Consider the following 57,671-nt stretch of genomic DNA (forward strand, 5'->3'; position numbering starts at 1 on the left):
GGCGCTCCCCCACGTCCGGCCGGCGCCTACACGACCGGCCCGCGGCCGCGACCGGTTCCCGGCACTCCGCCGGGCAACCCCGGACCGTTGAATCCCGCCGGGCGTCCCCCGGCCGGGCATCGCCCGCCCCCGAACGCCAATCCCGGTGCGCCACAGGGAAGTCCGCTGCAGAACAATCCGACACAGAGGACCGGCACACCGCACCCGGACGCGCTCGGTGCCCGTCCGGGTCCGGCACCCTCCCGTCCGGAACCTCCCCGGTCGCGCCCCGACGCGCTCGACGGCGAGACCCGGCGCTCCGACGCGGCCGACGCCACCGTGTTCGTCAAGCCGCCGGCCGGCCCGGCAGCCCCCGCCCAGCAGAACGACGACACGCCCGGCAACGACGACCGTACGGCGGTGGCACCCGTGTCCCAGGCCTACTCTGCAAACACCAACCCAGCATTCGAGGACGATCCGGAGGACAACGTGGCTCCCCAGTCCGGCCCCCGCCTCAATCGCTTGGCCGTGTGGGCCCTGATCCTGTCCGGGCTCGGCATCACGTTCCCGATCGGTCTCGTGCTCGGCTACCGCGCGCGGGCACAGATTCGACGCACCCGCGGGGAGTCCGGACTGCCGTTCGCCAACGTCGCGATCTGGCTGGGCTGGGCCTACCTCGGCGTCCTGGTGTTCGGCCTGCTGGTCTACAGCTGGATCCTCTTCGCCGCCTGACCGCGCTTCGTACCCGGTGCGATGTCCTGCGTATGACCCAGGTCTCAGCCCGTTCGGCACGAATTCGCCGCGCGGAGATCGCAGATCGGTACCGAATCGCGATTTGTTTCGGTAGGAAGATCTGATAGCCGAAAAGGGTCTCCATCCAGCGCGTTCCCGGTCCAGGTGAGCCGCCGGTCACGACGACCCGATGCCGACGCGCGTGAACGTACTCGCGCGTAACGGCTTCGGTCCGCAACTATCGATCTGTTGAACCACCTCGCGTGTGCCGAAAACATCCTCGGCACGACGAACCGAAGGAGTCGGTGATGTTCTCCCGAATCGCCATCGTCAACCGTGGCGAGGCCGCAATGCGCCTCATCCATGCCGTCCGTGGCCTGTCCGCCGAAACGGGGCAGGCGATCGAGGTCATCGCGCTGCACACCGATGTCGATGCCGCCGCCACGTTCGTGCGTGAGGCCGACATCGCCTACGACCTCGGTCCCGCGGCGTCGCGCCCGTACCTGAACATGAAGGTGCTCGAGCGCGCCCTCCTCGAGACCGGCGCCGACGCGGCGTGGGTCGGCTGGGGATTCGTCGCCGAGGACCCGGTCTTCGCCGAGCTCTGTGAGCGGATCGGCGTCACCTTCGTCGGCCCCTCGCCGGACGCGATGCGCAAGCTCGGCGACAAGATCGGCGCCAAGCTGATCGCCGAGGAGGTCGGCGTGCCGGTCGCGCCGTGGAGCCGCGGCGCCGTGGACACCATCGACGTCGCGCTCACCGCAGCCGCCGACATCAGCTACCCGCTGATGCTGAAGGCCACCGCCGGCGGCGGCGGACGCGGTATCCGCGTGGTCAACAACGACGACGAACTGCGCGAGGCCTACGAACGCACCCGCGACGAGGCCGCCCGCGCGTTCGGCAGCGGCGTCGTCTTCCTGGAGCGCCTGGTCACCGGTGCGCGCCACGTCGAGGTACAGGTCATCGCCGACGGTCAGGGCACCGCATGGGCGCTCGGCGTCCGCGACTGCTCCGTACAGCGTCGTAATCAGAAGGTCGTCGAGGAGTCGGCGTCGCCGGTCCTCGCCGAGGAGCAGGTCGCCGAGCTGAAGGCCTCCGCCGAGCGCCTCGCCGTCGCTGTCGGTTACCGCGGTGCGGCCACGGTCGAGTTCCTGTACCACCCGGGCGAGAAGCTGTTCGCGTTCCTCGAGGTCAACACCCGCCTTCAGGTCGAGCACCCGATCACCGAGATCACCAACGGTTTCGACCTCGTGCGTGCCCAGCTGCACGTCGCGTCGGGCGGCAAGCTCGAGGGTGAGCCGCCGACCGAACGCGGCCACGCCATCGAGGCCCGCCTCAACGCCGAGGATCCCGACCGAGACTTCGCTCCCGCGCCGGGGCGCATCAACCTCCTCGAACTGCCGGCCGGCCCGGGTATCCGCGTCGACACCGGCGTCAGCGAGGGCGACACCATCCCCGCCGATTTCGACTCGATGATCGCCAAGATCATCGCCTACGGTCGCGACCGCGACGAGGCGCTCGGCCGCCTGCGCCGCGCGGTACGCGAGACGCGCGTGATCATCGCCGGCGGCTCGACCAACAAGTCCTTCGTGCTCGAGCTGCTCGACCAGCCCGAGGTCATCGACGGCAGCGCCGACACCGGCTGGATCGACCGGGTCCGCGCCGAGGGCGGCCTCGTCGCCAATCAGCATTCGGCGATCGCGCTCACCGCGGCGGCGATCGACGCCTACGAGGAAGAGGAGAAGGTCGAGCAGCAGCGCCTGATGTCGACCGCCTCGGGCGGCCGTCCGCAGGTCCAGCACGAGAGCGGCCGTCCCCTCGACCTCAAGCTGCGCGGTGCCGGCTACCGCGTCCGCGTGGCTCGCATCGGCGCGCATCGATTCCGCGTGAGCATCGAGGCCGGCAACGAGACCCACACCGCCGACGTCGAACTCGAACGCTTCGATGACCACGCCGCCCAGCTCGTGGTCAACCGTGAGCGGTTCCGCCTCGTCACCGACACCCACGGACCCGTCCACCTCGTCGACGTCGACGGCATCACCCACCGCGTCAGCCGAGACGAGGGCGGCGTCGTCCGCTCCCCGGCACCCGCACTCGTCGTCGCCACGCCGCTGCAGGTGGGCGACGAGGTGGAGGCGGGCGCACCCGTGCTGGTCCTCGAGTCGATGAAGATGGAGACCGTGCTGCGTGCGCCGGTCCGCTCGCGGCTCAAGGAGAGCCTGGTGTCGGTCGGCACCCAGGTCGAGACCGGTGCGACCCTGCTGCGTCTCGAGCCGCTGGCCGAAGACGACGGCGACGAGGCCCCGGAGGAGGTCGCGGGCGTCGACCTCGACCTGCCCGCCGAACCCGAGGTCGAGGCGCACGAACGCACCACCCGTACGCAGGAGGACCTGCGCGCCCAGCTCCTCGGCTTCGACGTCGACGCGAACGAGGCCACCCGTCTGCTCGACGACTACCTCGCGGTGCGCCGCGCGGTGATGGCCAGCGGTCGTCGGCCCCTCGCCGACGAGCTCGAACTCATCACCGTGTTCGCCGACCTCGCCGAGCTGAGCCAGAACCGCCCGTCGAGCGACGAGGTCGGCGTCGAGCACGTGCACAGTGCCCGCGAGAACTTCCACACCTACCTGCAGAGCCTCGACGTGGAGCGCGACGGTCTGCCCGCCGCCTTCCACGACCAGCTCAGCCGGGCGTTGCGGCACTACGGCGTCACCGAACTCGACCGGACGCCGGAACTCGAGGCCGCGGTCTTCCGCATCTTCCTGGCCCTGCAGAACCCGGCCGGCTCGGTCACCGTGATCACCACCCTGCTGCGTGAGTGGCTGCAGGAGCCCACGCCGCGTGACGAACTGCGCGACGACGTGGGCCCCGCCCTCGACCGACTGATCGCCGCGACCCAGATGCGCTACCCGGCCATCGCCGACCTCGCCCGCGGCGTCGTCTACGCCTGGTACGGCCAGCCGCTGCTGCTCCGCGACCGCGCCCGCGTCTACAGCAACGTACGCAAGCAGCTGCGGTACCTCGACGAGAACCCGAACGCCGCGGACCGCGACGAGCGCGTTGACAACATGGTGCGCAGCACCGAGCCGCTCGTCCGACTCCTCGGGCAGCGCATCGAGCGCGGCACCACCGACAACCGGGTGATGCTCGAGGTCCTGACCCGCCGGTACTACGGCAACAAGGGTCTCTCGGACATCCGCAACCACGAGGCCGGCGGCACCACCTTCGTCGTCGCCGACCGTGACAGCGGCAGCCTGATGTCGGCGGCGGTCGGTTTCGCGGGCCTCCCGGCAGCTCTGAACGGTCTCGGCGAACTCGCCCGCGGTGCGGCCGCGGTGGACGCCGACATCTACCTCAGCTGGGAGCAGCAGCCCAGCGGCTTCGACGTGCTCGCCGAGACGCTGCACGAGATCGTCTCCAACGCCGCACTGCCCCCGCAGGTCCATCGCGTCACGATCACCGTGGCCGGCAGCGGCGATGCGCGGATGCATCATCACGTCACCTTCCGCCCGTCCGCGACCGGCATGGCGGAGGAACGGCTCATCCGCGGTCTCCACCCGCACATCGCACAGCGGATGCAGATGGAGCGTCTGCGGAAGTTCGATCTCACCCGTCTGCCCTCAGCGGACGACGAAGAGGTGTACCTCTTCCGTTGTGTCGCACGGGAGAACCCGTCCGACCAACGACTCATCGCCTTCGCCCAGGTCCGCGACCTCACCGCGGTCCGCGAGCCGGGTGGTCGTCTGTTGACCCTGCCCACCGCGGAGGCGACGCTCGCCTCGTGCGCCGACTCGATCCGTCGTGCCCAGCGTGGTGCGGCCCGGCCGTCGAGCACCAACCGGATCATCCTGTACGTGTGGCCGCCGATCGACGACGATCCCGAGATCCTCGACATGATCTCCGGCCACATCCGCGGTGTCACACGGGGTATCGGCCTCGAAGAGGTCCAGGTCATCGCGCGTCGTCGCAACCCCGAGACCGGTGAACTCGTCAAGGTCTCGGTTCGCTTCTCGCTCAACGCGACCGGTGATTTCGACGTCAAGGTCGGCGATCCGTCCGACGCGCCGATCGAGCCCGTCGACGAATACCGCCAGAAGGTCAAGCGTGCTGCGGCCCGCAACACCGTCTACCCGTACGAGCTGGCCGAGATCCTCGGCGACTTCACCGAATACGATCTCGACGCCGAGCATCGCCTGGTCCCGGTCGACCGCCCCAAGGGTCGTAACACCGCGGCGATGGTCGCCGGTGTCGTGACCACCCCGACGGAGAAGTTCCCCGAGGGCGTCACCCGCGTGGTCCTGCTCGGCGATCCGACCAAATCGCTTGGCGCACTGTCCGAACCGGAGTGCAGCCGCGTCATCGCCGCGCTCGATCTCGCCGAGCAGATGCAGGTGCCGCTCGAGTGGTACGCCCTGTCCTCGGGTGCCCGGATCTCGATGGACTCCGGTACCGAGAACATGGACTGGGTCGCGCGTGCACTGAAGCGCGTCGTCGAGTACACCCAGGACGGCGGCGAGATCAACATCGTCGTGGCGGGTATCAACGTCGGTGCGCAGCCGTACTGGAACGCCGAGGCGACAATGCTCATGCACACCAAGGGCATCCTGGTCATGACCCCGGATTCGGCGATGGTCCTCACCGGCAAGCAGTCGCTGGACTTCTCCGGCGGCGTCTCGGCCGAGGACAACTTCGGCATCGGCGGTTTCGACCGTGTGATGGGCCCGAACGGCCAGGCCCAGTACTGGGCACCGAATCTCGGTGCGGCTCGCGACGTCCTGATGTCCCACTACGAGCACACCTACGTGCTCCCGGGCGAGGGCACCCCGCGCCGCGCGGAGACGGTGGATCCGACAGACCGCGACGTCTCGGACTACCCGCACGTCCTCGCGGGCAGCGACTTCACCACGGTGGGTCAGATCTTCTCTCGCGAGCACAACCCGGATCGCAAGAAGCCCTTCGACATCCGCACCGTCATGCGCGCCGTCGCCGACCAGGACCACGTGGTCCTCGAACGCTGGGCCGGCATGGCCGACGCGGAGACGGCCGTCGTGTGCGACGTCCATCTGGGCGGAATCCCGGTGTGCATGTTGGGCATCGAGTCGCGTGAGGTCGCGCGTCGTGGCTACAAGCCCACCGACGGTCCCGACACCTACACCGCGGGAACGCTGTTCCCGCAGTCGTCGAAGAAGGCCGCCCGGGCGATCAACGTGGCCAGCGGCAACCGTCCGCTCGTCGTGCTCGCGAACCTGTCGGGCTTCGACGGTTCGCCGGAGTCGATGCGCAAGCTGCAGCTCGAGTACGGCGCCGAGATCGGTCGCGCGATCGTCAACTTCCGCGGCCCGATCGTGTTCTGCGTGATCTCGCGCTACCACGGCGGTGCGTTCGTGGTGTTCTCGAAGGCGCTGAACCCGAACATGACCGTGCTGGCCATCGACGGTTCGTTCGCCTCCGTGCTCGGTGGCGCACCCGCCGCCGCGGTGGTGTTCGCCGGCGAGGTCGCCAAGCGTGTCGCGGCCGATCCTCGTGTCCGCGAGCTGGAGACGAACATCGCCGAGTCCTCCGGTACCGATCGCTCGAGCCTCAACGCCGAGCTCGCCGACATCCGGCAATCCGTCCGCGCGGAGAAGATCAGCGAGATCGCTGCCGAGTTCGACAAGGTGCACAGCATCCAGCGCGCCGTCGAGGTCGGTTCGGTCGACGCGGTCATCCGCGCCGAGGAGCTGCGCCCGCGGATCATCGGCGCGATCGAGAACTCCCCGGCTTGGGGCAAGAAGGACTCGCACGCCGTGAGTTCCTGACGATCAACACAAGTCGCCGCCCCCGGTTCGATTTCGAACCGGGGGCGGCGGTGTGTTGCGGGCACATCAGCGAGAGTTGTAGGGCAGTAAGGCCATCTCCCGGGCGTTGCGGATCGCGGTGGCGACCTGACGCTGTTGCTGTGGTGTCAGGCCGGTGAGCCGTCGACTCCGAATCCGTCCCTTGTCACTGAGGAACTGACGGAGGAGTTGCACGTCTTTGTAGTCGACCGGGTTCTGACCGTCGGCCCGGACGCCGAGCGCGGACAGTTGGTTCTTCTTACGGGCCGGACGGTCGTCGTCACGGCGTGGTCTGCGTTTCATGAGTGCCTCCTGTGCCGGCCGTTCACCAGCTCGACTTGTGTATTCCGGGCAGTTCGCCTCGATGGGCCAGTTCGCGGAATCGGACCCGTGACAACCCGGCCTTGCCGATGTAGCCGCGGGGCCGGCCGTCGACGGCGTCCCGGTTGCGCAGGCGCGTCGGACTGGCGTCTCGTGGCAGGGCGTGCAGGCGACGCTGGGCCTCTGCCCGCTCGGCGCCGGTGGAACCGGGGGCGACGATGGTCCGCTTGAGTTCCGCGCGGAGGTCGGCGTATCTGGCCACCACCTCGCGACGCTGTTCGTTGCGGACGATCTTGGACTTCTTCGCCATCAGCGGTCCTCCTTGAAGTCGACGTGGGCGCGGGCGATGGGATCGTATTTTCGGAGCACCATGCGGTCAGGATCGTTGCGGCGGTTCTTCCGGGTGACATAGGTGTAGCCGGTGCCGGCTGTGGATCGGAGCTTGACGATGGGGCGGATCTCGTTGCGCGCCATCAGATCTTCTCCCCTCGCGCCCGCATCGTGCGTAGCACCGATTCGATCCCGTGGCGGTCGATGGTCGAGATTCCCTTGGCGCTGACTCGCAGGGTGATGTACCGCCCCTCGCTGGGTACGAAGTATCGCTTCCGTTGGATGTTCGGGTCCCAGCGACGAGATGTGCGCCGATGGGAATGCGAAACCTGCTTGCCGAAGCCCGGTTCGCGCCCGGTGACCTGGCACCGACGTGACATGGCGTCCTCCTTATTGACAATGATTGGCATTAGAGTCGCCGCCACGGTACCGTCGATTCGGCCTAAATGGAAATGATTCTCAATAGTCTGGAGTGTGGACGTGGACGACCTGAGCCCCGCAGAAGGGCAGATGCGATTCCTCCCTGCCGACAACCGAACGCCGGTCATCCTGGTGACCGGCCTGGACCGACCCACATCTCGCCGGATCGGCGACGCGCTGACGTCCGACCCGGGAACGGTGCAGGTCCACCACGATCTGAGCGGGGTGGGCGACGGGCGCGTGGTCCGGACCCTGACCTGGCGGGAATCCGACGGCCGACGCCGCGAAGGGGTCACGGTGATCGAGCTCGCCCACGGTTGTGTCTCGTGCACGCTGAGGGAGGATCTGCTGCCCCTGCTCCGACGCCTTCACCGGCGGTCGTCGGTGCGACGCGTCGTGCTCACCCTCGATCCGATCCTGGAACCGGAACGCATCGCGTGGTCGATCGAGCATGTCGTCGTGGACGAACTACCGGGCATCCCCGCGGCACCGGCCGCCCTGGATGTACGGGTGGAGTCGACGATTACCGCTGTCGCAGAGCATGTCTGGCTGCATCACGCGACGAGCGATCTCGGGTTGTGCGAGGTCCTTCCCGTACCGCCCGACGACGAGCGAACCCTCGCGCAGGTCGCGGTCGGTCAGGTCGCCTTCGCCGATGCGCTCGTCGTCGTCGGCAACAACTCTCGCGCCCGGGACAGTTGGGAGTCCGCTCGCCTCGTGGCCGTCCTCGAACGGTTGGCACCGAGGGCGCCCATGATGTTCGAACTGCCGAAGCGGTCGCTCACTCCCCTGCTCGTCCAGCAGTTGGTCGCCGCGATCCCGCCTTCGTCGCGGCGGGGGCGCATCGACGGGCCGCACGACCCGCTGTTCCTCGACCAGCCCTCCCTCGACCCCGACTGCGGTGTCACCTGGATGGAGTTCTCCACAGATCGACCCCTGCACCCGGGTCGCCTCCATGACGCGATCGACTCGCTCCTGGACGGCGTGGTCTGTGCTCGTGGACGCTTGTGGCTCGCGACCCAACCCGACGAGGCCCTGTGGCTGGAGTCCGCCGGCGGCGGTCTGCGCGTCGCGCCGGGTGGCCGGTGGCTGGCCGCGATGGACGACGACGAGATCGCCCGGGTGACACCCGAACGGCGAGCACTCGGGGCATTGCGGTGGGACGACACGTTCGGGGATCGCCACTCCTCGCTGGTCGTCCTCGTCCACCGCGGCGACCCCGACGAGATCGACGAGGCACTGCGAGCCGCCTGCGTGAACGATGTGGAACTCGCTGCCGGACAAGAGTTCTGGAGCACATACGATGATCCGTTCGGCCGGTTCCACGCGGACCCGTGTGACGACGTCGACGTCGAGGCCCCCATGGTCGACACCCCATCCGCCGACCGCCCATCCGGCGGGGGGCCGGCCGACGATCACCACGACGACCGGTGACGTTTTGCCGATCCTCAGGCATGGTGGAGGGATGGCCGACAACGAGCAGCGCGACTGGACGACCACCGAAGACGAGCTGAAGTCCGACCCCGACATGCCCGAGCAGCCCGCCGAGCGCGGTGGCCCGGACTCGGTGCTTCCCACCTCCGGCGACACCCCCATCGGTGAGACCGAACGCATCGAGGAGGAGAAGGCCGCCTACGACGCAGCCCCGCCGGACACCGACGCCCCGAAGGATCACGCCGTCGGCGGATCGGAAGGCACGGCCGATGGCCAGTGAGAAACGGACCATCGTCCTCACCGGTGCCAGTGACGGCATCGGAGCCATCGCGGCCCGCGCGCTGGCCGGGCCGTCGACGAACCTGATCCTCGTCGGCCGGAACCCGCAGAAGCTGGCGCCCATCGCGGCCGAGACCGGCGCGACCTCGTTCACGGCCGACTTCGCCGACCTCGCCCAGGTTCGTGATCTGGCCGCGCAGATCTCCGGCGGCGTCGAGTCCATCGACGTCCTGATGAACAACGCCGGCGGCACCTTCGACCACCGGGACCGCACCGCCGACGGCCACGAGCCCAACTTCCAGATCAATCACCTCGCCCCGTTCCTGCTGACCCACCTGCTGCGCGACCGGCTGGCCGCGGCGGGTTCGTCGCTGGTCCTGAACACGGCGAGCGTCGGCAATCTGGCCGGCAACGTCGACTTCGACGATCTCGACTTCGAGAAGCGTCGAGCGCTGGCACTGCGCCCCTACGGCACGGCGAAGCTGATGAACATCCTGTTCACGCGCGGCATCTCACAGCGGTGGACCGATGACAAGATCTATTCGGCCGCAGTGCATCCCGGTCCGGCCGCGACGAGCTTCGGACGAGACTCGCGGTTCGTCGGACTCGCCTATCGCTCTCCGGTCACCCGCCTGGTGACCATCACACCCGAGCAGGGAGCCGCACCGCTGATCGCCCTCGCCGAACGGGGAGCGGATCCGTCGGTCAACGGCGTGTACTTCAGCCGGCACAAGCCGAACGGGCTCGAGAACCGACAGGCACACGACCAGAAGATCATCGACGGCCTGTGGGAGAAGTCGGCGGAACTCACCGGGCTCAACTGACCCGCCACAGGTCACCCCACAATTGAAGGAGCGCAAGATGACGCACAACATCCTCTTCGTCATGACCGGCGCCGACGCGTGGACGCTGAACGACGGATCGAGTCACAAGACCGGCTTCTGGGCCGAGGAGGCGGTCGCGCCACTCGAGGTGTTCCGGGAAGCCGGATTCGCGGTGACCGTCGCGACGCCGGGCGGAGTGCGTCCCCCGGTCGACGAGGGCAGCCTCAGCCCGGACGCCGCCGGATCCGTCGAGCGCGCCGACGAACTCCGGAACGTGATCGACACCGCCCCCGAACTCCAGAATCCGATCCCCCTGTCCGACGTGAACGTCACCGACTACGACGCGGTGTTCGTACCCGGCGGCCACGGACCGATGGAGGACCTCGCGGTGGACACCGACGCCGGATCGCTTCTCATCGCCGCCGACCGGGCCAAGAAGACCATCGGTATCGTGTGTCACGGACCCGCGATCCTGTTGGCCGCCAAGGGCGAGGACGGGGTCAATGCCTTCTCCGGTCGTACGGTGACCTGCTTCGGCAATGCCGAGGAGCAGCAGGCCGGACTCGCCGACAAGGCGCCCTGGCTCCTCGAGAACCGGCTCACGCAAGAGGGTTTCAAGGTCACGCTCGGCCTGCCGTGGACGGTCCACACCCAGGCCGACGGCAACCTGCTGACCGGACAGAACCCGGCGTCGTCGGAGAAGCTGGCCCGCGAGGTCCTGCATCGCGTGAAGAAGGCCGCAGAAGAATCCGCGTAGCGGACACTAGGCCGGAAGCAACCCGTCGACCAGCGCGTCGACGATGTCGTCGAGCGACTCATCGGGCATCAGTGGCCCGGTGAGCCGGTCGAGGACCAGCCCGTCGACGGCGTAGTGGAAGAGCGCGATCTCGCGCGCGGACCCGGGCAGGCCCGCCTGCTCGTTGAACGCGACGTCGCCGGCGAAGCCTGTCCGACGCCACTCCCCGATGATCTCGGCCACGTCGGGTCGGCGGATGCCCTCGAGTCGTAACTCGATGAGGGCGATCGTCACCTCCCGGTTGGCGAGGAGCCGTTCGACGATGTTGCGCAGATACTGTGCGAACAGCGCCCGACTGGGTGGCTGGCCGGCCCGTGCGGCGATGAACTCGTCGCTGGGCGCCAGTCGCTCCCCGATGCGCTCGACGAGCCCCTGGAGCAACGCTGCGCGGTTGCGGAAGTAGTTCGTCGTCGTCCCCTGGGGAACGCCCGCCTCTCGATCCACTGCGCGGTGGGTGAGTCCGCGTGCACCTGCTGTCGCGAGCACCGTCAGTCCCGCATCGGCGAGGGCTCGGCGTCGTTCGTCGTTTCGGGCCATGGACAAACCATAGCGGGAACCACTACATCTGTTGTACATTCCTAACCACTACACCTGAAGTGGATAGGAGTGAGCATGCGAGAACTCGTGTACTACGTGGCCGTGAGCCTCGACGGGTACATCGCGGGACCGCACGGTGAGTTCGACGCTTTCCTCGTCGAGGGCGATCACATGGCCGGCATCACCGAGCGGTTCGCCGACACGATCCCGACGGACTACGCGGTGGCCCTCGGGATCGACCAGAGCGGCGGCGACTTCGACACCGTCCTCATGGGCGCCAACACCTACGCCGTCGGGCTGCCGGAGGCACCGAGTCCCTACCGGCATCTCGACCAGTACGTGTTCACCCACCGACCGCCGGAACCGGTCGACGGCGTGACGTTCACCGACCGCGATCCCGCCGAACTCGTGCAGGAGCTGAAGTCCGTGGACGGCAAGGACATCTGGCTCTGCGGCGGCGGGTCCCTGGCGACACAATTGATCGGCGAGATCGATCGCCTGGTCCTCAAGAGGCAGCCGCTGCTCTTCGGCGACGGCATCCCGCTGTTCTCGCCCGCAATGTACAAACCGGAACGGTTCGAACTCGTCGACAGCCGGAACTACGAGACCGGGGTGTCGTTCATGGAGTATGTCCGCGCCTGATCGCTCACCTTGTGCGTTCGCGCTCACCCGATCTTGGTGAGCGCGAACGGAAAGAGTGCGCGAAAAAGCGAAACGCACCACCGGGGTCCGGTGGTGCGTTGCGGTTCGTGCAGTGGTGGAGCCTAGGAGATTCGAACTCCTGACATCTGCCTTGCAAAGGCAGCGCTCTACCAACTGAGCTAAGGCCCCGTGCCGACCGGAATCGGTCGACGGGATGCGATTTCGGGAGTTCGAAAACTTCCGTCGCAGTGGGCCTAGGAGGACTTGAACCTCCGACCTCTTCGTTATCAGCGAAGCGCTCTAACCGCCTGAGCTATAGGCCCTTGAACCGAGAAGTGAGGTTACCCGACGGATCCCCCACCAACCAAAACGGCTGGTCAGCGGCTCGATTCAGTCGAGATCCGCAAGCGTCACCTCGGCACCGCCGACAAGGTCGGCACAGATGTTGTAGATGTAGCTGCCGACCGTCGCGAGCGCAGTCAGCAGGATGGCGTTGACGGCACCCAGAAGCGCCGCCACGCCGAAAACGGTACCGGCCCCGATGACGTCCCCGGCCGAGCTCGATTCGTCGGCCACGAGCGTGCCGAAGCTGTTGTTCACCTGATCCCAGATGCCCATGCCGTCGAAGATCAGGTACAGCACGGCGACCGCGATCATCCAGATGAAGAACCCGACGAACGACAGCACCGCGGCGATCTTGAACGTCGCCCACGGATCGATCCGACGCAGTTGCACCGCGGCACGCAGAGCCGAACCTGCCCCGACCTGACGCGGCGCCGACCGCGGCGGAACCTTCGACGGTGCCGCGGCAGGCGGCGCCTCGGAAGGACGCTTCTTGAGGTCGGCCGTGTGGTGGATCTGATCCAGATCGGGCAGATCCTGACCGGGCAGGTTGTCGCGGTCGATGGTGCTCGTCGGCGACTCGACGAAACCGGGCTCCTCGGTCGCGACGGCCGACCCCGACCGACGCGGACTGTCGAGCTTGGTGACGGGAGCCTGCTGACCGCTCATGCTGGCCGCAGCCGTACCGCTGTTGGTCACGACGCCGCGCGGCGGCGGGCCGCCCCTCGACTCGGGCGGCGGACCGCCGGGGTTGCCCTGTGCGTTCGGGCGGGAGTCGTCCTCACGCCCGAACGCCTCGGTCGGCGGGGAACCGGACGATTCCTCGACCGGTCCGCGCTGCCACGGCGGCACCAGCCCACCGGTCGGTGTGCCCGTACCGGGACCGGACGGGTTCCCGGACGGGCGCCCGTTCTGCTCCTGGTTCGGCTCGTTCGGTGTGCTCACAGGCAATCCCTCACTCTGGCGTCACTGCCGATGGACATCGACGCGTCGGGTCACTTTCTACCGCCACCGACTCCTCGGCTGCACGTGATCTCAACCCTAACGCCTACTCGGAGGCGTCGGTCTCCTCCGGCTCGTCGGCGTTGCGGGCGATCGCGATGACGGTGGTGCCCTCGTCGAGGTTCATCAGACGCACACCCTTGGTCTGGCGCCCTGCCTTGCGGACCTGCTTGGCCGCGGTGCGGATGACACCGCCGCCCGAGGTGATTGCGTACAGCTCCGAGTCGTCGTCGACGATGAGCGCGCCGATGAGTTCACCGCGCCGGCGATCGTGGGCGATGGTGAGCACGCCCTTGCCGCCGCGACCCTGGACCGGGTAGTCGTCCATGCCGGTGCGCTTGGCGTAGCCACCCGATGTCGCGACGAGCAGGTAGGTGTCATCGCGGACCACGTTGAGCGACAACAGGGTGTCGTCGGCGTTGAATCGCATGCCCTGCACACCCGAGGTCTGCCGGCCCATCGGCCGCAGGGTCTCGTCGTCGGCGTGGAACCGGATGGACTGGCCCTTCTGCGAGACGAGCAGCAGATCGTCGTCGGAGGAGCACAGCTGCGCGCCGACCAGTTCGTCCTCGCCGCGCAGGTTGATCGCGGCGATACCGCCGGAGCGGTTGGAGTCGAAGTCGACGAGCTTGGACTTCTTCACCAGGCCGTTGCGGGTGGCGAGCACCAGGTACGGCGCGTCCTCGTAGGTCTTGAGCTGGATGACCTGCGCGATGCGCTCCTCCGGCTGGAAGGCCAGGAGGTTGGCGACGTGCTGGCCGCGCGCGGTGCGGTTGGCCTCGGGCAGTTCGTAGGCCTTCGCCCGGTAGACCCGACCCTTGGTGGTGAAGAACAGGATCCAGTCGTGGGTCGAGCAGACGAAGAAGTGCTTGACGATGTCGTCCTGCTTGAGACCCGCACCCTGAACACCCTTGCCGCCGCGACGCTGGCTGCGGTAGAGGTCGGTCTTGGTCCGCTTGGCGTAGCCGGTCTCGGTGATCGTGACGACGACGTCCTCGCGGGCGATCAGATCCTCGTCGCTGACGTCGCCGTCGGCCGCGATGATCTTGGTACGACGCTCGTCGCCGTACTTCTCGACGACCTCCTTGAGCTCGTCGCGCACGATGGCGCGCTGACGCTCCGGCTTGTCCAGGATGTCCTTGTAATCGGCGATCTCGAGCTCGATCTCGGCGAGTTCGTCGACGATCTTCTGGCGTTCCAACGCCGACAGGCGGCGCAGCTGCATCGCCAGGATGGCGTCGGCCTGGATCTCGTCGATGTCGAGCAGCTCGATGAGGCCCGTGCGCGCGGTGTCGGTGTTGGCCGACCGGCGGATCAATGCGATCACTTCGTCAAGTGCGTCAAGGGCTTTCACCAGACCGCGCAGGATGTGCGCGCGTTCCTCGGCCTTGCGCAACCGGTACCGGGTGCGGCGCACGATGACGTCGATCTGATGCGCCACGTAGTAGCGGATCATCTGGTCGAGACGCAGGGTGCGGGGTACGCCATCGACGATGGACAGCATGTTGGCGCCGAAACTGGTCTGCAGCTGGCTGTGCTTGTACAGGTTGTTCAGCACGACCTTCGCGACCGCGTCGCGACGCAGCGTGACGACGATGCGCATGCCGACGCGGTCCGAGGACTGGTCCTCGATCCGGCTGATGCCCTTGAGCTTTCCTTCGTTGACCTGCTCGGCGATCGACTGGATCAGGTTGTCCGGGTTGACCTGGTAGGGCAACTCGGTGACCACCAGCGTGGTGGTTCCCTTGTTCTCCTCGATGTCGACGACGCTGCGCATACGGATGCTGCCGCGGCCGGTGGTGTAGGCGTCCTTGATCCCCTGGCTGCCGACGATCAGTCCGGCCGTGGGGAAGTCGGGTCCCTTGATGCATTCCATGCAGGCGGCGAGAGTAGTCTCGTCGTCGGCATCGTGGTGTTCGAGAGCCCAGAACACCGCGTCGGCAACCTCGTTGAGGTTGTGCGGCGGCATGTTGGTGGCCATACCGACGGCGATACCGCCGGATCCGTTGATCAGCAGGTTCGGGATGCGCGACGGCAGAACCGTCGGCTCCTGGGTCTTCCCGTCGTAGTTCGGCGTGAAATCGACTGTCTCCTCACCGATGTCACGCAGCATCTCCATGGCCAGCGGTGTCAGTCGGGCCTCGGTGTAACGCATGGCGGCCGCGCCGTCGTTGCCGCGGGAACCGAAGTTGCCCTGGCCGTCGATGAGCGGGTACCGCATCGACCACGGCTGCGCGAGACGCACCAGGGCGTCGTAGATCGCGGTGTCACCGTGCGGATGGTAGTTACCCATCGTCTCCGCAACGGGTTTCGCCGACTTGACGTAGCTGCGGTCGGGGCGGAAACCGGCGTCGAAGGATGCATACAGAAGGCGGCGATGCACCGGCTTCAGGCCGTCGCGCACCTCGGGGAGCGCACGGCCCACGATCACGCTCATCGCGTAATCGATGTAGCTCTTCTGCATCTCCTGGCCGAGATCGACAGGTTCGATGCGGTCGCCTTCACCGCCGGCGGGCGGCAGGGTGGTGTCAGTCATTGTGGATTCTTTCTCCGATCACTGCGAATTCCGTCGATCCGTGATCAGACATCAAGGAAGCGAACGTCTTTCGCGTTACGGGCGATGAAGCTTCGACGAGCGGCGACGTCCTCACCCATGAGGATGGAGAACAGTTCGTCGGCCGCCGCGGCGTCGTCGAGCGTCACCTGGCGCAGGACACGCACCGCCGGATCCATGGTGGTCTCCCACAGCTCCTTGGCGTTCATCTCACCGAGACCCTTGTAGCGCTGGATGCCGTCGTCGGTGTTGATCTTCTTGCCGGCCGCGCGACCCGCCTCGAGCAGACCGTCGCGCTCGCGGTCGGAGTAGGCGAACTCCGGAGCGGACTTCTGCCACTTCAGCTTGTACAGCGGCGGCTGCGCCAGGAACACGTGACCGTGCTCGATGAGCGGGCGCATGAAGCGGAACAACAGCGTGAGCAGCAGCGTCGAGATGTGCTGACCGTCGACATCGGCGTCGGCCATCAGCACGATCTTGTGATACCGCAGCTTGGCGATGTCGAACTCGTCGTGGATGCCGGTGCCGAAGGCGGTGATGATCGACTGGACCTCGGCGTTCTTGAGGACGCGGTCGATACGGGCCTTCTCGACGTTGATGATCTTGCCGCGCAACGGGAGGATCGCCTGGTACATCGAGTCGCGACCGGACTTGGCGCTGCCGCCGGCCGAGTCGCCCTCCACGATGTAGACCTCACACTTGGTGGGGTCGTTGCTGCGGCAGTCGGCGAGCTTGCCGGGGAGACCACCGATGTCGGTTGCGGTCTTGCGGCGCACCATCTCTCGCGCACGACGCGCGGCCATGCGCGCCTGTGCGGAGTCGGCGGCCTTCTTGACGATGATCTTGGCCTCGGCGGGATTCGCCTCGAACCAGTGACCGAGATGCTCGTTGCAGGTGCGCTGGACGAAGCCCTTGATCTCGGTGTTGCCGAGCTTGGTCTTCGTCTGGCCCTCGAACTGCGGATCGGAGACCTTGGCCGAGATCACCGCGGCGAGACCCTCGCGGATGTCGTCGCCGGTGAGCTTGCCGTCCTTCTCCTTGATGAGCTTCTTCTCGAGGGCGTACTTGTTGACCGTGCTGGTCAACGCCGCACGGAAACCCTCTTCGTGCGTGCCGCCCTCGTGGGTGTTGATCGTGTTGGCGAAGGTGTGCACCGACTCCGAGTAGCCAGCGTTCCACTGCATCGCGATCTCGACCTCGTGGCCCTCGCCCTTGGCGCTGAACCCGATGACGGTGTTGTGGATCGACTGCTTGGTGCGGTTGAGGTGCTTGATGTAGTCGACGAGCCCGTCCGGGTAGTGATAGGTCCGGGTCTTCGGCTTCGTCGCGGCCGCAGCCTTCTCGGTCTCCGTCTGGACGGCCTCGGCGACTTCGGTCACTGATGCCTCGTCGTCACCGTTGGCATCGCCCGGCGCCTCGACTGCCTGGGGACGCTGATCGGTCAGCGTGATGGTCAGGCCCTTGTTGAGGAAGGCCATCTCCTGCAGACGACGCGCCACGGTCTCGGCATTGAACCGGGTGGTCTCGGTGAAGATCTCCGGGTCCGGCCAGAACCGCACCGTCGTACCGGTCTTGCGCGTCGCGTCACCCTTCTCCAGGGGACCGGGCTTGGCGTAGGTGTAGGTCTGCTCCCAGTGGAAGCCGTCGTTCTCGATCTCGAGCTCGACCTTGGTCGACAGCGCGTTGACGACCGAGATGCCGACGCCGTGCAGACCGCCCGACACCGCGTAGGCGTCGGAGTCGAACTTGCCGCCGGCGTGCAGCTGGGTCATTACGACCTCGACGGTGGGGACGCCGGTCCGGTGCATACCGGTCGGGATGCCACGACCGTCATCGACGACCTGGACGCCGCCATCCTCGAGGAGGGTCACGTCGACGCGGCTCGCGAAGCCGGCCATCGCCTCGTCGACCGAGTTGTCGACGACCTCCCAGATCAGGTGATGCAGGCCGCGTTCACCGGTGGAACCGATGTACATGCCGGGCCGTTTGCGGACGGCTTCCAGACCTTCGAGGATGTTGATCGAGTCGGCGCCGTACTCCGACGGCTTCTTCTTGCTCTTCTTGGGTCCGGTGTCGTTGGTGTCGGCCACGAGGTGCGTCCGCTCCTGTTCTGCTCATCGGCGGATCCCAGGAACCCGGGATCCGTCGTCGATCTACTCGACCAGGGGGCGGGCAGTCGATGCGCACACAGGTATGCCCGGGACTTCCCGGGTTGCCTGAAGGCGGCGTTCGTTCTGCCGTTCGGTGGTCCCCTGTCGGGACAACACCTCACAGTGTACTGCCTGACTTGCCCAGGAACGTGCATCCGGGGCCGCTAACAGGCCCTCAGATCGATTTTTTTGGGATCAGCCCGGTTCGATCGTGGCTTGGGGAGGAAAATCCGCTCACGGGGCGCATCGACTAGTAATGTGCGAACGAGTCTGCTAAGCCCGGCCTAGCCGTACGTGTCCCGCGGGCCCCTCCCCCGCACATGACGTTCGCCCTTACGCCACGACGGCCCCTTGGGTCCGCTGATGCGCAGGGACTTCACCACGCCGTCGCCGACGGCCGCCGCGATCTTCGCCAGGATCTGCGACTGCACGTACCGCAACTGCGTCGCCCACGCCGTGGACTCGGCCTGGACGTGAAGTACGTTGTCCCGCAACTCGATCGGCTTGGCATGCGCGGCGATGTCGGCACCGACGATGTTGTCCCACATCCCGAACAGGGTGCCTTCGCCGATCTTCTCCTGCCAGCCGCGGTCCTTCGCCAGACCGCCGACGAGGCGCCCGAAGGGCTGCGGATCCCGGGCATCGGGACCCGACCCCGACCATCGCTTCCGTGTCTGCGCACCCCGCGGTGTGCGTCGTACCGGCGACGCGCGACCGCGTCCCACCGACTTCCCGGCCGCGCGCGCCGCGGCGCGCGCCTCCTCGAGAGCCTTGCGGGCACGTTCATATCCGCCGAGTTCGCCCGGTTCGAGCGGTCGGTTCGACGGTTCTCCCACCGCGTCGCGCTGCGACGGGTGTGCTTCGTCACTCATCGGAGACCCCGCTCACCGGTTCCTCGACATTTCCGGGTCGCGGATCCGATTCGTCTCCGACGACCATGGACCGACGACCGTCCGAGTCCTCGACGACGTCGACGAAGATCCGCCGGCCACCGATCTCGCCCGGGATGTCGTCGGCGACGGCCGCGGTGATCAGCAACTGCTCGGCGCCGGCGGTGAACTCCACCAGTTTCTCCCGACGTTTGGCGTCGAGTTCGGCAAAGACATCGTCGAGCATGATGACCGGTTCGATCCCCTCGGCGCGCGTCAGCTCGACGGATCCGAGTCGCAACGCCAGTGCCAGCGACCACGATTCGCCATGTGACGCAAAGCCTTTCGCGACGTCCGTGCCGAGGACGATGTCGATGTCGTCGCGGTGCGGACCGACCAGGCACATACCGCGCTCGATCTCCTTGTCGCGCAGCTCGCGCAGGCGGGCGCCCAGGATCTCGCTGATCGCCTCAGCCGTCGCCGTCTCGAAGTCGACGCCGCCGGCGGGCCGGTACCGCAGGGTCGCGGGGCGGGAGTGGGGTGCGATCGAGGCGTAGGACCGGGTGAAATGTGGTTCCAGTTCGCCGAGGACCTGCAGTCGCGCGGCGATGACCTGACCGCCCAGATCGGCGAGCTGACCATCCCACACATCGAGGGTGCTGATGACCGACTCGGCCTGGTCGCCGCCACGTCGCAACGCGGCAGCCGCCGTCTTGAGCAACGCCGACCGCTGGCGCAGCACCCGGTCGTAGTCGGCGCGGGCCGCCACCCATCGGGGACCACGCTGGGCGACGAGTTCGTCGATGAAACGTCGGCGATCGCTGGGATCCCCGCGGACGAGCGAGAGATCCTCCGGAGCAAAGAGTACGGTCCGCAGGATCCCGAGAAGGTCACGGGATCGCCGGGCTGGACTGCGGTTGATCGACGCCTTGTTGGCACCTTCGGCATTGATCCGCAGTTCCGCGGTCAGCTCCCGGCCCTCGTTCTCGACCGTGGCGGTGACCAGCGCCGACGCGGATCCGGAATGAACCAGCGGCGCATCGGAACTCACCCGGTGCGACCGCAGGGTCGCCAGGTAGAACAGCGCCTCGAGCAGGTTGGTCTTGCCGAAGCCGTTCCGGCCGGTGAAGACGGTCGGGCCGGGCCGCAGATCGAGGTCGACGGCCTGCCACGAGCGGAAATCCCTCAGGTGCAGCTCACGAACGAACACAGTCGGTTGCGGTGATCGGCTGGGTGCGCGGCGCGGGTCAGCCCGGCAGGCGGACCGGCATCAGCAGGTAGCTGAACGCACTCTCGGGGGCGACGAAGGCGCCGGACTCGTCGGCGACCGGATCCTCGCCGCTGGCCGGACGCAGGACCGCCGGACGGCTCGGGGTGGTGAAACCGAAGTCGACGCTGTCGGCGTTGATCGCCGAGAGGCCGTCTTGCAAGTAGCCAGGGTTGAAGGCGATGGTCAGCGGCTCGCCGTGGAACGACACGGGCAGCTCTTCCTCGGCCTTGCCCGCCTCGTCACCACCGGCGGTGAGGAGCACGGATCCCTCGGTGAACTCCATCCGGACCTGCGCACCGCGCTCGGCGACCAGCGCGACACGACGGATCGCCTCGATCAGCGGGGCGCTGTCGATGGTGGCGACCGCGGTGTGGCTGGCCGGCAGCAACTGGCGGAACTTCGGGAACTCCGCGTCGAGCAGCCGGGTGGTGGTCTTCTTGGTCTCGCCGAGGATGCCCAGGATGCCGTCGGATCCGATGGCCGCACCGCTACCGAAGGCCAGCGAGACGACGCCGGTGCCTTCCGAGCCCGCGGTCTTGGCGCTCTCCGAGAGTGTCTTGGCCGGGACCAGGACCGCACCCTTGGTGTCGGGGTCCGAAGGCTCCCACTGCAACTCGCGCACGGCGAGGCGGAAACGGTCGGTGGCGGCGAGAACCACGGAGTTGCCCTCGATCTCCACGCGCACGCCGGTCAGCATCGGCAGGGTGTCGTCCTTGCCGGCCGCGATGGCGACCTGCGAGATCGCCTCGGCGAACAGCTGCGACGGGATCGTGCCGGTGATGGCCGGGACGTCGGGCAGCTGCGGGTAGTCCTCGACCGGCATCGTCGGCAGGGAGAACTTGGCGCTACCGCAGGTGATCGCGACGCGCGCGCCGTCGAGGGTCACGTCGACGGGCTTGTTGGGCAGGGCCTTGGTGATGTCGGCCAGGAGTCGACCGGAGACCAGCACCTGGCCGGGCTCGGCGACCTCGGCACCCAGGTTCTCCTGGGCCGAGACCTCGTAGTCGAATCCCGACACGGTCAGACCGGTCTCGCCGACGTTGAGCACCACACAGCCCAGAACCGGTACCGGCGGACGAGAGGGCAGGCTTCGAGCGACCCAGGCGACGGAATCAGCGAACTCGTCACGTGCGACACGGAACTTCATGCTGGGAGATTGCCCTTCTCTCTCGTGCGGATCGTCGGCATGCCGGAGCCGAAACGACGGCATGGTCGATCACGTCCCACATCCGGGAATCCCACTGTAGAACGCCACCGCCCATGCCGGGATGGTTGGGGCCAAGTCAGTCCATCCGGGAGGCCGGGCCCGCAGGGCCCGCGGATGGGTGTTTGTGCACAGTCCTTCTTACAAAAGATTTCTCTTTAGAGAGGGATCCATCTCAGTAATAGGAACTGTGGAATCTGTGGACAACTGTCACATCGGGCCAGTCGGACGGGGTGCGCGGGTGTGCATGACCGGTGGAGCGTCGTTGAGCGGAATCCCAAGAGTTTGTGGACAAAACTTGTTGTTCGCGCGGCGTCCACCGTCGGTGCACAGGTCTTGCCCTGTTATCCCACGCCGGTCCACAGCCTCCGGAGACAAAAATTGTCATTCGGAGATGGCCGATCCGAGTGTGCGAGAACACAGAAGATCGACGCGTCAGTCTCGACCCGGGGAACAGAGTTGTGGTTCGGGCGGGTCGGATCCGACGGGATACGACGCCACCCTCACTCTTCGTTCGGGGCGCTGCGCCGCCCCTCGTTCTCCGTTGCGGGCGCCGCGACACCTTTCACAGCTGCCTGTTTCGGTCGGCGCGACGCCTTTTACACGCTGCCTGAGGTGCGAGGAGCGCAGCGACGAGCCACGAAGGCCTGGTGAGACGACGCCGCCGACGCTAGCCCCTCCAGGAGCACCCAGATCGACCCCTGACACACGAAACGCGCCTCCCGTGCGGGGCACGAGAGGCGCGTGGAGGTAGAGGAGAAGGACTGTCAGCCCACCGCACGCTGCTTGATGCGGGCGGTCAGCTCCTGGACGTGGTCGTACACCTTGCGGCGCTCGGCCATCTCCTTGCGGATCTTGCGTTCGGCGTACATGACCGTGGTGTGGTCGCGGTCGAATGTCTCGCCGATCTTCGGCAGCGACAGGTCGGTCAGCTCGCGGCACAGGTACATCGAGATCTGACGTGCCTGGGCGATGGACCGGGTTTTACCGGGTCCGCGCAGCTCCTCGACCGAGATGTCGAAATACTCGGCGGTGATCGCGAGGATGCTGGCGGCGCTGACCTCGAGGGTGCCCGAGTTGGGCAGCAGTGCCTGCAGGACGACGTCGGCGAGCGACTTGTCGAGCGCTGCGTCGTTGAGTGAGGCGAACGCCGTAACGCGGATCAGCGCACCCTCGAGCTCGCGGATGTTGCGTTCGATCTTCGACGCGATCAGCTCGAGGACGTCGTCGGGCACCGCGATGTTGTCCATCTGCGCCTTTTTGCGCAGGATGGCGATGCGGGTTTCCAGGTCGGGCGGCTGGACGTCGGTGATCAGACCCCACTCGAACCGCGTGCGGAGTCGATCTTCAAGTGTGGCAAGCTGTTTCGGCGGACGATCGGACGAGATGACGATCTGCTTGCTCGCATTGTGGAGGGTGTTGAAGGTGTGGAAGAACTCTTCCTGGATACCTTCTTTACCCACCAGGAACTGGATGTCGTCGACCAGCAGCACGTCGACATCGCGGTAGCGGCGCTTGAACGCCACCCGCCGGTCGTCACGCAGCGAGTTGATGAAGTCGTTGGTGAATTCCTCGGTCGAGACGTACTTGACGCGCATCCCGGGGAACAGCCGTTGGGCGTAGTGTCCGGCCGCATGGAGCAGGTGGGTCTTGCCCAGTCCCGACTCTCCCCAGATGAACAGCGGGTTGTACGCCCGTGCCGGAGCCTCGGACACCGCGACGGCCGACGCGTGCGCGAAGCGATTCGACGCACCGATGACGAAAGTGTCAAAGGTGTACTTGGGGTTCAGGTTTGCGCCCGACGGCGACGGCGTGCTCGTCGGCCGCTCGGCGAAATAGGAGGCCCAGTCGCCCGACGGTCGTCCGGTGTCGCCACCGGGCACCGCTCCGGCACCCGGGGCCGCCGGGAATCCGGCACCGATCGCCGCACCCGGGACCGCGGAGTAGTCGACCGGTGCCGAGCCGTTGACCAGGCGTGGTTCGGGCGCGGCCGGCTCCGGCACTGGTTCGTCGTTGCGGGGTGTCTGGATGCGGACGCCGAGGTCCACGGGCTCGTTGAGGTGACGGCTCAGAACGGATCGGATCGTCTCGCGCAGATTGCGCTCGATCTGTTCCTGGACCAGAGCGGTCGGCACGGTGAGGAGGGCGAATCCCTCGGTGAGGGTGAGGGGTCGAACCAGTGACAGCCACGCCTTCTGCTGGCGGGTCAGTGGTTCGTGGTCACGTGCGGCTTCGTCGTCGTTGAGTTCGGCGACGACCTGTTGCCACACCTCACCGAATGTGTCGCGGTCTGAAGTCACGGGGCTGGCCTCCTGACCCGGAAAACTACCAGCGTTGACGCGGGCCGGGGCACCCCACGTCATCGACCGCATCTCTCCACAGAGTTATCCACACCTGTGTACAACGGTGATGACGAACTTGGGACTTTGGTCGGTAACCTCGGATCCCGGCGACACTTCGTTCGTGTCCGGCAGGGGTTCGCGGCCGACGCTCTGACAGAACCTAACAGAGGTGTCGGCGGGCGACAAAGCGATCGGGACAATTGACTCGTTCGAACTGATTGTCGTCATCCGCGTGCTCCAGAACACACCTGGTGAGAGACTGTTCTGCTGCCCCGACGACCGCGTTTGATTTGAGCGCGCGCTGTCAGTAGTCTCGACTGGTCATCCAGGTTGCGGATTTGCGCGGCGTTTTGTCATGTTCGCCGAGTTCATCACCGACAAGAGTTCGGCACCGTCCTGGATCAACGACCAACGACAACATGTGGGTCACGTGCGGGTAACCGGCGTGCTCACAGGGAGCACAAGGAGTCACCGTGGCCAAGGGCAAGCGTACTTTCCAGCCGAACAACCGTCGTCGTTCGCGCGTGCACGGCTTCCGTCTGCGTATGCGGACCCGCGCCGGCCGTGCGATCGTCAGCAGCCGTCGTAACAAGGGCCGCGCGAAGCTCACCGCCTGATCGTCGGCTACCCACCGGATCCCCGGGTCCGGTCAGCTGATCGATGACTGCGTCTTCTCATCGGATCTCTCGTGGATCCGACTTCTCACGCACCCTGAAGTCCGGTGCGCGGGTGAATGCTCGTGACTTCGTCGTACACCTGGCACCGGTCGGCCCACAGTGGCCGGATCCGGCCGGGTTGCGGCGCGACGTCGCCATGACAGGTGGACCCTGGCTCGGTCTCGTCGTGAGCAAGTCGGTGGGCAACGCCGTGGTCCGCCATGCCGTCGCACGACGGCTGCGGGCCGCGTTCGCGGCGACCAGGCATCTCTGTCCGGCCGTCGAGACATACGTGGTGATCCGCGCTCGGCGCGGCGCCGCGGACAGGACCAGTGAAGAACTGGCGGATCAACTCCGGGCAGCCTTCACCAGCCGGCGGGTCGTCGAAATGGCGTCCACCGCAGGCACACCGATCGGGGCGGGTGTCGGACGATGATCGACTCCGAGCTGGATGACCGTGGATCGGCCCCCTCCCCCACCCCGTCATCGTCGACTCCGGACATTCGGACCGACTCGCCCGCGGATGCGGACGATCAGCTCACCGTCATCACTCGGATGCGCCGCGGAGCCCACCTGCTCCCCCGCCGCACGGTCATCTTTCTCATCGAGCTCTACCGCACCTGGGTCTCGCCGCTGCGGCTGCCCACGTGCCGGTTCGAACCGACCTGCTCGGGTTATGCAGTGGAAGCCCTCTCTCGTCACGGCTTCTTGTACGGCTCCCTGCTGGCGACGGTCCGGCTCCTCAAATGCGGTCCGTGGCACAAGCCCGGATACGACCCGGTCCCGGATAGAGGTCCCCGCGAACTGTGGAGCGATCTCTGCTGCCGGGTCCGTGAACTCTCCGGCGGGCCGCGGGCCCACGATGACCGGACCCATCAGCCACCATCCCGGCGGAACGATTCCACCTAGAGAACAACAAGTAAGGGGTACCTGACCCGTGCTCGACTTCATCTACTACCCGGTCTCCGGGATCATGTGGGTGTGGCATTGGCTCTTCAGCTACGTCACGCCCAGCAGTCCCGGTGGCGACGGCATCGCCTGGGCACTGTCCGTGGTGTTCCTCGTCTTCACCCTGCGCGCGATTCTCTACAAGCCCTTCGTGAAGCAGATCCGCACCACGAAGAAGATGCAGGAGATCAACCCGCAGCTTCAGGCGATCCGGAAGAAGTACGCCAAGGACCGGGTCAAGATGACCGAGGAGATGCAGAAGCTGCAGAAGGAGCACGGGTTCAACCCGATGCTCGGCTGCCTGCCGATGCTGCTGCAGATCCCGGTGTTCATCGGTCTGTTCCACGTGCTGCGTTCGTTCAACCGCATGGGTACCGGCATGGGACAGCTCGGCATGAGTGCCGCCGAGACCCGGTCGCAGGGCAACTACGTCTTCAGCGCCGACCAGGTGCAGAACTTCCTCGACGCCCGTCTGTTCGGTGTGCCCCTGTCGTCCTACCTCGTCGAGCCGGTCACCGAGTTCCAGGCCTTCGTCGAGCCCGGCGCCCCCATCGATTTCACCCGTGTCCAGATCGGTTATGTCATCGTCCCGATGATGATCATCGCCTCGATCGCGACGCACATGAACTCGCGCGCATCGGTGCAGCGTCAGCCCGAGGCCGCCCTCGAGAACCCGCAGACCCGGATGATGAACAACCTCGCGCTGTACATCTTCCCGATCGGCATCCTGATCACCGGTCCGTTCTTCCCCGTCGCGATCCTCCTCTACTGGATGAGCAACAACATCTGGACCTACGGCCAGCAGCATCTGGTGTTCGGCAAGATCGCCAAGGAAGAGGAAGAGGCCAAGCGCCTCAAGCAGGAGAAGCTGAAGGCGAACGCCCCCAAGCCCGGTGCGCGTCCGGACCGCCAGAAGAAGCGCAACGCATCTGCTGATGCCTCCGGGGACGCGGACACGACGGCTGTGTCGATGACCAAGGCGGGTGCAGCCGACGAAGCGGGTACGACGTCTGACTCCTCCTCCGGCGAAACCACCGACTCCGCGCCGAGTGCGAAGCCGAAGCCGGGACAGAAGCCGACGCGCTCAGGCGCCGGCGCCGGTCCGGGTTCCAAGAAGCAACCCCCCAACCGGGGCGGGAAGTCCACCGCCAAGAGCGGTAAGAAACGCGGCAAGCGATGACCGCACAAGACTTGTTCGAAGCACACAGTTAGGTGAATGAGATGACAGCAGAGACTGCAACTCAAACCGGAACCGGGACCGAGGCACAGGACGACGCCAAGGCCACGACCGATGCCCAGACCGACACCGCCGAGTCCACGGGAGCGGACGCCGCTGCCGACACCGACGTCACCGAGGAGTCCGCCGAGGAGTCCGCCGAGGATTTTGACGACGATCAGGACGATGACGAGGACGATGAGGATCGCCTCGTCGAAGAGGGTGAGATCGCGGGCGACTACCTCGAGCAGCTGCTCGACGTTCTCGACTTCGACGGCGACATCGATCTGGATGTCGACGGTGACCGTGCCGTCGTCAGCATCGACGGGGGCGACGACCTGACGAAGCTCGTCGGCCGCAAGGGTGAGGTTCTCGACGCCCTGCAGGAGCTGACCCGCCTCGCGGTCCAGCAGGCGACCGGCGAGCGCAGCCGGCTGATGCTCGACATCGCCCGGTGGCGTGCCGACCGTCGTGACCGCCTGGCCCGTCTCGGTCGCGAGGTCGCCGAGCGTGTGCTCAAGTCGGGCGAGCGTGAAGCGCTCGATCCGATGACCCCGTTCGAGCGTAAGATCGTTCACGATGCGGTCGCCGCCGTCGACGGTGTCGTCAGCGAGAGCGAGGGCGCCGAGCCCAAGCGCCGGGTGGTGGTCCTCCCCGAGTAGGACTCGCCCGAACCTGAAGCCCACTCAGGCCCCGACCGACGGTCGGGGCCTGAGTCGTTTTCAGGGCTCCCCTCCCCTGCCGTTCTGGTGCCGACGTCTCGGTGTCCCGGCTCCGCGCGGGAATCACAACGGTGTTGTTTCACGTGAAACCGGACGGGGTCGGAGTGTGTACGCACTCGACTCTGAACGCCTAACTCGTGGTGGCTCGAGTAATGATCCGCGACGGGGACGGTTGGCAAGTGCGAAGCCCGCCGGCGGACGGGGTGCCGAGACGTCGAACTGACCGTTCCGGGGCTTTAAAGACAGCGAATTTTCAGGACCTGAGTCATCGGTGCTGATTCGTCACGTGTCGATTCATTCCGATCCGGTCCCCGGTTGCCGGGTAGCGCTGCTTATCCCCGCCCCGGGTTTCGCGTGCTGGGCATAACACTCGGGTCCCCTGCTGTCGGAGGGCCATGCCCTGGGCGGCGTGCTCGGGGGAATACCGCGCGTGGTTGTGTGTCCGGCTGCTGACGCCAGGACAGAATGATCCCCCCGGCCTGAAGCCACCGCAGTCGTCTCACCCAACTCTTGTCCGACGCTGATATCGCAGACGTGGCAATTGTCGGCAATTGCCGGCGTCCTACCGTGGCGGTTCGAAGCGTCACGGCCGTCGGCGAGCTGTCGATACGAGCCTCGTCGGACGCGCATCATCTCGAGCGAGACCGGAACTGCGGGTTCACCCGACTTGAAGTCAGTAGCCGACCCTCGCGTCCACGGAACCGGATCGTCGATCACCTCCGATGGTGAACCCCCGCGGTTAGAGCTACAGCCGCCAGACGTCGCGCATGGTGTCGGACACCGACACGCTTCGCGACACCTGCGTGCGCACTGGCGCGGTTCCACGTGAAACCGCGCCGACTCTGTATCAAGTGGCCCGCGGCCAACTCAGGCGGCCTTGGTTTGACTCTGGATCGCTGGGGCGCCCGGCGACAGGAGCACCTGCGGGTCGAAGAAGTCCGCTTGCAGATGCGCCGACCCTCAAGACCGGTGTCTGCCGTCGCAGCGAAGGTGAAGCTGTCGGTCGGTCCGGACGCGGAGAGGTACGTACGCGACGCTTCCTGAAACCTGGCCCCGCTCCCCTCCCCCACCGGAATGGGTTCACGTCGCCGATAAGAGAAACACCCGGCGTGCTCGGGTGTTCGCACAGTCATGGCGCACGGACCGGGTCGAGTCTGACGTCGTCGCGGTTGTCGGAGGCGCGGCGCGGCGGGTAACGGTACGGTCTGTGGCTCGGCCGATCGGAGGCGCCTACGCTCACGCAAAAAGAGCCGCGATGACCCCGGACCGGAATGACATGGTGTCGTTTCACGTGAAACCGTGCGCCCTCCTATCGCTGAACCTGACCCGGCAGCATCGCCCGGTCCCATATGAAGCCGTCGCAACCGGTGCTTCGGCGAACCAGGCGTTTGTTACGCGGTCGTCGAATCGAACTGCCCTACGTCGGACCCGCGCTCACTGGCAGGGACCCCTTCGCTTTCGCCGACGTGTAGACCGGCTCGCTCGCTCCGGGATGATCCTCAGTCTGCGCGAAGGACGCCGCTACCCTCCCGTCGAGCCGGGTGCACGCCGCTCAGTGACCCGTCTGTGCGTTCAGCCGTCAGCCATATCAGGCGAACCCACGATCGTCGTCGGGGCTGGGGCACCTGGCGGTAGTCGAAGGGGGCCGTTGCTGCGCCACCACGATATGCCGGGTACTACTAAGCAGTGCGTGGTCTGAGCCGGCCAGTAGGGATAGCAGCGTACTGACTGGGCGACCTCGTGGGCGAGAACCTGGCGTCACAGCACCCGCGCGGGAGCGGTCCTCGATTTCGCTTTGGTTCACCGCGGTCCGACTAGTGGCCGTATGGGGATCGGCAGTTCCCGCCCATCGATCGGGTCCTCGTGTCGGGGGTCAGATCAGCCACCGCAGACGTCACACGAACCGACCGGCACCCTGCCATTCTCCGAGGGGAAACCTTCTGGGATCGGTTGGCTTCGGGCGGCGTTCGGGGGAACCGATGGCAAATAACAACGATGTGGTTTCACGTGAAACATGGGCCGTGGCGGTGATGTGTACCGACCGTCAGTCCCGCCCGGTTCCACGTGAAACACTGTCATAGGACCAACTAGAAACGGAGGCCAAGTGTCGTCAGACGCTCAACCCGATGACCATCCCGACCTTGACGCATTGCAGACCCCGCCGGCTTCGGCAGACGCGGTCTTCGGCGAACGTAAGGAACTGGCGAAGGGTTACTGGCGAATACTGGCCACCGATGGGATCGACCACGGCCTGATGGGACCCCGCGAGGTGCCACGGTTGTGGGATCGCCACATCCTCAACTGCGCGGTGATCGGGGAACTGATCAAGGAGGACGAGACGGTGTTCGACGTCGGGAGCGGCGCGGGTCTCCCCGGGCTACCGCTCGCGATCGCGCGCCCAGATGTGTCCATCACCCTGATCGAACCGCTGCTCCGGCGCAGCACCTTCCTCGAGCGAGCGGTGGAGACACTCGGTCTCGAGAACGTGCGGGTTGTTCGCGGCCGTGCGGAGGAGAAGGCGGTCCGCGCCGATGTCGGCCTCGCGGACGTGGTCACCTCACGGGCCGTTGCGCCGCTCGAGCGACTTTCCAAGTGGTCCGCTCCCCTGGTTCGCGGGGGCGGTCGGATGATCGCGATCAAGGGATCCTCGGCAGCCGAAGAGATCGAGCGGGATCGCGCGGTGGTCGGGCGGACCGGAATCAGCGACCTCCGCGTCGTCACGTGTGGGGCGGTTCTCGAGACTCCGACGACGGTCGTCGTAGGGACGAAGGCGGAGCGCGCGGCCAAGAAACAGCGACGGCGATGAGTACCGACTCGGTCGTTCGAGCCGGTGCGGCGGATCCCGCCGATGGTGTCACACAGAGGGAGTTCTGAATTGGTATGGAGTCCGCGTAAGGCGCAGAATAGAAAGCGATCTGGCAGCGCGTCTCGGCGCGCTGCCGTCGACGATTCTGCATCTGTCGGAGCCGGGGCGACGCCCGCCGGACCCGACAACTCGAACGCCTACCAGGTAGGTCAAAGGAGTGCCCGCGTGGTCGATCAAGACCCGAACGTTTCACGTGAAACGCCAGCCGCTGGAGCCCCGCCCGTCGCGGGCGAACCATACGCCGACACCCCGATCGCCATGGCTGCGGAGCGCGCCAGCCAAGTCCTGACCCCGGGGGGTGCCGGCCAACTCCCCCGTCCCCAGCACACCAGGATCATGACCGTTGCGAACCAGAAGGGTGGCGTCGGTAAGACCACCACCGCGGTGAACCTGGCAGCCGGTCTCGCTGTCCGTGGACTGCGCGTACTTGTCGTGGATCTCGACCCCCAGGGCAACGCGAGCACCGCCCTGGGCATCGACCATCGGGCCGAGGACATCGCTTCCGTCTACGAACTGCTCCTCGGCGAGGTGACTCTCAAGGAGGCCATCCAGGAGTCGCCGAGCCAGCAGGGACTCTTCTGTGTGCCGGCGACACTCGATCTGGCCGGTGCCGAGATCGAGCTCGTGTCCCTGGTGGCTCGTGAGAACAGGCTTCGCAACGCGCTCTCCGACGAGGTGCTGGCCGAATATCAGATCGACTACGTCTTCATCGACTGCCCACCGTCGCTCGGCCTGCTGACCGTCAACGCGATGGTCGCCGCCCGCGAGGTCCTCATCCCGATCCAGTGCGAGTACTACGCACTCGAGGGTGTGGGGCAGCTCCTGAGAAACATCGAGCTCGTCCAAGCGCACCTCAACCGTGGGCTGCACGTGTCGACGATCGTCCTCACGATGTACGACGGTCGGACCAAGCTGGCCGATCAGGTGGCTGAGGAAGTCCGCCGCCACTTCGGCGACAAGGTACTCGGCACGATCATCCCCCGCAGCGTGAAGGTGTCCGAGGCACCCGGTTACGGGATGACGATCATCGAATACGACCCGGGTTCACGTGGGGCGATGAGTTACCTCGACGCGGCGCGCGAGCTCGCTCTCCGCGGTGCAGCAGAAGACGCTCAGGCATGACGACACAGATCCGTTTCCGAGTGGAGGTAGAGGCATGAGTCAACGGGACACCGCGCAGCGCCGAGGCGGACTGGGTCGTGGACTGGCCGCACTCATCCCGACCGGTCCCACCGAGGATCAGTCGAACGCTCCTCGACTGGGCAACGCAGCGGCCGACGTTGTCATCGGCAAAGGCCCTTCGCCCGTGGTCGACGGCCGGCCCTCCTACCCCGTCGATGCCTCGACGGTTGACGTGTTGAGCCGCGAAGAGGCCGGTGCCGTCTACCGGGAGATCCCGCCCAAGCAGATCCAACCGAACCCCAACCAGCCGCGAACGGTCTTCGACGACGAGCAGATGTCCGAGCTCGTCCACTCGATCCGCGAGTTCGGATTGATGCAACCGATCGTCGTACGGCGCCTGAAGGAGCCGACGGCTGACGGTGTCGCCTACCAGATCGTCATGGGTGAGCGCCGCTGGCGAGCGAGCCAGGAGGTCGGCCTCGAGGCCATTCCGGCCATTGTTCGTGAGACCGCCGACGGCGACATGCTGCGTGACGCACTGCTCGAGAACATCCACCGCGCACAACTGAATCCGTTGGAGGAGGCGGCCGCCTACCAACAGCTTCTCGAAGAGTTCGGTGTCACCCACGAGCAGCTGGCCGCTAGGCTCGGCCGCTCACGTCCGCTCATCAGCAACATGATCCGGTTGCTCAAGCTACCGATCCCGGTGCAGCGTCGGGTGGCGGCGGGTGTCCTGTCCGCCGGTCATGCACGCGCCCTCCTCTCCCTGGAGACCGGGAGCGATGCGCAGGAGGCTCTCGCCGCACGGATCGTCGCCGAGGGACTGTCTGTTCGCGCGACCGAGGAAGCTGTGACGCTCGCCAACCGCGGCGATGGGCCTGAGGCGAAGCCGGCGGCGCCGAAGCGTAAACCGATGCAGATGCCTGGACTCCAGGACCTCGCCGAGAGACTGTCCGACAGCCTGGACACCAGGGTTACAGTCAGTCTAGGGAAGCGGAAAGGGAAGATCGTGGTGGAATTCGGATCGGTTGACGACCTGGAACGTATCGTTCAGTTCATCGACCCGAACAAGTGAATTTCACCGCGGATTTCTCGGTACCAGCGGATGCGGAAGTAATGTCACAGTGACGATTGACGGATCAGGCACGGACCTGGACTCCGAGATGGGTTGTAACCCAACACTTTTCGTCGATTCACGTCTTCGGCTCGGAGATCGGTGACATGAGCGTGTCGATCGTGCGGTTGGAACTCGGATCTTTCGAGTCACTCCCCCATCACACCCGCCGATGTGTCTTCTGGGAGGTCGAACCAACCACCAACGGCCAGGCCTACGAGAGCGAGTTCGACAAGGAGGCCTGGATCTCGGGGCTGCTACTCGAGTGGGGTGCGTGCGGACAGGTCGCCATCGACTCGACAACCAATTCCGTCATCGGTACGGCGTTCTACGCACCACCGAACAGGGTGCCCCGTTCGCAGCACTTCCCCACTTCCCCGGTCAGTCACGACGCCGTCCTACTCACCAGTATCCGCACCGAGCCGGGACATGAGGAAGTGGCGACGATCTTGCTCGACGCGGTGCTCGGTGATCTGATCCGCCGCGGCGTCCGCGCAGTGGAGGCTTTCGGTCTCGTTCGAAACGGTGCCGGCGGTGCCGAGTTCGGCGGATCGATCGGTGCTACACCGTCCATGTCCGAGCAGCCGGGTGAAGCCGTCACGGGTGTAGGTCTCCCCGACCTCGACTTCTGGACGGACGAGGCGATCATCGAAGTCGCGCGAGAGATCCTGGAGGACTCGCAGGCGGATCTGTGCACCTCGTGCATGATCGACGCGTCGTTCCTCAAGAACTCCGGCTTCGACGTCGTCTCTTCGCATCAGCGGTTCCCGCGGTTCCGTCTGGAGCTCGACGAAGGGCTCGGCTGGAAGTTCGAGGTCGAGAGCGCACTGGAAAAGCTCGTGGTGATGGCCGAGATCGATCTCACCGGACGGCAGCGAACAGCTGTCCCGGTGGGATCGGGTGCGGGTCGCGTCAGTGCGAAGCGTTCTCCGCGGCCAGAAGGTCCGCGAAAGTGTAAGTGCCCGTAGGACGATCGTCCTGGTCGAGCAGGTACAGCCGCTTCACCGCGACCAGGATGGCGTCGGCGATGACATTACGCCAATCCGAACTACCCAGCACCGCAGCATCATCCGGATTGGTGATGTAACCGACGTCGATGAGGGCAACCGGCATCCTCGTGAGCCGCAGGACATCCCAGGTGCGCTCATGGGTTCGACAATCGGCAAGCGGTGTGCGAGCGGCGATCTCGCGCTGGATGAACCCGGCGAGATTGCGGCCGATCGTCGAGAAAGAGTTCTGGTTGTTGCCGAAGTAGAACGAGGCGACGCCGTTGGCCTGTGCATTGTGGTAATGACCGCAACGCAGCGAGATCATCAGGTCGGCATCCATGAGGTTTGCGACCCGGGCACGTTCGTTGTCTCCCGGCCGGCCGCGACCGTCGTGGGACAGGAAGGTCTGCATCCCGGCAGCGGCCATGCGTCCCTCGAGACGCGCACCCAGATCCCAGAGCAGATCGGATTCGCGTTCGGCGAGCTCCCCGGTCGACAACGGGTGCAGCCCGCCGGAACCCGGATCGATGAGGATCCGCTTGCCCGACAGCTGCGGGCCGGAGCGTCGGACCTGCTCCTCCTGCCGGATCGCGTAGGGCGAACCACCGGTTACACGGGTACCGAGACGTTCGAGAGAGCGGAGAGTTGCCGGGCCGCAGATTCCGTCGGAGGCCAGACCGTATTCACTCTGGTACAGACAGACCGCGTTGTGGGTGTTGAGCCCGAAGATGCCGTCGACAAGAGAGGTGTAGTAGCCGAGGTTCTGGAGGCGGTGCTGCAGAGTTGCGACGTCGTCGCCGACCATGGGCGCCGACAGCTGGTACGAGAGCACACGTGCGCCGAGACGGTAGGAGGCCTCTCGGAGGACCCGGTAGGTCGCGGGGCCGACGATCCCGTCGACGATCAGACCGCGCTGCTGCTGGAACGCCCGAATTGCCCGGTCACAGGCTTCGTCGAAGACGGGGTCACCACCGTCGGGCAACAGACCGAGCCCGACCAGGATGGCGCGGATCTCGGCCACCGCCGAGCCGTGATCCCCAAGTCGGAACAATGGCATGTCGTCACCCCTCGTACGAATCGCGGCAGGGTGACGCCCTGCCGGCGATATCTGGCGGACCGCGTGACTGCGGTACCGGTCAGCATCAGCCTGCATTCTCTCAGCTGAAGTTCACTACACCAAACTGGAACAGCTCCAGTGGCGTCGTTGCCGGTTCGTGTCCCTCATGGTCGGGGACCCGGGCCGACACTACCAACGACGAGAGCCCGCGGGCCGACGACAACGTCGTTCACCCGTCGGACTCTCGTCGCGGATCAGAAGAAACTGCAGGTCAGGCCGACTGGCCGATCACCGAATCGAGTTCGCGGAGCAGAGCCGCCTTGCCCTTGGCCCCGACGATCGTCTTCACCGGCTGACCCTTGTCGAACAGGATCATGGTCGGGATCGACATGATCTGGAAGTCACGCGCGGTGGCCGGGCTCTCATCGACATCCAGCTTGGCGATGGTGAGCTTGTCGCCGTTGTCGCGGGCGATCTCCTCGAGCACCGGGGCGACCATGCGGCACGGGCCGCACCAGGTGGCCCAGAAGTCGACCAGGACCGGCTTGTCGGCACCGAGAACGGTGTCCTTGAAGGTGGTGTCGTTGACGACGACCGTGTTTGCACCCATGGTGATGTCCTCCTCAGATGGACTCAAAGAATGAGATTGGGATGGAAAGCTCGGTCAGGCGGGTGCCTGAACAGCTTCGATCTCGGCGACCGACTCGGCGTCGACGGTGTGCGCGGGCGCCTCACCCTGTTCGGCGAGCCAGCGCTCCGCGTCGATGGCCGCCGAGCAGCCGCTGCCGGCTGCGGTGATGGCCTGGCGGTAGGTGTGATCGACCAGGTCGCCACAGGCGAAGACGCCGGGCAGCGAGGTGTAGGTGGTCCGATCCTTCACGAGGACATAGCCCTCGTCGTCGAGGTCGACCTGTCCGCGGACCAGTTCGCTGCGCGGATCGTGACCGATCGCGACGAACATGCCGGTGACATCGAGGTTGCTGACCTCACCGTTGCGGGTGTCCTCGATCTCGAGGCCACTCACCGACCCGTCGCCGATGACCGAACGGACGGCGGCGTTGGTCACGAAGCGGATCTTGTCGTTGTTGCGGGCGCGCTCGAGCATGATCTTCGAGGCGCGGAACTCGTCGCGGCGGTGAACCAGCGTGACGGTGCGGGCGAACTTCGTGAGGAAGGTCGCCTCCTCCATCGCCGAGTCGCCGCCGCCGATGACGGCGATGTCCTGGTCCTTGAAGAAGAAGCCGTCGCAGGTCGCGCATGCGGAGACACCGCGACCGAGGAGCTCCTGCTCTCCCTGGACACCGAGGTATCGCGCTGCGGCGCCCATCGCGAGGATGACAGCGCGTGCGCGGAACACCTCACCGCCGACCTCGACCTCCTTGACGTCACCCTCGAGGCGGACCGTGTCGACGTCCTCCATGCGCAGGTCGGCGCCGAATCGGATCGCCTGCTCGCGCATCTCGTCCATCAGGGCCGGGCCCTGGATGCCGGTCTGGAAGCCGGGGAAGTTCTCGACCTCGGTGGTCGTCATCAGCGCGCCACCGAATTGGGTGCCCTCGAAGACGATCGGCGCTAGCTCGGCGCGCGCGGCGTAGATCGCCGCGGTGTACCCGGCAGGACCAGATCCGATGATGATCACGTCGTGGATCTGCTGGGTCTCTGGCTGGCTCATCCGTCCTCCGTGCTGTGGGGTATGCGGAATCCCGGAGTTCTCGTCGGGATCACGGCTGCTTCAACACAAGGGTAAGCGCAGATGTTCCCGGTCAAGTCCGCGCGTCCGGCGTGGTGACGCAGGTCTCGGCCCTGGCAGAGGCGATCAGGCGCCGATCGTCCCCCTGGCCAGGAACGCGGGATTGCCGGTGTCGCATTCGAGACCGACGATCAGGGCGTCGAACCGACCGGCGATGCCGGTCGACAGCAGGATGGCGGCGGCGGGGTCACCGTGGAAGGTGATCCGCCCGGAGCCGACGATCACCACCGTCGCGGGGATGAGGTGAGCCGCGGTGCAGCGTCGGAGCGCGGCGACCGATTCGAACGGTGCCCCGTCGGTACGACCGAGGACCGAGAGGGCCGACGCGGAACCAGCCGGGTCCAGGGTCTGGGTCGATCCGGTCTGGGCCCGTATCGGAGATGGGGTGTCGTCGGACGAGGACATCAGTCGAAGCACGCCGATCGAGCCGAGGGCGACCACCGCGATCGCCGCCGCGGCCAGCACCACCGGAAGGATCTTCGACCGACCGGGTCGGTCGGGCCGTGCGGCGAGATCCGCCGGGGAGTCCGCGACGAGACCGGGTCGTGCGGGGCCGGGAGGCGCTGCCGCGCCGGTCGCGGACGATCCCGCCAGTGCGGCCAGTGTGGCCTGGACATCGGCGCGGACATGATCGGGAACCGCATGGGGGGCGGGGGCCGAGGTGCGAAGCTGACTCGTCGTCCGGTCCAGAGCTGCCAGGATCTCCTGCGCGGCAGTGTCATCGGCGATCTGGGCACGAATGTGGGCGGCAGCGCGCTCGGACAGCACTCCGGCGTGAAGATCGGCCAGCGTGTCCGCCGAGTACGGCGGATCGGGCAGATCGCCGGACTCGGTGTCGTCAGGTCCCCGCGGGGTCATGGTGTCAGTCTTCCATTCCGAAGGTCGGGCGTCGGTGTCTCGGTGGTGGCATCTCGCTGGTCGTGGTCCGTTGTCGTCGAATACTTGGACGCACGACGCGCGGTTCCGGTTCCGCTCCGGCCGGATTCATCGCCGAAGACGTTGGCAGGCATCGACTTACGCGTCATCGGCAGTCCGGAGGTGGCCCAGGACCTGGGCGAGTTTGAGACGTCCGCGTGCGCAACGACTCTTGATGGTCCCTTCGGCGACGCCGAGCAGGGAGGCGGCCTCGGCGATCGAGTAACCCTCGAGATCGACGGCGACGATGGCCTGCCGCTGGCCTTCGGGAAGAGCGTGCAGGGCCCGGCCGATGGAGACGGACAGATCTACCGCGGCGATGTCGTCGGCGGTGTCGGCGATCGACATCACGTCCCATTCGGGCAACGGAACGGTCTTGCGGGAGTTGTTGCGTCGGATCCGGTCGAGGCAGGCGTTGACGACGATCCGGTGCAGCCAGCTCGTCACCTTCGCGTCGGACCGGAAATCCCCGGCGGTCCGGTGGGCGGCGAGTAGCGCGTCCTGTAGCCCGTCGGCCGCGTCCTCGGGGCTTTGGCTGGTCCGGATGGCGACCGACCACAGGTAGTCGAGGTGACGATTGACCAGATCGGTGAACGCGCCCGGGTCGCCGGCGACGTGAGCGCGTAACAACTGCTCATCGGTGCGCAGGTCAACTGCGTCGTTCCCCCCGGCCATGCGCTGAGAGTAATGGAGAAGTCACCACCCGACCCGGTGACGACGCGGTTGTCTACAGGAGTGTTCCCGCTGTGGACAGTCGGTTTGGCGGGTGTGTTCACGCCTCCAGCCGGGCTCGGACGGCGGCCATCCGCTGCGCGAGTTCGCGTTCGTCGATCACCCCGCGATCGAGCAGAGTGTGGGCCAGGGCGACGAGCTGATTCTCCGGATAGGGGAGGTCGGCGTAGGTGGTCGCCGCCAACCGGTCCTCTTCGTCCCGGCGCTCCACGACCCCGGGTGCCGCGCAACCGCTGTCGGCGGCCCGGTCGAGCGCATCGCAGAGACCGTCGAGGCTGGTCTTCCACGGCGGGACGAGGTTGGCGACCCCGTACTTGGCGGCCATCCGCGGCCACACCTGGTCACGCTCGACGACCTCGGCGAGCGGCGGGTAGACATCTCCGGTCTCGGGTTGCGTCGACATCGTCAGTCTCCTGCCGGGTGGACGGCGGGTCGGACGGTAGTAGTGACCGCGTTGGTGGTCACCCCGGGCCTGGGGAGAGCGACCCCGATCAGGCAGTCGCGGGTCAGGATCTCGGCCAGCTGCTCCTGGGTCCAGTCCTCCGTCCCGGCCGGGCGTTGCGGCATCACCATGAACCGGTGTTTCTGATTGGAGTCCTGGACACGGACCGACACACCGTCCGGTAGCTGGAGACCGAACTCCGACAACACCTGTCGCGGCCAGCGCACCATGCGGCGCCGATAGTTCGGCGTGCGATACCACTCGGGCGAATTACCGAGAATCGGCCGCGGATAACACGAACACAACGCGCACACGATCACGTGATGAACCGACGGGGTGTCCTCGAGGATCGAGAAAGCGGTGAAATCACTGGGCGTTCCGAAGCCGGTGGGCTCGAGCCAGTCGACCCCGACCTCCTTGCTCGCGGTCATCGGTTCGGCGAGGGCGAGTTCCTTGAAGTCCGGTTCGAGCCAGGCGCGGGCGACCAGGGTTGCGGCCGGCGTCGGTCCGATCTGTTCGGCGAACTCGGTGAATCTACGATGTTCCTCCGCGGTGAAAAGACCCTTCTCTATGCACAATTCACGCAGGGCGATCTCGAGCACCTCGAAATCGGTGACCTCCTCGACCATCGGCGCGACCGTCCGCGCATGGTCGTGATCGTGATCGTGGCCGTGCGTACCGGTGGCGTCGCTCATGGTCTAGTTCTCCTCTCGACCGGCCGGCGCCAGCCACCTCTCCGGAATCTCGGTTCGCAGGGTGTCGTCGGCGGTGCCGGTGTATCCGTGCCACAGGTCGCTCATCTGGAATTCGACGACGTAGAACCACTCGGCCTGGGCGTCGGACAGACCCCATGTCTCGTCCTCGGGCGCGGGACTCTCGTAGGCGACGGCCGAGATCCGACCGGTTGCGCCGCGCACGTATTCCGGTGTGCGCGTGTAGAAGACGACCGGAAGCTCCCGCACGACGACGAGATCGTGGACGGCGAACCGGGCCTCACCGGCCTTTCCTGCGTAGATCTGCGGGTCCCCGACCCCTACCGCGTGCCGGTGGTGGGTGTTGCGGGGTACCTCGGAACCGTCACCGACACTGCGGGGTTGCGCTTCGAGTTTCTTGCCCGCCAGTCCCCCGGCGTACCGTTCCTGCACCTCCAGCATGCGCTCGGAGAGCTCGCCGAGCGCGATGTGGTGTTTCTCGACCAGAACTCTCGCGACCGCCAGCAACCACCGGCCGTAGTACGGGAGACCGAGGTACTCCGCGCGGCCGACGTCGACATTGCCGATCCGCCGGCGTTCCTCGGAGAGCCAGATCCCGCGCCAGGCCAGGACTTCGCACATGACGTAGGTCATGTGCTCCCACAGCTCGTAGGCCTTTCCCTCGTAGAAGATCGGTGCGTCGGGTTCACCGCCGACGTCGTGCACCGGTTTCAGATAGGCGGTGATCCGCGCGTGATCGAGGAGATCGGGAGTGGGCGCGTCCGGAAGCTCCGGATACGAAGATTTCAGGCGCGCAACAAGATCCAGCTGTCTGGCACGTTCTTCTGCTGTACTCATCCGTCGCCTCCCGGGAGTAGCGGCCCCGCGGCTTTGAAGCAGAATGTTCCGAAATCTACTCGCGTAGCACGACTTATGGAGGTGTTTTGACGGAGTCGACGGTCGTGTGACGTCAGTTCAGCAGTCGACCGTGCGCGGCGACGAACAGTTCGACGCATACGTCGAGGACGTCTTCGAGGGGTTCGCGCGGAATGTCGGAGTCCGCTTCCCCGGCGACATACCAGTCGACCATCAACTGGATGACGGCTCCGACGAGCCCGACCGAGGCGAGCCGCTGACGGGTCGTGGGCGGACGACTTCCCCGTGCCAGCATCAGGATGAGGTCGGCCCATCCGTGTATCGCGCGCATTCGTACGCGCTCGATCTCCGGTGAGACGCCGACGACCTCGACCAGCATGACCCGCGCCCGACGCGCATCGTCGGCCAGTGCCGACATGAAGGCCTGCAGGATTGCGCGCGCCGCATCGGAGATGGCTTCTGCGGGAATGCCTTCCGAAGCATCGATGATCCCGGTCTCGTCGATCGCGGCGTCGAGGAAGCTCCTTGCGGCGGCGATCGTCGAGGTGCGGGCGAAGTCGACGCAGTCGTCGTAGACCGCGACGAGCAGGTCGGCGCGATCGCTGAAGGATTCGTAGAAGTAGCGCTGGGTGAGCCCGGCCTGGTCGCAGACACTCTTGACCGAGGCCTTCGCGTATCCGTCGGTACCGAAAACGTCGAGGCCGGCGCTGATCAGAGCGCTGCGGCGCCGAGCCTGGCGTTCGGTCGGGTCCGCTCCCCCATAGCGCCGGCCGGCGGTTCGGGTGGCGGGGTCTCCCGCGGTGGCGGACGTGGGCACGGGACCTCGCTCCTGTCGTCACGACCCGATTTCGACCGATCGGGTCTTTACAGCGCTGCTTCTGACACGATACCTTGTCAGAATTGAACTGACATGCTGACGTGTCAGATGGTGTCCTAGGGAGTACACGGTGTTGGAGTTCTTGCCGGAACCTATGCGCGAGCCGACGGTTCTCGCGATCCCGTTCTTCTTGTCGATGCTGGCCATCGAGTGGTTCGCCGCGGCCAAGCTCGAACACGATCACGACGACGAGGGCGGTCCGGCCCCCGGCGCCTACGAGACCCGGGATGCGCGCGCGAGCGTGATGATGGGGGTCGTCTCCATCGGGACCAGCGCCTTCTGGAAACTTCTCGGCCTGCTCGCCTACACCGCCCTGTTCACCTACGTCGCACCGTGGCAGCTGCCGATGAACCAGTGGTACTCGTGGGTCATCGCTTTCGTGGCGGTGGACTTCATCTACTACTGGGTGCATCGGGTGTCGCACCGCGTGCGCATCGTCTGGGCGACCCATCAGGCCCATCACTCCAGCGAGTACTTCAACTTCGCTACCGCGCTGCGCCAGAAGTGGAACATCAGCGCCGCGATCGTGATGTGGCTCCCGCTGCCCCTGCTCGGTGTCCCGCCGGCCCTGGTGTTCTTCGCGTACTCGCTGAACCTCATCTACCAGTTCTGGATTCACACCGAGCACATCAACAAGATGTGGGCGCCGTTCGAGTACGTGTTCAACACCCCGTCGCATCACCGTGTGCATCACGGACGCGATCCCGAGTACCTCGACCGCAACTACGGCGGCGTCTTCATCATCTGGGACCGGATGTTCGGATCCTTCACGCCGGAGATCCGCCGCCCGCGCTACGGGCTGACCAAACCGGTGGACACCTACAACATCTGGCGACTCGAGACGCACGAGTACGTGGCGATCGCCCGCGATGTGAGGTCGACGTCGAGCTGGCGAGCACGCCTGGGCTACATCTTCGGCCCGCCCGGGTGGACTCCGAAGACGACCGATCCGGCGCCCGAACCGGTGACAGCGGGCACCGAGAGCGAGTCGGTCAGCCCGCCATCGTGACGCGGCCGACCTCGGCCTGGAAGCCGCCCGCCGACGGTGGCAGCGTCTTGATCCACACCATCACGAAGCGGCTCGGTTGCGGAGACGCGATCGGGATCGTCGTGGTGTTCTGATCGACCCGACCCGCGGCCACCGGGGTGGTCCGGGCGAAGGCGGGCCGCGCGTTCGGCGAGGTGCGGATCTCCACGTCGAAACCGGGGGTCGGGGTCTCGATGGTCACCGACTTCACCGCGCGCTCGTCACCGAGGTCGAACATCAGGCCGAGCCCCTGCTTGAGACCGCCGAAGTCGGGGCGACCGCGGTAGTTGTCGGTCTGCCACGGCGGCGCCGCACCGGTGATCACGTTCCCGACGTTGGCCGAGTTGTCCGGCGGCTGCGACGAGAAGTCGGCCACGGTCACCCCCCGGAGGGCGATGTCCTGTGCCGGCGGGGCCTCGGCAGGTGCCTTGGCCTCGGGTGTCGGTTGGCCCGGCGGGGCCGGCTCGGTGGTGGTCAGGATCGAATCGATGTCACTCGAGCCGTCACCGCTGCCGAAGACGTTGGTGGCTCCGACGATCAGCGCGATGACCACGAAGAGCGCGAGCAGACCGGCGCCGATCAGCAGCGCGAGGTTCTTGCGTCCCGGCTTGTGCTCGGCGCTGCCGACCCGCGGTGCCACCGTGACCGGCGGCGGCGCGTCGGCGTCGGTGATGGCGGGGAGCATGTCGGTGTTGAGGTCGACCACCGTGGCCTGGTCGAGAACATGCTGGACCGTCGCCGCGGTCCGGATGCCCCGGGTTCCGTCGAGGGCACGCGCCGCGACCGCCGAGATCTCGAACGGGATGTCGGGCTTCGCCGCCCGCGGTTCCAGGGGCTGACCGTTCTCCCCCGGTGCCGCCACCGGGATGCCACCGATCGGATCGGTGACGTCGTCGGTGGTGACGAGCCGCGACCCGTTCTCGGGATCGAGGGTCCACCGGTTCAGCAGCAGTGCGTAGAGCACCGCACCGAGGCCGCGCACGTCGGAGGCCTTGTCGTCCCCGGCGAGGGTGCCCGGGAAGGCCAGGACCGCGTTACCGTCGTGGCTGATGCGGATGCGGTCGGGATGGTCGATCGACAGCGCGCCACCGGACCGGTGGGCGATCTCTGCGGCCGCGGCCAGCGAGCGCACGGCTCGGGCTGCGCCGATCGGGGACGGCTCGGACCGGGCGACGTCGGCGAGCGACGAGCCGGGCACCCACTCGGCGACGACGATGCCGCCGGAGGAACCGCGGACGACGTCGAGCACCCGGGCCACTCCGTCGGAGGTGATCTGTCCCAGACGGAGGGTCCGGGAGAGGACCGCCTGGGGTCCCTGGTCGGTCGCCTTGATGGCCTGTCCGCGCTCGAGCGGCGGCGCGAGCTGGTCGGCGTCGACGAAGGTCAATGCGACCTCACGGTCGAGGTTGATGTCCTGGGCGCGCCAGAACTGCAGACCGCGGGTGCCGCCATGCTGTTCGAGGAGCCGGTATCGGCCACCGGCGACCGCGGCGCCCGGGATCAGACGTGGGCCGCGTCGACGGGCGGCCTCCGGTGTCGGCGCGGCGGCCGGCGCGTCGGGAGTCTGGCCGTGAGTGGATGTGGAGGGAGCCTGCGGTTCGGCGGAATGGGATTCGCCGGGGCCGGATTCGACGGGCGACCCGGTGGGTGCACTCGTGTCGATCTCGCTGTCACTCACGCGACGGACTCCTTTCCTCCGGTATCTGATGTCGCGCGGAACCGGTGCGCGCTCTGGGATGGGACGTGCTCCCCGGCCGGCGCCGATCGCGCCGCCGGTGTGCACGGAGTAGGACTGCCACGTCGCGGTGCCCCTGTCGAAGCGGCGCAGCACTTGTACCTGACCAGAGTACGGGAGCGATTCGTCCGCAGAGACGCGCGGAAACTGAACTGTGATCGCCGGGGACTGTTCGCGTTCGGGCTCCGCGGGCGGCGCGAGAGCCGGGATGAACCGGCCGAGGAGGCGACGTACGGAGTTGCCGATCGCGACCACGTCCGGCACCCGTGCGGCGGCCAGACCCGCATAGGTCACCGCCAGCACGACGACCGCCGTCAGGATCAGGTACAGCAGCGACCCGACCTTGCCGAGCCAACCGATCATGTGGTCGAGGCCGGACATCTTGGCGACGGCCCAGACGACCGCCGAGACGCTCAGAGAGACCGCGAACGTGACCAGCGTGGTGCGGGCGACGTTCGTCAATCGCGCGCCCCGCAGTCGGCTGCGGAGCAGGTAGTGGCCGACGATGGCGCCGACCAGGTAGCCGAGCCCGTTGGACAGCGCGAGCCACCGCACGACGTTCGACGGGTCGTCGAACAGGACGGGACCCATGTACGACGACGTCACCTTGACCACGGTGATGCCGAGCGCGATGAAGGTCGGGGTCCAGGCGTCCTCCCGGGCGTAGAAGACACGTAGCTGGACGAGCGTCATCGAGTACGGGATGAGCGTGAACGCACCCCAGGCGAGCACCGAACCCAGCTGGGAGGCGTCGGCGGCGTCGAACCGGCCGAAGTTGAACACCGCGATGGCGATGGCCGGCCCGAAGAAGGTCATGAACGACACGACCGGGACCAGTGCGACCATCGTCAGGCGTGTGGCCAGCGACAGGTCGTCGACCACGGCCTTCGTGTCGTCGGCGGCCGCATTGCGCGAGAGTCGCGGCATGATCGCGGTCAGGATGGTCACGCCGAGCACGCCGTAGGGCAGCTGCAGCAACTGCCAGTGGGTGAAGTAGATGCTGACGCCGGACTCCTCGGCGGAGGCGGCGATCCGGTAGGTCGCGATGAGACCGACCTGCAGCAGCGCCACGTAGGCGACGATCGCCAGCGCCATGTTGCCGAACTGGCGCAACCGGGCGTCGATGCCCCATTCGAGCTTGAGATGAACTCCCGCCTTGCGCAGGAACGGCACCAGGACCATGGCTTGCAGCACCACGCCGAGGGTGCACCCGATACCGAGGACGAGCAGCTGCGGATCGCTCATGCGGACCGGGTTGAGCGTGATCTCGCCGGGCACGAGTGCGTACAGCACGAGCGTCGTGATCTGGACGACGTTGTTCAGGACCGGTGCCCAGGCGCCCGGCTTGAACAGACCGCGCAGGTTGAGCACCGCGATGAACAGTGCAGAGAGCCCGTAGAACAGGATCTCGGGCAGCAGCAGATAGGCGAGGTGGGTGGACAGGTCCCGGTTGACCTGCCCGTCACCGAGATTCAGGTAGGTCAGCAGTGGCGCGGCGATGACGGCCAGAACCGTCGCCGAGCCGAGCACCACCACGGTGATCGTGAATATTCGGTTGAGAAAGCCCTGACCACCGTCTTCGTCCTCGGCTTCGGCCCGGGCGAGCAGCGGGATGACGATGGCCGTCAGCACGGCGCCCAACACGACCTCGGCGATCATGTTCGGCAGCACGTCGGCGGCCTGGAACGCCGACGCGATGCCCGAACCGAGCATCGCCAGGATCAGAACGGTGCGGAGGAAGCCGGTGATCCGACTGAAGAGGGTCGCGATGGCGATCGAGCCACTGGTTCGCAGGATGCTCGAGTCGGAGTCGCGTGCCAGACCGGTCGACGACGAGTCGTCGGCGGTCACCTTATTCGACGACCCGGTGTTGACGGCGTCCGTCTCGCCGCTGTGTCGTTCGTGGTAACCGGCCGCGTCGAGGCGTCCGGGTCGGGCCGGCGGGGCATCGACGCGGACACCACCGGGCACGGGGCCCTGAGCATGACGGGCGCCCTGAGGATCGCGGGTGCGGTGGACGGGCGGCGGGACCGGCCGGCCGGGACGGGGTGGCGGCGGCACCGGGCCGGAACCGGGCGGGATCCGGCGGGGTGCGGCGCGATCCGGACGCTGTGGAGGCACCGCACCGGGTGCTCCCGGCCGCGGTTCGCGCGGCACATCGTTCCAGTTCACGTGTTGTTTCGCCGTCCTCGTTCAGTGCTCGATCAGGGGTCGTGCGGGTGGTCTTCCGGCTCCTCGCCGGGTGGCCGACCCTCGCCTTGCAGGGTACGGCGTCGCTCCTGATAGCCGCTTCCCGCCAGCATCCGCTCGAGTTCGTCGGGTTCGGGCCGGTCGGCGTCGGCGGGGTCGGGCTGACCGCGGAACCGGTGCCACAGCCTGCGCGCGGTCAGCAGCACGAGCGCCACGCCGGCGACGATGGTGATGTAGAACAGCGGCTTGCCGTAGGCGTTGGTGTGCACCTGCAGGGTGATCGGCTGGCCGAGGGGCACACCGGTGACCGTGGCCAGCCGGATGTCGATGGTGACGGCCTCGGAGGTCTCGCCGCGTGTGGGGAGTTGGATCTGCCGGGTTCCGCGGGCGGGGATCTCGATCACCCCGAGATCGCCGATCTCGACGCCCTCGGGCGCGGACGTGGTCAGGCGGGCCCGGACCGGCAGGGCGAGGTCGTTGCGCACCGCGAGCAGTACCGGGCTGCGTTCGGAGGCCAGGGTGTACCGGCCGCCGGGGTCGAGGATCGTGACGGACTGACCGAGGCGGTGCAGGGTCGACGCCACGGCGTCGATGCGCTCCTCCTGCAGCCGACGCAGATGCGTGTAGACGGCGGATCCCGCGACGTCGGGGGACCTGATGGCGCGCAGCTGGTCCTCGCGCAGCGGCGACATGTACCGCTCCGGGGTGGCCGCGACATCGGCCGACCGGACCAGCGCGCCCTCGAACTGCCAACTGTCCTCGACGTTGCGACGGATGGCGGCGGTCGCCTGCGAGGTGAGCACGGATCCGATGCGGCCGACGGGTCCCACCCCCGGTGGGTCGGTCAGCCGGCCGGTGGCACCTGCGGTGTTCAGTTCCTGCACCAGGGACGGCAGGGGTGTCGGGGTCGCGGCACCGGACTCGAGCAGCAGGCGCGCGGTCGCGAAGAGCGCGTCGGAATCCGCGACCGTCGGGGACCAGTAGGTCGGGGGCACGAGGAACGCAGACCGCCCGACCACCGGATTTCGGGGGCCGGAGTCGTCTGCCGAGTCCGGTTGCGGCGCGGCGATCGCCGGGTAGGCCAGCGCGGCGATCGCACTCTGGCGACGGCTGCCGGTCGATTCGTCGGTGAGGTCGACCTGCTGTGACTTCGGGGTGAGGGCCGGGGTGCTCGGGGCGGTGCCGATCGCGGCGAGCGACGCCGTGATGGGTGCGTCGAAGGTCTGGGCGGTGAGGCGGCCGACACGGTAGCGACCGGTGTCGTCGCGGCGGCCGGTGGGGGCGACCGAGTTCGACGCGAGTGCAACGGAGGTGACGGCGGCTTCGGCCAGGGCGTCGGCACCGGCGTCGTCGATGGCGCCGAGCGCGGGCACCGACAGGCCGCGCACGCTGCGCACGCCCAGGATGGCGTCGATGATGTCGGCGGGCTTGCGGAGGGCGGACTCGGTGAGGCCGGTGTTGCCGATCCTGGCGAGCGACGTCAGGTCGGCCTGCGCGAACGGCAACGCCACCACGCACATCCGGCTCGCGGTCCACCGCAGGTCGTCGAGCCAGCGGCCGGCGATCTCGGATCCGTTGCCTGGCCGGGCGGCCGAGGTCGGGTCGGCCGGGTTCGTCGACACCTCGTAGCCGAGGGACATCGCACGGACGGTCACGAGGAGGTCGGGGTCGACGGCCAGGCACATGCTCTCGGCGAGCTTCTCGGAGCCGGGCATCGCGGCCGGCGCCGGTTCGGCGGGACTCTCCGCCGGGGGTTCGGAGGACGGCGGTCCGGACTCCTCGCGCGGTGGCGTGCCGACGACCTTCTGCAACGACTTGAGCAGTTCGTTCAGCCGGCCGCCGGTGTCGAGCGACCGTGCCATGTCCTCGTTGATCAGCCGGACGGGTTCGGTGTTGCCGCCGAGCACACCGGGCGCGAGCTGCGGCGGCGCGGCCATCGGCCACAGCATCGTCATCCGGGCCGGGCTGGCCAGATCCGCCGAGACCGAACCGTCCGGGCCGAGCCCGGGCACCGACGGCGAACCCGTCTCGTCGGTCGGATCGACGTAGTTGCGCGCACGGTTCTCGTCCGGCGGCAGCGACAGCACCGGGAGGAGCATGCGCGAGCCGGCGACCTGGGCCGGGTTGCCGTAGTCGGGGGTGCCGTTGACGTTGACCTGCATCGGATAGACGCCGGTCTCGGAGATCCCGAGGCCCTGACCGTCGGGCCCGGAGCCGGCGGACAGTGCCATCGACATCCGGAAGCCGACACTCTCCCCCGGCGCGAGGGACTCACTGAGCGTCTCGAACGGGCCGGCGACGGCGATCGCGGGATCGTCGTCGGCGAGCTGGGTGCGCAACCCTGAGGCCGACGAGACGGGATCACCACGTTCGAGACGGATGGACAGGTTGCTGATCGAGCGGTCGCCGATGTTGTCGACGCGACCGCTCACCGTCACCAGCGGCCTGCTGGTGGTGGTCACGATCGACGGGGTCATCGAGTCGATGACGATGCGTGCGAACCGCGGCGACGACTGCTGGGCGGGATCCGCCCCGGTGGCACTCGTCTCGGGCACGGCGGAGGCCGGTGCGGCGACACCCGGCAGCAACAGCAGCGCGACGACGCCGAGCACCGCCGCCAATGCGGTCACGACCTGCACCCGCCGCGGATCGATGATCCCGCCGCGACGATCATGACGTCGCTCGGATCGGCGGAGAGAAGGACGAGGGATCGGACCGGACCGGTCGGGCAACAGGCGCGCCTCAGCCATCGCCGGCCGCGGGCCGTCGGGGACGGCGTCGTCGCCGGCGCGGACGAGCCGGGGGCAGGGGCTCGTTGCGGCGCTGATTGCGCGCTGCGGCGGCTTTCTCATAGGCGTTGGGTTCGGTGCGAATGCTGTCGGCCTCGGACTGGGCGAGTCGGGTCGGGTCGGCGGCGAGATCGGCGATCACACCACGGGCCATCCGGGCGAGTCGTCGCTCGTCAGAGTACGTGAGGCGACGCGGCAACTCGTGCAACGGCACCCAGGCCACCTCGCTGACTTCGTAGTCGGCATCGGACAATTCACCGCCGACACAACGCAGAAGGTAGTGGTGCACGGTCTTGTGGATGCGGCGACCCTCGCTCACGAACCAGTAGTCGATCTTGCCCAGCGGTGCGACGACCGTGCCCAGGATCCCGGTCTCCTCCTCGACCTCGCGGATCGCGGTCTGCTCGGCGGTCTCACCGGTCTCGATGTGACCCTTGGGCAGCGACCACATCATCCGGCCGCGGCGATCCACCCGGCCGATCAGTGCGGCGGACAGTTCGTCGATGGGCAGACCGAGGTCGGAGATGACGAGTCCACCGGCCGAGGTCTCCCGCACGGTCCGGAGCTTGTCGGTGGCGGTGCGGTCGTTGGACCGGTCGGCGGTGCGGTCCGGCCGTGCGGAGCGGCGTCGGCCCTTGCCGGCCTTGCCCGTCGCCTGGGACAGGCCCTTGGTGGTGATGGTCGCCGTGACCGTGGCCATGTCGGAGGGCTTCGGCGGCGTCACCTTCGGACGGGCACGGTCGGGGTCGACGGGGAGCTTCTCCACCGGCTCGGCCTCGACGGGGTCGGGGCAGGCGGGATCGGCGGTACGGGCGCGGACGAGATCGTTCGGCGTGGGCCGCCCGGTCGACGGCGCCGGTGACGTGGCGGGGTTGTGCTGCTTGTGGGTGCCCGGTTTGTGGCCGTTCTGTTTGGGCCCGTTCTGCTTGGAACCGGACTGCTTGTGCCCGGCCGCGGCGTGACCGCCGCTGTTGTGCGAGGTGGTTCCGCGACCCTCGCCCTTGCGACGACCTCGACGCCGGCGGCCGCGTCGTGTGCGACGCCCCTGACCGGCTGGGTTCTGACCTGCTTGTCCGCCGCCGTCCCCATGCGAACCCGACGAGACGTCGCTGACGTCTGAAGGGTTGGTCGAGGAATCGGTGGACACTCCACGATGCTAGCGGCTGGTCACCTGCAGTTTGCCCGGACGCCTCGTAGTGCGCGGAGGATGTCGACACCGGCAACGGAATGCGCGGACAGGGTGTACGACGGATATCGACAGGTGGCCACGACTGGGCCCGTGGTCCGGGCTCCTCCACGGCGTCGAAGCCGCGGGCGACGACGGTAGGGTGGCAAGCCGTGAATGACTCTTCTCCGTCGGATGTACGGCCGACGGTGTCGGATCCGGACCGCAAGACGCGCCTGCTGGCTGCCGCGGCGATAGCGCTCCGGGAGCTCGACGACGTCCTGGCTCCCCTCGGGGAGCTGTTCGCGTCGGCCGGTCATGAGTTGTATCTGGTCGGCGGCTCGGTGCGCGATGCGGTTCTGGGCCGGCTGGGCAACGACCTGGATTTCACCACCGATGCCCGTCCCGAAGAAGTGTCCCGCCTGCTCAAGGGATGGGCCGACGCCTTCTGGGATGTCGGCATCGAGTTCGGCACGGTCGGCATCCGCAAGGGTGCGCACCAGATCGAGATCACCACCTTCCGAGCCGACAGCTACGACCAGGTCAGCCGGAATCCCGAGGTCACCTTCGGCGAGACCCTCGACGACGACCTGATCCGCCGCGACTTCACCGTCAACGCGATGGCCGTACGCATCGGCGCGAAGGGTGCCGAGGACTTCTGCGATCCGCTCGACGGGATGTCCGCGTTGCTGGCGGGGGTCATCGACACCCCGGCGACCCCGGAGCAGTCCTTCGGCGACGATCCGCTGCGCATGCTGCGGGCCGTCCGCTTCATCTCCCAGCTCGGATTCCGGCTCGCGCCGCGCGTGTGGCACGCGATCACCGAGATGAACGGCGAGATCGACCGCATCACCGCCGAACGTGTCCGCGCGGAGCTGGACAAGCTCATCTGCGGGGAGTTCCCCATCGACGCGATCGACGCGATGGTCGAGACCGGTCTGGCCGAGCGGGTGATGCCCGAGATCCCCGGGATGAAGCTCACCATCGACGAGCACCACCAGCACAAGGACGTCTACCAGCATTCGCTGACCGTGCTGAAGCAGGCGATCGACCTCGAGGAGGGCGACCCCGACCTCGTGCTGCGCTGGGCGGCACTGCTGCACGACATCGGCAAGCCCGCGACCCGACGCCACGAACCCGGCGGCGGGGTCAGCTTCCACCACCACGAGGTGGTCGGCGCCAAGATGGTGCGCAAGCGGATGCGGGCGCTGAAGTATCCGAAGGCCGTTGTGTCCGACGTCGCGGACCTGGTGTTCCTGCATCTGCGGTTCCACGGGTACGGCGACGGCGCCTGGACCGATTCGGCCGTGCGGCGCTATGTCAACGACGCCGGTCCGCTGCTCGATCGGTTGAACAAGCTGGTGCGGGCCGACTGCACGACGCGCAACAAGCGACGAGCCCGCCGGTTGCAGCAGAACTACGACAACCTCGAGCAGCGGATCGCGGCGCTCAAGGAAGCCGAGGACCTGGAGAAGGTCCGACCCGACCTCGACGGCAACGCGATCATGGAGATGCTCGGTGTGCCGCCCGGGCCGATCGTCGGCCAGGCCTGGCGTCATCTGAAGGAACTGCGGCTGGACCGCGGTCCGCTCAGCCACGAGGAGGCCGAACAGGCACTCCGGGAGTGGTGGGCAGCGCGCGGGGAGAAGTAGGCGCGAGGACCGGTCAGCTCGGCGTCGGAGGGGTGAACACCTCGATGGCATGCGGGACGGCTTCGAACACCGCGGGCAGTTCACCGACGAGATCGCCGTCGACGGACACCAGCGCCGGCGGATCGCAGTAGAGCTCGACCTCGGCGCCGCGCATCGTCTGCACCAGCGGATGGTCGATGTGCGTTCCGGTGAACACCTTCGGGAAGACGCGGGCGAGCGTCGGCCGGGCGAACCGCGGCGGATTCTTCGCGAGGGTGACGTCGAGCTGTCCGTCGGACACCGATGCCTTCGGGGTGATCTTCATGCCGCCGCCGTACGACGTGGTGTTCCCGATCGCAGCGAAGATGAGGTCGGCCTCGGCGGTCTCGTCGTCGACGCGCACCTGGTAGTGCCGCGAACGCAAGGCGATGAGCTCGAACAGTGCGGCGATCGTGTAGCGCGCCTGTCCCCTGGGCCAGCGCATGTCGATGGCGCGGGCGGTCACCGCGGCGTCGAAGCCGGTGGCGGCGACCGTCCCGAACAGAGCGGTGCGGCCGTCGGGGAAGCTGACGCGGCCCAGGTCGACGGGCCGTCGGTGGCCGTCGAGGATCACCTGGACGGCGTCGGCGGTCTCGAGCGGGATGTGCAGGTTGCGGGCGAAGTCGTTGCCGCTGCCGGCGGGGATGACGGCGAGGGGCTTGCCCGAACCGATGCTGGCCTCGACCGCGAGCCGGATGGTGCCGTCGCCGCCTGCGATGGCCAGCACGTCGGTGTCGCCGCGGGCGGCCTTTCCGGCCAGGTCCGCGGCATCGGCCATGTCCTCGCCGACGATGATCTCGACCCCGACGTTCTGTGCCTTCAGGAGGTCGGCGGCGTTCTGTGCCACGTGTAGACCGGCTCCGTGACGTGCGTACGGACTGGCAACGATGGTGACGTGTCGGATGGTCATCTGGTCGGCCCCCCGCCGATTGTGTGATCCGTTACAGTGTTACACATCATGTCAATCCGTAACGAGGAGATCGGGGATCTCGTTCTGGACGCGGCGAGGGTCTGCCTGCTGCGTAGCGGCGGCCGCAAGGTGACCGTCTCCGAGGTCGCCCGCCAGGCCGGGGTGAGTCGACCCACCGTCTATCGACGCTGGCCCGACATCGCCGAGATCATCCGGGACCTGCTCACCCGCGAGGTTCTCACCATCGTCGACCACGTGCTCGGTGAGCGCGGCGAGCCGCAGGACCTCGACGCACTGGCCGACCAGGTGGTGACGGTGGTCGGGGCTTTGCGCGACAGCGACCTGATCTCCTCGCTGTGGCGCGAGCAGCGGGACTTCATGGCGCCCTACGTCTTCGAACGCCTCGGCACCAGTCAGCAGGGTGTGCTCGCGCTGCTGGCGGACATGCTGGCCCAGGGACAGGGGCGCAGGCAGGTGCGGACCGGTGACGCCAAGCGGATGGCGTCGATGGTCCTGCTGATCGCGCAGAGTTTCCTGCAGTCGGGGGCGTTGGTGTCGGACATCCTCGCCGAGGGTTGGAGAACCGAACTCCACGACGTCATCGTCGGCTACCTGCGACCGACGCCATGAGGGGGTCCATCTGATGGCCACATTGTCCGTTCGGACCCGCAGTCGCGCGCTCGAGTCGATGGCGTCGAGTGCCGCGCCTCTCGATCTGCTGGTGGTCGGCGGTGGGATCACCGGCGTCGGAGTCGCTCTCGATGCCGCCACCCGTGGCCTGCGCGTCGCTCTCGTCGAGCAGGGCGATCTGGCCACCGGTACCTCCCGGTGGAGCAGCAAGCTCGTTCACGGTGGCCTCCGGTACCTCGCCAAGGGCGACCTGCGGATCGCCCGGGAGAGCGCCGTCGAACGCCATCACCTGATGACATCCATTGCACCGCACCTGATATCACCGCTCCGGCAGATCCTCCCCGACCGCGGCGAACGGCAGAGCTCGGTGCTGCGCGTCGGGATGCGTGCGGCGGATCTGTTGCGCCGCAACGCCGGAACGCCGAGCGCGTTGCTGCCTCCGCCTTCGCGGTTGTCGGTCATGGAGACCCTGGGCCGCTGCCCGACGCTGTCACCGGTCGGACTCCGCGGCGGCATCTCGACGACCGACGGACAGCTGATCGACGACGCGCGGCTCGTCGTCGCCGTGGCGCGCACCGCAGCCGCCTACGGCGCATTGATCTGTACGTACACCCGCGCCGACCGGGTCGACGGTCGCGGCGCCACGCTCACCGATGTGTTCACGGGCGAGAGCTTCGACGTCGGCGCGCGGATGGTCGTGAACGCCACCGGTGTCTGGTCCGGCTCGGTCGACGACTCGATCGCCGTCCAGCCCAGCCGCGGAACACACCTCGTCGTCGATGCGGCGACCCTGGGCAACCCGACCGCCGCGTTGACCGTTCCGGTCGGAAAGTCGTTGTCCCGGTTCGTCTTCGCGTTGCCCGCACAGTTGGGTCGTGTCTACATCGGGATCACCGACGTCGCGGCGCCCGGAGCGATCCCCGATGTCCCCACCCCCGACGACTCCGAGATCGACTTCCTGCTCGACGCGATCAACCCCGCGCTGACCCGGTCCCTCGACCGTTCCGACATCATCGGCGTCTACGCCGGTCTGCGGCCGCTCGTCGATGAGCGCGGCACCGCCGGTGCCGAGTCCGACGGCCTCGCCGATGTCTCGCGCCGGCACCACATCCGGGTTCGCGGTGATGGACTGGTGACCGTGCTCGGCGGCAAGCTCACGACCTATCGGCGAATGGCCGAGGACGCAGTCGACGCCGCGCTGGCCACCACCGATCTGACCGCGGGTGAATGCGTCACCACCACGACCGCGCTGGTCGGAGCCTTGCGCGACCAACGTGAACAGGGTCTCCCGGCGTCACTGGTGGCGCGTTTCGGCGGGGAGGCCCCGACGGTTGTCGAGACGGCCACGGTGGACCGGCCACTGGATCCGATCGCCCCCGGCATCGACGTCACCCGCGCCGAGATCGAGTTCGCGGTCACCCACGAAGGCGCGGTCGGCGTCGACGACGTCCTACATCGGCGGACACGCATCGGCCTGGTCCAGCGGGACGCCGACCTGACCCGACCGGAGATCGAGAAAATCGTGACGCAGGTGCTTCCCACCGCCGGTTGAGTAGGCGAGGAGCGCAGCGACGAGCCGTATCGAAACCCCCCACTGCCGGTTGAGTAGGCGAGGAGCGCAGCGACGAGCCGTATCGAAACCCTCAGTAACCCATGGTGCGCAATGCATCTGCGAGACGGTCGAGGTCTTCGCGCTGCACGTCGAGATGCGGGCTGAGGCGTAGGACAGGGGTCTCGGTGGCCAGGGGTGCGCGCCAGGTGTCGGCCGCGGTGACCAGGAGGCCGAGGGAGAGCAGCTTCTCCCGCGCGGCGGCGACGTCCTCGAACTGCCACCCGGGCGGCGGCGCGAGGGTGACGATCGCCGACGGCTCGTCGAGCGGTTCGACGACCTCCCAGCTCGCGATGCCGTGCAGCCGCTCGCGGGTGACCCTGCCGATCGTCGCCAGTTCGCGGAACACCCGCTGCTGCCCGATGTCGAGCAGCTCGCGAACTGCGATCCCGAGGCCGAGGCGGCCGGCGATGAACGCGTCGGATCCGTCGATCTCGACCGGTCGCAGGGAGTCTCGGCGTACCGCGACGAACCCCACTCCGCGCGGGCCGGTCAGCCATTTGCGGCTGGTGCCGTAGACGACGTCGGCGCCGGTCACGGTGGGTACATGTCCGACCGACTGGGCCATGTCGACGACCACCGGCACGCCGACGCGGTGGGCGAGTTCGACGATCCGCGCGACCGGCTGTACCGCACCCGACATCGACCCGATGTGGCAGATGTGGATGAAGTCGGGCTGCTCGAACTGCAGCATGTTCTCGAGTGCATCGGTGTCGACGTGGCCGTAGACGTCGGCGTCGGGCATCGTGCGGACGGCGTAACCGCGACGTTCGAACTCCTCGAGGTTGGGGCCGAACTCGTTCTTCGCCACCCACACCGTCGAGGTGACGGGGAGACTCCAGTTGGTGAGCAGGGCACGCAGGGCCGCGCGGGCGCTCTCGCGGAAGATGATCTCGTTCGGGGTGTGCCCGATCAGGGCGGCCAGATTGCGTGTGTCGCGGGCGATTTCCTCGGCACGGTCGTCGGCGGCCACATAGGACCCGCGTTCGGTCTCACGCCACAGATGGGCGGTCATCGCACCGATCACGCCGTACGACGACCGTCCGGCGGATGCGGAGTCGAGATGCGCGAGGGCGGGTTTCAGCCGCGCTGCATGCCATTGCTCGCCGAGGTCGCTGACGTACATAGGGCCTCAACCTACCGGGTACGGACGTGCCCGGTCACACGCCGGGGGCGATGTGGCATGGGATCGATGGAACCGCCCGGGGTGGTCCATGCGTCCAAGAACGCATGGACCCGGTGATCGAGTATTTCTTCGGGCCCGGCGACGGTTCGACGACCCGCTGGTCCTCCCCTGCCGACGCCGTTCTCGGCGATTCCGGGCCCGACGCGGTCAGCCTCGACTTCGACGGTGACGGCCGTCGGGACGACGCGATGTGGGACACCGACGCCGATGGCATCGCCGACGTGGCGGCGCTCGACACCGACGACGACGGCGAGCCGGATGCCTTCTACCGCGACTCCGGTGCCGGGTTGTGGGACCGGGCCGCCGATCCCGCCGCCACGGGTGGTGAACCGGGCGCCCGTTCCCCCGCGCCCGGCGACGGGTCGGGCGAGAGAGCCCTGAACCTCGATCTCGATGCGGACGGGGCCACCGACATCGAGCTGGTGGGTGCGGAGAAGGGAGGTCGGCTCACGGCCGAGCGCCTGTATGTCGACGCCGACGGGGACGGAGTGGCGGACACGGTGCTCGTGGACCTGAACGGGGACGGGGTGGCCGACGCGGCCTACGAGAAGCGCGATCCGCGGTTCATGCGGCGGGGTCGGTGACCGCCTGCTGTCCGGCGGCGGGTTCGCCGGTCACCTCGGCGCGGTTGTACAAGGCGCGGACCGTCACCATGCCGACCAGGTAGATGACCACACCGAGGACGACGAGCACGGTGGCATGACCGTCGACGGGGATAGCCAGCGCCGCCACGGTGACCGCGCCGACGTAGGCCATGTTGAAGACCGCGTCCTGCACGGAGAACACCTGACCGCGCACCGCGTCGCCGACGTCGACCTGCATTGCGACGTCGCCGCACAGCTTCGCGACCTGACCGATCAGGCCGAGCACAAAGGCCGACCCGCAGATCACCGCGAAGTGGAATCCCAGGACGGTCACCTCGGCGACGGCTCCGACGCCCAGCGCGCACATCAGGGTGAGGTACCGGCCGACGCGTGCCACCGCGAGCGGGGTGACCACTGCGGCGAGGAGGGCGCCGGCTCCGGTGAAGCCGATGACGAGGCTGACGCGATCGAGCCCGTCGCCCGGTCCCATCTGCCGGGTCAGCACGAGGATCATGAGGGTGTTCATGCCGAACACCAGGCGGTGGGCGCCGATGGCCGACAGTGCGGCCGCCACCGTCTTATGAGAAGCCACGGCCCGGGCGCCGTGCCACAGGCCGACCGAGACGGCATGGAACGCCGACTTCCCCGGATCGTCGGGTTCGTCGGGACCCAATTGCAGCGGCCGGAATCCGTGCGCCAGACCTCCGGACACGACGGCCAGCACGATGCCGGCCAGCATGGTGAGCGCACTGCCCGAGTTGTCGTCGCCGAAGATGGCTCGCAGGCCCAGCGTGATACCGAGGCCGACGCTGAGCATCGCGCCGCCGAGCGTCGTGAACAACGCGTTGATGGCCACGATCACCTCACGTTTGGCCACGTGCGGGAGCCCGGCGGACAGACCTGCGGCCACGAACCGACTCGCACCTGTGGCGGCGAGCGCCGAGATCAGCACCACGAGGTCGGGTGCACCGGATGCGACCGCGATCGCGACGAGTCCGATGATGGCGCCGCGCAACAGGTTCGCGTAGAGCAGCACATTGCGTCGGTCCCAGTGATCGAGCAACGCCCCGGCGAACGGGCCGATGAGCGAATAGGGCAGCAGCAGCACCGCGAGACCGCCCGCGACGGCCAGTGGATCCGCGTGGCGTTCGGGGTTGAAGAGGATGCTCCCGACGAGTGCCGCCTGGAAGATCCCGTCCGTGACCTGACTCGAGAGACGGACGAACAGCAACCGTCCCAGACCCGGTGAGTGACGGAGCGAATCGAGGAACACCGACCACCCGCGGCGGTGGCTCACCTCGGTGCTGTTCACCCGTTCAAGCGTACTCACCGACGGGGTGAGCTCCCTCGGCTGTGCCGACC

General features: G+C 67.3%; 48 protein-coding genes and 2 tRNA genes. 21 read left to right on the forward strand and 29 right to left on the reverse strand.

Annotation, left to right across the window (positions count from 1 at the left end; all coding sequences use genetic code 11):
* Positions 1 to 711: DUF4190 domain-containing protein (locus GONAM_RS23000; RefSeq protein WP_006868454.1), on the forward strand; the 711-nt coding region annotated here is incomplete at its 5' end.
* Between the two features lie 308 nt (positions 712 to 1,019).
* The gene (locus GONAM_RS19405; RefSeq protein ID WP_006868455.1) at positions 1,020 to 6,506 is read left to right on the forward strand and encodes an ATP-binding protein; all 5,487 of its coding nucleotides are present in this window, start codon (positions 1,020 to 1,022) and stop codon (positions 6,504 to 6,506) included.
* Between the two features lie 66 nt (positions 6,507 to 6,572).
* On the opposite strand, the gene rpsR is transcribed toward GONAM_RS19405, so the two are convergent.
* The 4 genes from rpsR to rpmB are packed head-to-tail and all read right to left on the reverse strand — an operon-like array spanning position 6,573 to position 7,555.
* Positions 6,573 to 6,827 carry a 30S ribosomal protein S18 gene (gene rpsR, locus GONAM_RS19410; RefSeq protein WP_006868456.1) on the reverse strand — a complete coding sequence of 85 codons (255 nt, stop codon included), beginning with the start codon at positions 6,825 to 6,827 and terminating at the stop codon, positions 6,573 to 6,575.
* A 22-nt stretch (positions 6,828 to 6,849) separates the two neighbouring features.
* Complete coding sequence (gene rpsN, locus GONAM_RS19415; protein WP_006868457.1) at positions 6,850 to 7,155, reverse strand: 30S ribosomal protein S14; 306 nt, start codon at positions 7,153 to 7,155, stop codon at positions 6,850 to 6,852.
* Positions 7,155 to 7,319, reverse strand: a complete 165-nt coding sequence (gene rpmG / locus GONAM_RS19420; RefSeq protein WP_004020951.1) for a 50S ribosomal protein L33 — start codon at positions 7,317 to 7,319, stop codon at positions 7,155 to 7,157. Before rpmG ends, rpsN begins: the two co-directional genes overlap by 1 nt.
* Positions 7,319 to 7,555 (reverse strand): 50S ribosomal protein L28, encoded by a 237-nt coding sequence (gene rpmB / locus GONAM_RS19425; protein ID WP_005200411.1) that lies wholly within the window; start codon positions 7,553 to 7,555, stop codon positions 7,319 to 7,321. The genes rpmG and rpmB overlap by 1 nt, the downstream gene beginning before the upstream one ends.
* Before the next feature lie 94 nt (positions 7,556 to 7,649).
* On the opposite strand from rpmB, the gene mrf reads away from it, so the two are divergent.
* The 4 genes from mrf to GONAM_RS19445 are packed head-to-tail and all read left to right on the forward strand — an operon-like array spanning position 7,650 to position 10,889.
* Positions 7,650 to 9,029, forward strand: coding sequence for a ribosome hibernation factor-recruiting GTPase MRF (mrf, locus tag GONAM_RS19430; RefSeq protein ID WP_006868458.1), 1,380 nt, complete (start codon positions 7,650 to 7,652; stop codon positions 9,027 to 9,029).
* Between the two features lie 31 nt (positions 9,030 to 9,060).
* A complete protein-coding gene (locus tag GONAM_RS19435) occupies positions 9,061 to 9,309 on the forward strand; it encodes a hypothetical protein (RefSeq protein ID WP_006868459.1) in 249 nt (82 codons plus the stop codon).
* Positions 9,299 to 10,132 carry an SDR family NAD(P)-dependent oxidoreductase gene (locus GONAM_RS19440; protein ID WP_006868460.1) on the forward strand — a complete coding sequence of 278 codons (834 nt, stop codon included), beginning with the start codon at positions 9,299 to 9,301 and terminating at the stop codon, positions 10,130 to 10,132. The genes GONAM_RS19435 and GONAM_RS19440 overlap by 11 nt, the downstream gene beginning before the upstream one ends.
* 37 nt (positions 10,133 to 10,169) lie before the next feature.
* A complete protein-coding gene (locus GONAM_RS19445; protein ID WP_006868461.1) occupies positions 10,170 to 10,889 on the forward strand; it encodes a type 1 glutamine amidotransferase domain-containing protein in 720 nt (239 codons plus the stop codon).
* A gap of 6 nt (positions 10,890 to 10,895) precedes the next feature.
* Here GONAM_RS19445 and GONAM_RS19450 read toward each other — a convergent pair whose 3' ends face one another.
* Entirely contained in the window at positions 10,896 to 11,465 is a 570-nt protein-coding gene (locus GONAM_RS19450; protein ID WP_006868462.1) for a TetR/AcrR family transcriptional regulator, read from the reverse strand.
* A 75-nt stretch (positions 11,466 to 11,540) separates the two neighbouring features.
* Here GONAM_RS19450 and GONAM_RS19455 point away from each other — a divergent pair, with 75 nt between their 5' ends.
* On the forward strand, positions 11,541 to 12,107 hold the full coding sequence (locus tag GONAM_RS19455; RefSeq protein ID WP_006868463.1) for a dihydrofolate reductase family protein: 567 nt from the start codon (positions 11,541 to 11,543) through the stop codon (positions 12,105 to 12,107).
* Between the two features lie 113 nt (positions 12,108 to 12,220).
* Here the strand turns inward: GONAM_RS19455 and GONAM_RS19460 are convergent.
* The 9 genes from GONAM_RS19460 to dnaA all read right to left on the reverse strand — a co-directional run bounded on the left by GONAM_RS19460 (position 12,221) and on the right by dnaA (position 23,798).
* Positions 12,221 to 12,296: transfer RNA gene (locus GONAM_RS19460), tRNA-Ala, on the reverse strand.
* A 60-nt stretch (positions 12,297 to 12,356) separates the two neighbouring features.
* Positions 12,357 to 12,430, reverse strand: a tRNA-Ile gene (locus tag GONAM_RS19465).
* 67 nt (positions 12,431 to 12,497) lie between these two features.
* Entirely contained in the window at positions 12,498 to 13,394 is an 897-nt protein-coding gene (locus GONAM_RS19470; RefSeq protein ID WP_006868464.1) for a DUF3566 domain-containing protein, read from the reverse strand.
* A 103-nt stretch (positions 13,395 to 13,497) separates the two neighbouring features.
* Positions 13,498 to 15,987, reverse strand: coding sequence for a DNA gyrase subunit A (gene gyrA / locus GONAM_RS19475; RefSeq protein ID WP_006868465.1), 2,490 nt, complete (start codon positions 15,985 to 15,987; stop codon positions 13,498 to 13,500).
* Between the two features lie 44 nt (positions 15,988 to 16,031).
* Positions 16,032 to 18,095 carry a DNA topoisomerase (ATP-hydrolyzing) subunit B gene (gene gyrB / locus GONAM_RS19480; protein WP_006868466.1) on the reverse strand — a complete coding sequence of 688 codons (2,064 nt, stop codon included), beginning with the start codon at positions 18,093 to 18,095 and terminating at the stop codon, positions 16,032 to 16,034.
* A gap of 344 nt (positions 18,096 to 18,439) precedes the next feature.
* Positions 18,440 to 19,027: a DUF721 family protein gene (locus GONAM_RS19485; protein ID WP_006868467.1), complete on the reverse strand. Its 588-nt coding sequence runs from the start codon at positions 19,025 to 19,027 to the stop codon at positions 18,440 to 18,442.
* Positions 19,020 to 20,234: a DNA replication/repair protein RecF gene (gene recF, locus GONAM_RS19490; protein ID WP_006868468.1), complete on the reverse strand. Its 1,215-nt coding sequence runs from the start codon at positions 20,232 to 20,234 to the stop codon at positions 19,020 to 19,022. The genes GONAM_RS19485 and recF overlap by 8 nt, the downstream gene beginning before the upstream one ends.
* 37 nt (positions 20,235 to 20,271) lie before the next feature.
* Positions 20,272 to 21,441, reverse strand: a complete 1,170-nt coding sequence (gene dnaN, locus GONAM_RS19495) for a DNA polymerase III subunit beta (RefSeq protein WP_006868469.1) — start codon at positions 21,439 to 21,441, stop codon at positions 20,272 to 20,274.
* An 824-nt stretch (positions 21,442 to 22,265) separates the two neighbouring features.
* Positions 22,266 to 23,798 (reverse strand): chromosomal replication initiator protein DnaA, encoded by a 1,533-nt coding sequence (gene dnaA / locus GONAM_RS19500; RefSeq protein ID WP_006868470.1) that lies wholly within the window; start codon positions 23,796 to 23,798, stop codon positions 22,266 to 22,268.
* A 515-nt stretch (positions 23,799 to 24,313) separates the two neighbouring features.
* Here dnaA and rpmH point away from each other — a divergent pair.
* The 9 genes from rpmH to GONAM_RS19545 all read left to right on the forward strand — a co-directional run bounded on the left by rpmH (position 24,314) and on the right by GONAM_RS19545 (position 33,452).
* The gene (gene rpmH, locus GONAM_RS19505; protein ID WP_005200386.1) at positions 24,314 to 24,457 is read left to right on the forward strand and encodes a 50S ribosomal protein L34; all 144 of its coding nucleotides are present in this window, start codon (positions 24,314 to 24,316) and stop codon (positions 24,455 to 24,457) included.
* A 43-nt stretch (positions 24,458 to 24,500) separates the two neighbouring features.
* Positions 24,501 to 24,932 (forward strand): ribonuclease P protein component, encoded by a 432-nt coding sequence (gene rnpA / locus GONAM_RS19510; protein ID WP_006868471.1) that lies wholly within the window; start codon positions 24,501 to 24,503, stop codon positions 24,930 to 24,932.
* A complete protein-coding gene (yidD, locus tag GONAM_RS19515; RefSeq protein ID WP_006868472.1) occupies positions 24,929 to 25,405 on the forward strand; it encodes a membrane protein insertion efficiency factor YidD in 477 nt (158 codons plus the stop codon). Before rnpA ends, yidD begins: the two co-directional genes overlap by 4 nt.
* A 28-nt stretch (positions 25,406 to 25,433) precedes the next feature.
* The gene (gene yidC / locus GONAM_RS19520; protein WP_006868473.1) at positions 25,434 to 26,624 is read left to right on the forward strand and encodes a membrane protein insertase YidC; all 1,191 of its coding nucleotides are present in this window, start codon (positions 25,434 to 25,436) and stop codon (positions 26,622 to 26,624) included.
* 41 nt (positions 26,625 to 26,665) lie between these two features.
* The gene (locus GONAM_RS19525) at positions 26,666 to 27,322 is read left to right on the forward strand and encodes a Jag family protein (protein ID WP_006868474.1); all 657 of its coding nucleotides are present in this window, start codon (positions 26,666 to 26,668) and stop codon (positions 27,320 to 27,322) included.
* 2,164 nt (positions 27,323 to 29,486) lie between these two features.
* On the forward strand, positions 29,487 to 30,188 hold the full coding sequence (rsmG, locus tag GONAM_RS19530; RefSeq protein ID WP_006868476.1) for a 16S rRNA (guanine(527)-N(7))-methyltransferase RsmG: 702 nt from the start codon (positions 29,487 to 29,489) through the stop codon (positions 30,186 to 30,188).
* Positions 30,189 to 30,413: 225 nt separating this feature from the next.
* Positions 30,414 to 31,370 carry a ParA family protein gene (locus GONAM_RS19535; RefSeq protein WP_006868477.1) on the forward strand — a complete coding sequence of 319 codons (957 nt, stop codon included), beginning with the start codon at positions 30,414 to 30,416 and terminating at the stop codon, positions 31,368 to 31,370.
* Between the two features lie 34 nt (positions 31,371 to 31,404).
* Positions 31,405 to 32,445 (forward strand): ParB/RepB/Spo0J family partition protein, encoded by a 1,041-nt coding sequence (locus GONAM_RS19540; RefSeq protein ID WP_006868478.1) that lies wholly within the window; start codon positions 31,405 to 31,407, stop codon positions 32,443 to 32,445.
* A 146-nt stretch (positions 32,446 to 32,591) separates the two neighbouring features.
* On the forward strand, positions 32,592 to 33,452 hold the full coding sequence (locus GONAM_RS19545) for a hypothetical protein (protein ID WP_006868479.1): 861 nt from the start codon (positions 32,592 to 32,594) through the stop codon (positions 33,450 to 33,452).
* On the opposite strand, the gene GONAM_RS19550 is transcribed toward GONAM_RS19545, so the two are convergent.
* The 9 genes from GONAM_RS19550 to GONAM_RS19590 all read right to left on the reverse strand — a co-directional run bounded on the left by GONAM_RS19550 (position 33,397) and on the right by GONAM_RS19590 (position 40,754).
* Positions 33,397 to 34,530, reverse strand: a complete 1,134-nt coding sequence (locus GONAM_RS19550) for an N-acetylmuramoyl-L-alanine amidase (protein WP_006868480.1) — start codon at positions 34,528 to 34,530, stop codon at positions 33,397 to 33,399. The two genes, GONAM_RS19545 and GONAM_RS19550, sit on opposite strands and share 56 nt — an antisense overlap.
* A 271-nt stretch (positions 34,531 to 34,801) precedes the next feature.
* Entirely contained in the window at positions 34,802 to 35,140 is a 339-nt protein-coding gene (gene trxA / locus GONAM_RS19555) for a thioredoxin (RefSeq protein WP_005200681.1), read from the reverse strand.
* A gap of 54 nt (positions 35,141 to 35,194) precedes the next feature.
* Positions 35,195 to 36,202 (reverse strand): thioredoxin-disulfide reductase, encoded by a 1,008-nt coding sequence (trxB, locus tag GONAM_RS19560; protein ID WP_006868481.1) that lies wholly within the window; start codon positions 36,200 to 36,202, stop codon positions 35,195 to 35,197.
* Positions 36,203 to 36,346: 144 nt separating this feature from the next.
* Positions 36,347 to 37,138 (reverse strand): anti-sigma factor family protein, encoded by a 792-nt coding sequence (locus GONAM_RS19565; protein ID WP_006868482.1) that lies wholly within the window; start codon positions 37,136 to 37,138, stop codon positions 36,347 to 36,349.
* 156 nt (positions 37,139 to 37,294) lie between these two features.
* A complete protein-coding gene (gene sigM, locus GONAM_RS19570; protein WP_006868483.1) occupies positions 37,295 to 37,870 on the reverse strand; it encodes an RNA polymerase sigma factor SigM in 576 nt (191 codons plus the stop codon).
* 97 nt (positions 37,871 to 37,967) lie between these two features.
* Positions 37,968 to 38,330, reverse strand: a complete 363-nt coding sequence (locus GONAM_RS19575; RefSeq protein WP_006868484.1) for an SH3-like domain-containing protein — start codon at positions 38,328 to 38,330, stop codon at positions 37,968 to 37,970.
* A gap of 2 nt (positions 38,331 to 38,332) precedes the next feature.
* The gene (gene scnC, locus GONAM_RS19580) at positions 38,333 to 39,064 is read right to left on the reverse strand and encodes a thiocyanate hydrolase subunit gamma (protein WP_006868485.1); all 732 of its coding nucleotides are present in this window, start codon (positions 39,062 to 39,064) and stop codon (positions 38,333 to 38,335) included.
* A 3-nt stretch (positions 39,065 to 39,067) separates the two neighbouring features.
* A complete protein-coding gene (locus tag GONAM_RS19585; protein WP_006868486.1) occupies positions 39,068 to 39,919 on the reverse strand; it encodes an SH3-like domain-containing protein in 852 nt (283 codons plus the stop codon).
* Between the two features lie 112 nt (positions 39,920 to 40,031).
* Positions 40,032 to 40,754 carry a TetR/AcrR family transcriptional regulator gene (locus tag GONAM_RS19590; protein ID WP_006868487.1) on the reverse strand — a complete coding sequence of 241 codons (723 nt, stop codon included), beginning with the start codon at positions 40,752 to 40,754 and terminating at the stop codon, positions 40,032 to 40,034.
* 130 nt (positions 40,755 to 40,884) lie between these two features.
* Between GONAM_RS19590 and GONAM_RS19595 the strand changes: the two genes are divergently transcribed.
* A complete protein-coding gene (locus GONAM_RS19595) occupies positions 40,885 to 41,823 on the forward strand; it encodes a sterol desaturase family protein (protein WP_006868488.1) in 939 nt (312 codons plus the stop codon).
* Here GONAM_RS19595 and GONAM_RS19600 read toward each other — a convergent pair.
* The 3 genes from GONAM_RS19600 to GONAM_RS19610 form a co-directional block, all read right to left on the reverse strand.
* On the reverse strand, positions 41,807 to 45,748 hold the full coding sequence (locus GONAM_RS19600; protein WP_006868489.1) for a murein biosynthesis integral membrane protein MurJ: 3,942 nt from the start codon (positions 45,746 to 45,748) through the stop codon (positions 41,807 to 41,809). The two genes, GONAM_RS19595 and GONAM_RS19600, sit on opposite strands and share 17 nt — an antisense overlap.
* Positions 45,749 to 45,780: 32 nt before the next feature.
* Complete coding sequence (locus GONAM_RS19605; RefSeq protein WP_006868490.1) at positions 45,781 to 48,405, reverse strand: DUF6049 family protein; 2,625 nt, start codon at positions 48,403 to 48,405, stop codon at positions 45,781 to 45,783.
* Between the two features lie 103 nt (positions 48,406 to 48,508).
* Positions 48,509 to 49,702: an NUDIX hydrolase gene (locus GONAM_RS19610; protein ID WP_006868491.1), complete on the reverse strand. Its 1,194-nt coding sequence runs from the start codon at positions 49,700 to 49,702 to the stop codon at positions 48,509 to 48,511.
* Positions 49,703 to 49,929: 227 nt separating this feature from the next.
* Here GONAM_RS19610 and GONAM_RS19615 point away from each other — a divergent pair, with 227 nt between their 5' ends.
* Positions 49,930 to 51,372, forward strand: coding sequence for a CCA tRNA nucleotidyltransferase (locus tag GONAM_RS19615; protein ID WP_006868492.1), 1,443 nt, complete (start codon positions 49,930 to 49,932; stop codon positions 51,370 to 51,372).
* 13 nt (positions 51,373 to 51,385) lie between these two features.
* Here the strand turns inward: GONAM_RS19615 and GONAM_RS19620 are convergent, their stop codons facing one another.
* Positions 51,386 to 52,300, reverse strand: a complete 915-nt coding sequence (locus GONAM_RS19620) for a diacylglycerol/lipid kinase family protein (RefSeq protein WP_040537005.1) — start codon at positions 52,298 to 52,300, stop codon at positions 51,386 to 51,388.
* A 48-nt stretch (positions 52,301 to 52,348) separates the two neighbouring features.
* Between GONAM_RS19620 and GONAM_RS19625 the strand changes: the two genes are divergently transcribed.
* Complete coding sequence (locus GONAM_RS19625) at positions 52,349 to 52,930, forward strand: TetR/AcrR family transcriptional regulator (protein ID WP_006868494.1); 582 nt, start codon at positions 52,349 to 52,351, stop codon at positions 52,928 to 52,930.
* Positions 52,931 to 52,943: 13 nt separating this feature from the next.
* A complete protein-coding gene (locus GONAM_RS19630) occupies positions 52,944 to 54,482 on the forward strand; it encodes a glycerol-3-phosphate dehydrogenase/oxidase (RefSeq protein ID WP_006868495.1) in 1,539 nt (512 codons plus the stop codon).
* Positions 54,483 to 54,573: 91 nt separating this feature from the next.
* Here the strand turns inward: GONAM_RS19630 and GONAM_RS19635 are convergent, their stop codons facing one another.
* Positions 54,574 to 55,665, reverse strand: coding sequence for an aminotransferase class V-fold PLP-dependent enzyme (locus GONAM_RS19635; protein ID WP_006868496.1), 1,092 nt, complete (start codon positions 55,663 to 55,665; stop codon positions 54,574 to 54,576).
* Between the two features lie 104 nt (positions 55,666 to 55,769).
* Here GONAM_RS19635 and GONAM_RS19640 point away from each other — a divergent pair, with 104 nt between their 5' ends.
* Positions 55,770 to 56,309, forward strand: a complete 540-nt coding sequence (locus GONAM_RS19640; RefSeq protein ID WP_006868497.1) for a hypothetical protein — start codon at positions 55,770 to 55,772, stop codon at positions 56,307 to 56,309.
* Here the strand turns inward: GONAM_RS19640 and GONAM_RS19645 are convergent.
* Positions 56,290 to 57,621 carry an MFS transporter gene (locus tag GONAM_RS19645; RefSeq protein ID WP_040537008.1) on the reverse strand — a complete coding sequence of 444 codons (1,332 nt, stop codon included), beginning with the start codon at positions 57,619 to 57,621 and terminating at the stop codon, positions 56,290 to 56,292. The genes GONAM_RS19640 and GONAM_RS19645 overlap by 20 nt on opposite strands.
* Between the last annotated feature and the right edge of the window lie 50 nt (positions 57,622 to 57,671).

The organism is Gordonia namibiensis NBRC 108229, assembly GCF_000298235.1.
GTDB classification, from domain to species: domain Bacteria; phylum Actinomycetota; class Actinomycetes; order Mycobacteriales; family Mycobacteriaceae; genus Gordonia; species Gordonia namibiensis.

What these genes read in the sequence shown, in the direction of transcription:
- GONAM_RS19405 (WP_006868455.1), top strand. Translation starts at nt 1,020, where the DNA reads ATGTTCTCCCGAATCGCCATCGTCAACCGTGGCGAGGCCGCAATGCGC.
- rpsR (WP_006868456.1), bottom strand. Translation starts at nt 6,827, where the DNA reads ATGAAACGCAGACCACGCCGTGACGACGACCGTCCGGCCCGTAAGAAG.
- rpsN (WP_006868457.1), bottom strand. Translation starts at nt 7,155, where the DNA reads ATGGCGAAGAAGTCCAAGATCGTCCGCAACGAACAGCGTCGCGAGGTG.
- rpmG (WP_004020951.1), bottom strand. Translation starts at nt 7,319, where the DNA reads ATGGCGCGCAACGAGATCCGCCCCATCGTCAAGCTCCGATCCACAGCC.
- rpmB (WP_005200411.1), bottom strand. Translation starts at nt 7,555, where the DNA reads ATGTCACGTCGGTGCCAGGTCACCGGGCGCGAACCGGGCTTCGGCAAG.
- GONAM_RS19435 (WP_006868459.1), top strand. Translation starts at nt 9,061, where the DNA reads ATGGCCGACAACGAGCAGCGCGACTGGACGACCACCGAAGACGAGCTG.
- GONAM_RS19440 (WP_006868460.1), top strand. Translation starts at nt 9,299, where the DNA reads ATGGCCAGTGAGAAACGGACCATCGTCCTCACCGGTGCCAGTGACGGC.
- GONAM_RS19445 (WP_006868461.1), top strand. Translation starts at nt 10,170, where the DNA reads ATGACGCACAACATCCTCTTCGTCATGACCGGCGCCGACGCGTGGACG.
- GONAM_RS19450 (WP_006868462.1), bottom strand. Translation starts at nt 11,465, where the DNA reads ATGGCCCGAAACGACGAACGACGCCGAGCCCTCGCCGATGCGGGACTG.
- GONAM_RS19455 (WP_006868463.1), top strand. Translation starts at nt 11,541, where the DNA reads ATGCGAGAACTCGTGTACTACGTGGCCGTGAGCCTCGACGGGTACATC.
- gyrA (WP_006868465.1), bottom strand. Translation starts at nt 15,987, where the DNA reads ATGACTGACACCACCCTGCCGCCCGCCGGCGGTGAAGGCGACCGCATC.
- GONAM_RS19485 (WP_006868467.1), bottom strand. Translation starts at nt 19,027, where the DNA reads ATGAGTGACGAAGCACACCCGTCGCAGCGCGACGCGGTGGGAGAACCG.
- dnaN (WP_006868469.1), bottom strand. Translation starts at nt 21,441, where the DNA reads ATGAAGTTCCGTGTCGCACGTGACGAGTTCGCTGATTCCGTCGCCTGG.
- rnpA (WP_006868471.1), top strand. Translation starts at nt 24,501, where the DNA reads ATGACTGCGTCTTCTCATCGGATCTCTCGTGGATCCGACTTCTCACGC.
- yidD (WP_006868472.1), top strand. Translation starts at nt 24,929, where the DNA reads ATGATCGACTCCGAGCTGGATGACCGTGGATCGGCCCCCTCCCCCACC.
- GONAM_RS19525 (WP_006868474.1), top strand. Translation starts at nt 26,666, where the DNA reads ATGACAGCAGAGACTGCAACTCAAACCGGAACCGGGACCGAGGCACAG.
- GONAM_RS19540 (WP_006868478.1), top strand. Translation starts at nt 31,405, where the DNA reads ATGAGTCAACGGGACACCGCGCAGCGCCGAGGCGGACTGGGTCGTGGA.
- GONAM_RS19545 (WP_006868479.1), top strand. Translation starts at nt 32,592, where the DNA reads ATGAGCGTGTCGATCGTGCGGTTGGAACTCGGATCTTTCGAGTCACTC.
- GONAM_RS19550 (WP_006868480.1), bottom strand. Translation starts at nt 34,530, where the DNA reads ATGCCATTGTTCCGACTTGGGGATCACGGCTCGGCGGTGGCCGAGATC.
- trxA (WP_005200681.1), bottom strand. Translation starts at nt 35,140, where the DNA reads ATGGGTGCAAACACGGTCGTCGTCAACGACACCACCTTCAAGGACACC.
- trxB (WP_006868481.1), bottom strand. Translation starts at nt 36,202, where the DNA reads ATGAGCCAGCCAGAGACCCAGCAGATCCACGACGTGATCATCATCGGA.
- GONAM_RS19565 (WP_006868482.1), bottom strand. Translation starts at nt 37,138, where the DNA reads ATGACCCCGCGGGGACCTGACGACACCGAGTCCGGCGATCTGCCCGAT.
- sigM (WP_006868483.1), bottom strand. Translation starts at nt 37,870, where the DNA reads ATGGCCGGGGGGAACGACGCAGTTGACCTGCGCACCGATGAGCAGTTG.
- GONAM_RS19575 (WP_006868484.1), bottom strand. Translation starts at nt 38,330, where the DNA reads ATGTCGACGCAACCCGAGACCGGAGATGTCTACCCGCCGCTCGCCGAG.
- scnC (WP_006868485.1), bottom strand. Translation starts at nt 39,064, where the DNA reads ATGAGCGACGCCACCGGTACGCACGGCCACGATCACGATCACGACCAT.
- GONAM_RS19585 (WP_006868486.1), bottom strand. Translation starts at nt 39,919, where the DNA reads ATGAGTACAGCAGAAGAACGTGCCAGACAGCTGGATCTTGTTGCGCGC.
- GONAM_RS19620 (WP_040537005.1), bottom strand. Translation starts at nt 52,300, where the DNA reads ATGACCATCCGACACGTCACCATCGTTGCCAGTCCGTACGCACGTCAC.
- GONAM_RS19625 (WP_006868494.1), top strand. Translation starts at nt 52,349, where the DNA reads ATGTCAATCCGTAACGAGGAGATCGGGGATCTCGTTCTGGACGCGGCG.
- GONAM_RS19630 (WP_006868495.1), top strand. Translation starts at nt 52,944, where the DNA reads ATGGCCACATTGTCCGTTCGGACCCGCAGTCGCGCGCTCGAGTCGATG.
- GONAM_RS19635 (WP_006868496.1), bottom strand. Translation starts at nt 55,665, where the DNA reads ATGTACGTCAGCGACCTCGGCGAGCAATGGCATGCAGCGCGGCTGAAA.
- GONAM_RS19640 (WP_006868497.1), top strand. Translation starts at nt 55,770, where the DNA reads ATGGACCCGGTGATCGAGTATTTCTTCGGGCCCGGCGACGGTTCGACG.